This is a genomic window from Pseudarthrobacter sp. TE9888 (genome assembly GCF_056279345.1).
On the sequence record NZ_JBWBRD010000003.1, the window covers coordinates 56,920 to 97,978 of the forward strand.

Sequence of the window (41,059 nt, forward strand, 5' to 3'; positions counted from 1 at the left end):
ACCATGCCTGCGGCTTTAGCTTCCACCACGATGCCGGCCAGTGCCGCGTCCAGCTGGCCCGGGACGGCCGATAGGTCATCGGTGGTCAGCTGGAGGGTTTCGGCGCCGTACATGCCGTTGCCAACGTGCAGCTCGCCAAGGAGCCGTTCGGGGTACTCGTCGAAATAGGAGTTCAGGCGGGTGATCGTACCGTCGATTCGGCGGGCGGTGACGGTTTCCCAAAGGGTAGAGGCAGGTTCCTGGCCGGCCTCCCGGCGCCGGAAGATCAGCAGGTCTGTCATAGCGTCGGTACCTGCGGCCTTTCGGTGTGAGCCGGTGGGCAGCCTGACGGCTCCCACGAGGTCGGCCAGCTGGTTCATCTCCCGTCGTGCTGCCGGATTCGTGGCGTCCAGGGTGAAGCTGGAAGTCAGTACGGCCACCATGCCGCCCGGTCGGGTCAGTTCGAGGCTTTTGAGGATGAAGTGGTTGTGGATCGAGTGACCGCCGGCATTGTGCCGGGGATCGTGCAGCGTGACATTGGCGAAGGGCACGTTGCCGATGGCGAGGTCGAAGTGCCCGGTGGGCAGGCTAGTGTCGGCGAAGGACTCGGCGCGGACGGTGGCCTGGGGGTAGAGGGCCTGGGAGATAGCCGCTGTGGTTGGGTCCAGCTCGACGCCGGTCATTTCAGCCGTGTCCGGAGCGAAGCCGATGAAGGTTCCCACACCGGACCCCGGCTCCAGGACCGCCCCTCCAGTGAAACCGAGTTGCTGGACGGTGGACCACGTTGCCTGGACGTATGCGGCGTCGGTGTAGTGGGCATTGATCGTGGTCCGCCGCGCCGCATCGTACTGCGCCTCGGACAGGAGGCTTCGAAGGTGCTCGCGGTCGCCGGCGTATTCTTCCCGGGTCTCGTCGAAGATCTGGAAGACGCCCTGCGCTCCCCAACTCCCCCACCGCGCCAGAGACGCTTTCTCGCCATCTGTAGCCTGCCGTCCCTCGCTCTGCAGCATCTGCAGCACCTCGAGGGCTTCAAGGTTCGCTCTGATGCGGCTGCGGGCACCGGACGGAGCAAGGTCTTGCTGTGACGACGGACGGAACCTACCCGTCTCGTTGTCTGTTAGAGTTGCTCGCGCATCTTGTCGATTTCCGCCATCGAGTTCAGGTACTCCTGAATGCTCGGGTTCACGTACTCGTCCTCCTCGTCCTCCGTCTCCGGTGGCGAGAGCAGATCGTGACGGACGATCTCCTCCGCCTGGTTCCGTGCCGCGTTCAGCCGGCCTACCTTCTCCAGATACCCCTCGTCCTTCGGGTCGGGTCCGGCGATCTTGGGTAGCAGTTCGTCCACTTGCTCTTGGGCTTCCTCCCCCAGCTTCGTGAAGAACTCCTCCGGGTTTTGAATCTGGCTGTAGCGCATCGGGCTCGCTGCCTTCCAGGCTTCCTGAGCCTGCCTGCCGTACTTGTTCACTGCGGTCCTCCTCCGGTGCGGCCCAAAGAGCGTCAAAACTCATCTGGCCGTCAATCTGCTTTTTGTGCCGTGCCATAGCCCCCGCCTCTTACTGAAATCATTTCAGTAAGACACGCTAGCGGGTGTAGGTCGAGGGGCGCTTGGACGGGGGTATCTACTGGTCTTTACTGTTGCTGTCTTCACTGTCTTTGACAGTCAAGACAGCAATGACAGTATTGGAGCGCTAGGAGGTCAGCTTCCTTCCAGGCGTTAGGTTGCGGGTACCGCCGGGGAAGGGCTCCCCCGCGTTGTACAGGCGTTCCCGACGGAGGACTTCGTTCATGATGGCGCTGCTTATGAACTCAGACCAGGAGGCATCCATCTCCTGGCTGCTCGTCGCCAGGTAGGCAGCTTTGGCGCGTTCCCGGTCCGCAGCCCTCATATAGAACGTGACTTGTTTTGTTTGGGTAACTCGGGCCGGCGTCGCTTCTGCCGCGGGAGTCTCAACGGCTGATTCTCGATTGGCCCTCAGTAGGCTCTGGACACCCGACGACGGTCGGCGCGCTGGGGGGCCGCTGATGGGTTCACGGTTTTGGCTCATGAGGCGCTCCTTTGTTCGGCAGCTTCGAGGCGGACAACAAGTTCCTGGGCGACTCGGTGAAGATCTTCCGCCACGTTCCCCGCCGATCTTGGCTGGCTCGGGCCAGCTTTCGCAGTTCCCCGCAGGACTTCGAACCATCTCGGTCCCGAATTCACCTGTTCTTCCAGTTCATGCACCAGGAGTCCGCGTTCGCGGACTGCCTGGGCGGGTGATTCAGCATGGCGGACCATGTTGCTGAAAAGCACTTCGTCCGTGCCAAAAGCGTCGATGATGGCTTCTCTGACAATGCGCTGGACCGACTTGGCGGATGCTGACGTGGCGGCGATGATGACGCCCAGCAGATCGAGGCCGGGGTTGACGTCGATGACGGAGTCAAGTCGTTTGGCAACGCCCAGCAGGCCCTCTCGTCCTCCGGCGTCTGTCTTGGTGGGGACGATGATCCTTGAGGCGGCGCCCAGCGCTGCCAGTTGCAGTGGTTCGTTGCCAGGCGGGCAGTCAATGAAGATGATGTCGTATTCCTGGGCAATGGGAGACAGTGCAGCGGCCAGGGCCAGCTTCGCCTTGCGTGCGTCCTTGCCGGCTAGGGAGACAAGTCCAGCGGCCGCCTGGTCCAGGTGAGCTCCCCCAGGCACTACGTCGAGGTTCTTCCTGACATCTTTTAGGGGCCTTAATGGGGCGCCGAACATGAGGCTCTGCGCCATGCCTATGCCCTCGTCATCACGTCCTTCGACGTGACGGTAGCCGAGGTCGAGACCAAGGTTGCCTTGCGGGTCGAAGTCGACAAGCAGGACCCGCCAGCCGGAGACTGCAAGGAGGCCGCCCAAATTGGCGGTCAGGGTCGTCTTCAGCACCCCGCCCTTGCCGTTTACGAAAGCGCAGACCCTATCCAGGCCAGCTCGCTCGATCGTCTGATTTTTTGCCATAGCCCTACCCTAATGTCCTTACTGTCATTGCTGTCTTTACAAGCAATCGTGTCTTTGCAGTTTTTGCAGTCATTGATTGCTATACATGCGTTACTGTCAAAGACAGTAACGCATGTATTAGGGGATTACTGTCAAAGACATGAAAAAATCTAGGCAACCTTCCAGATCGCTGCGTCTGCAAAAGCAGCCAGTACTCGTCGCGTTCCCGACATGGTGTCTTTGCAGTTTTTTGCAGTCATTGCTTGCTATGCATGTTTTACTGTCTTTGACAGTAAAACATGCATTAGTGCAAATACTGTCATTGACGTCAAAAAATCTAGGCAACCTTCCAGATCGCTGCGTCATCAGGAGGCAGCCAGTACTCGTCGCGTTCCTGGTCGTACAGTGCACCTTCGTCGAGGGCAGGAGTGTGGAATCGGTCGAGATATGCGTGCCAGCGCGCGCGTTCAAACCGGTTACGGCCGATGTGGCTCTGGTAGTCCTCCAGAACGCCCAGTCGTGCTGCCAGGTTGGTGAGGTTGGCTGCCGTGCTCTTCCACTGGGCGCCGTCGCGGCGGATCATACCGAGGGCTTCCATTTCGGCCAGCGCGGTAGATACGGCGTTGCGGCTGATGCTCGTGGCGCGGACGATATCGGCGGTAGTGGGGGAGTAGGGGGCTCGTTCAATGGCCTCGTATACGAGAGCTGCCACATCTCCTAAGTGGCGGAAGACGGGGCGCACAGCGTGAATGCGCCCTTTACGCCAGCTTAGCTCCCTCGCTAGTTGTTGGTAGTGCTCGGGCAACTGAATGAGGTAGGCGTCTGCTGCTTTGTGGCGGGCGTCGGAGACTTTCGTCAGGATCCCGTCGGACGCTTGGGCAAGAACAGGAAGCAGCCTGGCGATGGTGACGTGGTGTTTTCCTAGGGCGACAGCGAGGGTCCGGCAACCAACATCGAGGAGATCTGTTTCTTTCGCCCGCATGTAGCCCAGCAGACCGCGGATCAGAAGCCGGAGGCTAAGTCCTTCGCGGCCTCTGGCCGCGAGTCGGTGGTCCAGTACGGCGTACAAGACGTTTTCCAGGTCGTTTACGAGCTGGTGGATTGAAGCGGAGCTGCGGTTGGTTGCCCCCCCTGTGGGTTTAGTGGGGCTTGTGTTGTTAATAAGGGCATTGTTTTTCCCGCTTTCACGGGACCTGCGTTTTTGGGTGTTGCTGGCGTTGGTATATGCCTGGGCTTTGGCCCATTCGTAGGAGAGGAGCCTGGCTTGGTTTGCTTGCGTGCCGTAGAGGGCTGCCAGGCCGGGGAACTGGCCGTTGAGTTCGTTTTCTACGTCTTGCAGTGACCAGCCACAGGCAGCGAAGTGGTTCAGTACGCCCAGACGGGCCTCGGAGGGGCTGGCGTACTTGGCAGTGTCGTAGAGCCCGGTGCGTGCAATCCGGCGCAGGGGGGTCTCACTGCCGCGGGCCGTGGTGAGCTGGGCGCCAGTAGTCCTGGCTGTCTTTGCTGCTTTTGCCTCCCGCTGCCGGATGGCCTTGTTGCGGGCCAGTTCGGGGGCAAGGGCGGCGCGAAGTGCTGCTACGGCCCGTGGCGAGTTCCGGACGCGGAGTGTGGCGTACGCCTTGGCCAAGGGAGTGACGAGGGTCTGGTGACCACCAGTCTTATGCCGTGAGCCAGGGACGCGGATGCATCCGTCGGTGATGTTCTGGTGGGGGCTCGGGTCAAGGCTTGCGGCGAGAAGACCGAGGGCTTCGACGAGCTCACGGGCTTCCACGGCGGTGATGCGTCGTTGCAGGGGAACGTAGAGATGCCTGCCGCCGCTGGGGGAGAAGTCCTCCACGTAACCGACGTTGGTTTCGCCCAGAAGCCTTCTGAGTCGTGCGGCGTCTGCGTCCACGACGCTCTTCAGTGCCTTGGAGGTATCTAGATCGATGCAGAGCGTGGCTACGGAGCCGTCCACGCCGTGAATCATGACTGCTGCAGGACGCTCGGGCAGCGACTTCGTGATGGCGGGAGGAGTTGCCGGCCGCGGGTACTGGAACCGGGGACCGATCCACCGGCCAGTCCGGTAAGTGGGCTGCCCCGCGATCAGGGGCGCCAGGGCCCACGCCTGAACCGGCGACGGCTCAGCAATGCCTTTGGGCCGCGTCGTTGTTGACGGGCATGGGTAGGGCTGTACCATAGACAGCAGTTACTCCTCTCCGGAGGGTACGAAAAACGACACCTACTTGTAGGTGTTGGGAAAAGTTCAGATCGCCGATCCGCCAAGATGAGGATCTGAACAAATACTTTTTGAAGGCCCGCGCAAGCGGGCCTTCTTCGTTAACTGGCCTTAGCTATGGGCAAAGCCTCCTGGTGGTGGCGAAGGCGGTCAAGATCTACGGTCTTCAGATGAGCGTGAACAAGCCTTGCGATTAGATCGCTCCGGCTTTCCTTGGTGGCGTCCACAACGGCCGCCAGTTTCTCTGCATCGGAGATAGGCAGCCGTGCTGTGATCACGTGGCGTTCGCCCTTGCTTCGCTGTGCCATTTTCCCTCCCCAGGACCGAAGTTTCTTTTCATACCCAACATGAATCAGATTCGTTTAAGTGGGACGGCCCTCGGCGTGTCGCGCTTATTGTCGGCTCGACGTAGTTTCGGCTCCACTTCACCATCCGGCAGGCTTTTCCGCGACCCTGGCCGTGGCGAGGTCCACAGGCCGACGGGTTCGGCGTGTCGCATCGTTTACCTATCTGACGTGGGGAAATGACAGAGGCGCGCCGCGTGACAAGCAGAGTTAAGAGCACCTTGGTATGGTTTGCCCTTGCCTGACTAGTCGAGTCAGGCGCTAAACCAATACTACACACCACTGAAATAATTTCAGTGGCATGTTCACTGGGGTGGGAACTGATGGGGAACCAATTGTTAGAACCTACTGATTTGTCCCTGCGGACAATCGAGTCCTTGCAGCTGCCGGCCTCGCCCACCCTCCCACATCTGATCAGTGCAGTAGAGCGCGCCTACGGCAAACCGTTGGAGTTCGACGAAGTCGCAGACGAGGTCTTGGCAGATGGTGTCACCGGTCGCTGGGTCGATATGCCGGACCGCGGTCTCATTCAGTACCGCCGCGGTCACGCATTCTGGTGCCGGCACGTTATTCTGCACGAATTTGGCCACATCCTGTTAGGGCACCAGGGCGAACCATCTGACGGGCTGGAGTCGGCCGGTTTCTTCTCCGGAATTGGCAAGCGCCGCGGAATCAGCTGGATGTGCCGGCCTGCCGCGATTCCACTGGAAGAGGCGGAGCAGGCGGCGGAAAACCTTGCCTATGCACTCGCTCAACGCCTGGTCACAGGCCAGGACACCTGCGTCTCTAACGCAGAACGGATTTTTGGATTGTGATTCAAGCTGCATTTTGGCTGCTGACGATTGTCTTCGTGGCACGGTTGTACCTCGTTGCGCGCCACAACGCGTCGACGGCGTTCCTGGGAGCAACAGGCGTCGGCGTCGTAGGTCTCTTCTGTACCGGCCAAATCGTCCCTGAGAGCACCCTTGACGCTCTCATCGGGGGGACCAACTGGCTTCACCTGGTGCGGAACCTCCTCGTCACGGCTGCGGTGTGGCTGGTCCGGGAGGGTGTTTTCAGCGCGCTGTCCACGGAACCGGAGATCAAGCAGCGCTTCACTCGCAGGCCGCTGTTTCTGGCAGCTCTCCTGCTGGCCATAGTCATCCCATTCACGCTTCAATCCTTCGTCCCGACGACGGACGCGTTCATACCGGAAACGGTGCACCAGCCGGCGGTCTATGTTTACGCAACTGTCTACATGGCGATCCTTGGCGGTCTGGGCTTGTCTGTCCTGCGTGTGAGCATTGGTCCACGTGACAGCCGAACCGTGCGCACCAGCGCCACGGTCGTCGGCATCGGAATGGGCCTCATGGTCCTGGGCTGTATTGACGAAATCATCTATATGAGCTTCCGCTTCGTCGGCTTCGGCAGTTCGCTGACTGATCTGACGTACCTGTTGTTCACGCCCTTCTTCTACAGCGGAATCCTGCTCACATCGCTGGGCCTCGGCATCCCGCCTATGGTGCGTCTGTGGCGCAGGCTGGCTCTCGTGGATCGGTTCTTGATTCTCGTACTCCACTGCAAGTTTCCTGCCTTGAAGGCTAAGGGGGAACGCTTTGCTTTTGCGGTGGACGTCCTGGGCCCGCGCCCGGCCGAGCGCCTATACACCTTGGTTATCGCCATCGGTGACCTTCGCGCCGCGGGCCAACAAGCAACGTATTCCCCGCCGGCTGAGAGGGCGCTTTTCCTGGCTCAGCGGCGGTTGACCAACACATTCGAGCCCCTCGGGCTGGAGCTTAGGAAAAGGGCGGAAATCTAGGTGGCTACAGACACCCAATTCGCAGTCGTTACACCTTCGGTGATTCAGCGAATCGCGCGCATTTCAACGGAAGTGGCCCAGCCGCCTCTCGTTCTCTCGCTGCTGCTCGTTCTCGCTTCAGTGCGTGACGGGGGAGGGTTGGCCGCGCTGCTTCCTGGGCTGGTAGCCGCCGTCACAATCTGCTTGGCCCCGTTGCTTGTGGTCGTCATTCTTGCCCGCCGGGGGACACTCACCGATCACCATGTGGGGGACAAGAAGCAGCGCCGTCCGGTGATGCTGTGGACGCTGGCATCGGCTCTTGTCGGCTGCGGAATACTGACGTTGATCCACACGCCGCTAACGGTTTGGGCATTGATTGCTGGGATTCTCGGCGGAATCCTGGCTCTCATTATCGTGAGCCCTTTTTGGAAAGTATCCGGGCACGCGATGACCCTTGGGGGAGCGACAATTTCCTCTGCAATACTGTTCGGAGTCTGGTCAATCCCGTTTGTGATTGCCGCGCCTTTAGTGTGCTGGTCAAGGGTCTACCTGAAGGATCACACGCTCTCGCAGGTACTGGCCGGGTTCGTAACAGGGCTTGTCGTATTCGGATCAGCCTGCCTGCTGATTCTGAACTGACATAGTATTTTTTCTGAACGTTCAGGGTCCCCAGTTTTGGAACAGCAGACCGGTACAACGAACGGCCAGATGCAGCTCCGAGAGCAGGAAAAATGACTGAGGGCACCGACCCCGTTGACAGCAGGACAGACCGGGAGGTCTTGGCGTCCAAGCTGCAACTCCTTCTCGACATCGTGCACGCCAAAGGTGCCGCCAGCTTCACCTATGAAGAGATCCGCGCCGGCCTGGCCGAACAGGGCTTCAATCTGACGAAGACCCGGTGGCATCGGCTCCTTGCGGGGTCCCCGGATAACCGGTGGGACCCGGAGCTGCTGAAAGCTCTCGCGTACTTCTTCGACGTGGACCCCGACTACCTGCTGCAGCGCAGCGGCCCTGTTCCCGAGAGGGTCGAGGCCGAACTTCGGCTGATCGAAGCTCTGCGCATCTCAGAGGTAGAACATTTTGCTGCTCGCGTCCTTGGCGAAGTGAACATCGATGCTGTCCGGGCAGTAACCGAGGCCTTGAGGAATCTTCCGAGCCGACCCCGGCCTGAGGGCACCCCGCCCGACTGAAAGAAATTCACTACTGAAATTATTTCAGTAGGATTGGTGTATGCGCCGCTACCTGCAGGCCGCCGGAAGCCGTTCTTCGGGCCGTCCTGACCATCACCACCCAGCCAAGGGTGGTCGTGGAGCTGGCGGCAATGGGCGTTTAGCCGCCCTCAGCAACTACGCCCAAAGCTTCACCCAGCAGCCTGTAGCGCCGCTCGACCTCTTCCCGCGCCAGCAGATACTGCACTCTCATCCCGTTGCGCTCCTCCGTGGCCGGCGGATCCTGGGTGGTAATCCCCTCGTCGGTGAGCAACTGCAGATTGTGTTTTGCCGTCGCCACCCCGATGCCGAGGCCCGTCGCGACCTCGCCCCGCGTGGCAGGACCGCTCTGCGCCAGGAACCCAATGATGGCCACCCTGGTCAGGTTCCCGAACGCATTAATGACCGGCTCCAAAGGAGCAGCGGTCTTCGGATGGGCATACCTGGGCATACCTGCAATCTTGCCGTACCTGCGTGTGTGCTCGCATAACAACACCATAGCGGATAGTTTAATTAACCGCTATGCTCAAGGTAGAAGTCAGTGCCATCAGGTGAAGGCAGGTTCAAATTGGGGGGAAGCAGGATGACGACGCTGTTCGATGCCAACAGGCCCGTCCGCCTCCGCAGCAAGGGTCCGTCGTGATGCAGCGGAAGTCGCTTGGCCTCGTGGCCATGATCGTGCCCCCCGGCATCTTGGTCGGATTGGTCTTTTCCATCCTCTTGCTCCTTGCCCCGGCGAAGCCGGCCGCTGCCGACTGCGGCCCGACCGTCTCAGTCACCATCAACGACGATACAAAGGTCGAGGGGTACTCCCAGGAGCAGTTGAAGAACGCCGCGGCGATTATGGGTGCCGGTAACGCGCTCGACCTTCCCGTGAAGGGCCAGATGATCAGCGTCATGGTCGCCCTGGGGGAGTCAGGACTCCGTGTCGTGGACCGCGGAGACACCGCGGGGCCGGATTCCCGTGGGTTGTTCCAACAGCGTGGGAACGGCGCCTGGGGCTCGTACTCAGACCGTATGGACCCCACGATCAGCGCCACAAACTTCATCAAGGCGCTGCAGAAGGTAGCCGGTTGGGAACTGCTGGAGCCCACTATTGCCGGCAACAAGGTCCAGCGGAACGCGGACCCCTACCACTACCAGAAGTACTGGCCCGAAGCCGTGAAACTCGTCCAGGCACTCTCGGACGGCAAATTCTCGCTGGAAGGCGGCGGCTGCGCAATTCCAGGGCAGTCGGGCGCCGGGGACGACTACCCGTGGAAGAACTCACCCACGTGGATGCAGGCCGGAGCGGGAGCAGCGGCGGCCTCGCCGCTTGGCATGTTCTATCGCGAATGCGTGGACTTTGCCCTGTGGCGGGTGAATCAGCAGATGGGATCCACCAGCGCACCGTTCAAGTTCCTCAACGGCACCTTCCGCCCGGACGGACAGGGCCTCGGTTCCGCTCTGACCTGGAAGGCCGGCTGGGACGCCAAGGGCTGGGCCACTGGCAGCACACCCAAGGTGGGCGCAGTCGTTTGGTACGCGCCCGGCGCCGGGGGAGCGGACCCGACCTATGGGCACGTCGCCGTGGTCAAGGAAGTCAAGGACAACGGGACCTACGTCGAAGAGGGCTACAACGGCAACCCGCCACCGGATGACCACAACTACTACACCCGCACCGTGAGCAACACGGTCCCGTCAGCCTTCCTGTATCTGCCCACCCAAGAGGAGAAGAAGTGAAAAAGTCACTGCCACTGACCGCGGTGGTCCTGCTGTGCACGGCCTGCGCACCGGCAGCGGACACCACACCGGTCCCGGCGATCAGCACGGCAGCCACGGCTTCTGCACCCGTCTCTCTGAGCGCGGGCAGCGGCCCGCAGGCCCCCAACGGCACCGTGCCGGCCACCACCGGCATCAGCTGGGACCAGGCTAGCAAGGACGCCGCCGTAGACACCGCCCAAAAGGCAATGACGGACTTCGCCCGCCCGAGCCCGGAGGACAAGCAGTGGGCCAACGACCTCGCCCGCTGGCTCACACCACAGGCCACCGCCGACTACTCCGCCGTGGACCCTGCCAACGTCCCCGCCACCCGGGTCACCGGCCCCGCGACCCTGACAGTTGATGACACCAACGGCTACGGCGTTCTTGCAGCCGTTCCCACCGACGCCGGGACTTACACCCTGCAGCTGCTTCGCACCGGCCCGGAGGCCGCATGGAAGGTCAACCGACTCACGCCGCCCGCCTCTTAGGCGTCCGCACTTCACCGAACCCGTCAACGTAAGGAATCAGGTTTATGAGCACCACTTCAACAGAGGTCCTGGCCTTCCCGAACATCAAGGCCATCATCAGCGACAACGGCACCGCCGAGGTCGTCGTCGCAGGAAACTCCCGCGTCGTCCCGGCAGGGGAGACCCTGCAGGACCTGCGCGACAACGCACTGGCCCTCGTCGTGGCCGAAGCCACGACGCTGCAGCGCCCCGTCCGGGTCCGCATCGAAGATCCCGAAGGCCACGGCGAGCTGATCGTCCACCCGGGCGGCAACGTCGAATCCGTCTCCTACGAGCCCCGGACCGCCCGCCGCAGAACTGCCGCACCCGCCAGCATGCCCGCTGCGGCCGCCGTCGAAACCAGCGACACCACTCCAGCGGCAACGCCTGCTGTGAAGCCTGAAGCCGCCCAGTCAACCGTGGAACGTCAGCCCTGGCCGCCCCTTCCAGCCAACACGGCGTTGGCCGAGGACGTGGCTCCGGACGACGATGAGGCACCGCAGCAGGCTGCTGCAGCCGATGCGCCGGTGACCCGACGCAGCTTGAAGGAGACCTCCTTCTTGGTCAGTGCCCCTGTGCTGGAGCCTGCCACGCAGGGCTGGCGCGGTGCGCTGACACGCCTGGGCTTCCGGATGGACCCCTCGGAGGAGGAACTGTCCGAGCGTGAAGACATCCGGACCGTCAGCCAGCACTGGCCCGGCCCACGGACCATCGCGGTGGTCAACCGCAAGGGCGGGGCCAACAAGACCCCCACCGTTGTGATGCTTTCGGCGATCCTTGCCCGCTACAGCGGCGCAGCAACGGTGGCCTGGGACAACAACGAATCCCAGGGCACCCTGGGATGGCGGACCGAGAAAGGCGCACACGACCGCAGCGTCCTGGACCTGATCGATTCCTCCACCGAGCTGCTGTCCCCGTCCACGAACGCGGCCGAGATCGCCAAGTTCGTCCACCACCAGACCGCCGACAAGTTCGACGTGCTGCGCTCGGACGAAAACGAAGAAGGCGACCACGAAGTCACCGCCGAGGAAGTGGACATCGCCCACCAGGTCCTCACCAGGTACTACCGGCTGGTCATCATGGACTCCGGCAACACCGCCCGAGCAGCGAACTGGCGGCGGATGATCGACCACACCAACCAGCTCGTCGTCCCGGTCACCGCCATCGAGGACCGCGCAGAAGCAGCACGCCTGACGCTGCAGACCCTCGAATCCCGCGGTGGCCACGACGCCCAGCTGGCGCGCAACGCCGTCGTGATCGTCTCCGAATCCACCGACGCCAAGCGCAGCATGACCGGGGACGCCCTGAAGCGTGCCAAAGCCGAAGCACAGCGGATCGCGGACGGCTTCAAGCCGTTCGTGCGCGCCGTCGTCCGCATCCCGTACGACCCCGCCCTGGTCAACGGCGCCATCCGCTACGAAGCGCTCCAGCCCGCAACCCAGCGGGCATGGCTCGCCGCGGCGGCAGCCGTCGCCAAAGGCTTCTGAGAAGGTCAGGGAACGTACGAGCTGAGAGGAGGAATCGTGCAACAGACCCTGAACCCCTGGGTTACCCGCCCCACAGCGGATGAACCGGCAGAGGAAACACTGGACGCGGCCGTTCCGCCGCCGTCGACCATCAGCGCGCCGCTGCGGGGCATGGTCGAACCAGACGCGGCAGACCGGCTCGCGTCCCGCAACATGGCCGGTACGGCCCGTCTCTGGGTTGTCGGTACCCATGGGGGAGCCGGTGAAAGCCGGATCGCTGACCTTATCGACTCTGCCCGGTCCACTGAGCATTGCTGGCCTGTTCTCCCCAGCGGCGGCCAGCCGCGGGTGCTGCTTGTCTGCCGGGCAGACCTGCGGGGCCTGACAACTGCCAGGAACGCGCTCACCCAGTGGGCGTCAGGCGCGGCCCCGCAGATCGACCTGCTTGGACTTGCCGTCCTGGCAGACGCCCCGGGAAAGACACCCAAAGCACTCCGGGACTTCGCCGTCCTCGTAGGCGGCGGGGCACCCCGGTTCTGGACTCTGCCCTGGGTGGACGTCTGGCGGCAAACCGACACCACCGAGCTGCCAGCCTCCCGCGAATACCAGCGATTCATTGCCGACGTGGCCGCCCTGGCCACGGCAACCAACCACTGAAAGGTCTCACCATGAACACGTTCACTGCACTTTCCACCAGCGTCATTCCCAACCCCACTCCGGTTGTCCCGGCGCAGGCCGGCGGTCTGCTGACCATCCTGAACTGGGCCTCCGGTATCGGCCTGGTCCTGGGCGTCCTGGGCGTCATCATCGTCGGCATCGGCATGGTTATCCAGCTCCAGCGCGGTGAAGGCGCGCAGGCGATTGGCAAGCTCGGCTGGGTGCTGATGGGCTGCATCATCATCACCGGGGCCGCGGGCATCGTCCGCGCCTTCGTCTAAGCCAGCACCATCAACGGAGGATACGAATGAGCCAGTCAACAGAGAGCACGACCGAAAGCAATCCGTTCACCAGACCCGGATTCATCATCGCGGCCGTGCTGGTGGTCGTGCTGCTGGCAGCAGGAATTCTCATCTTCCTGCTCCCTAAAAAACAGAGCGACGCCCAACCCGCGCCATCTGCTCTAGGGACCACCAGCACGACTGCTGCCCCCAGTTCCAACGCCGCTGCCGCTGACAGCAGCGTTTGCGGTCTGCCAGCATCGGCGGAAACGTCACTGGGAGCAGCACCGGAAACTAAATGGGAACTGGTTGGAACGATGGCTGCACCCACCGACCCAAAAATTGGTCCGGGGAAAACAGATGACCAGGGGATCAGGTCCTGCTTCGCGCACACCCCAAAAGGTGCGCTCTATGCAGCTGTGAATCTTTGGGCACTGGGCAGCGATCCATCCAAGGAACGTGCCATCGCCGAACAGCTTGCTGTAAAGGGGCCTGGCCGTGAGGCAGGTATGAAAGCTCCGCAAACTCAGGCTCCTTCTTCCTCAGTGAAGATCCAGATTGCCGGGTTCAACGTCTCCTATACGGCAAACCAAGCCATCGTCGATTTGGCCTTCAAGGCAGACAACGGTGCGCTTGCCTCCGTTCGCACGACGTTACTGTGGCAGGACGGCGACTGGAAGGGCGTCGTCGCCGATAATGGGGCGCCCCTGGAAGAACCGCGGCAGGTACGAGACCTGTCCGGCCTTATCCCGTGGAGTGGGGCATGAAACCCGCATGGAACCCTGTTGGGGACTGGGTTCAGGGTCTGGCCGATGACGCAGTCAGCAATTTGGCGAAGTCCATCATGGAAGGAATGAGCCAGATGGTGACCACGCTGTCGACTTTCTGGGTCTCCATGCCGACCGTGAACCTGATCAGCGAGGACCGGACCGGGGCAAGCCCTGTCGTCTCAACTGTGAACAGTCAGCTGTGGCCATGGACGCTGACGTTGGCGGTCCTGGCAGTGATCATCGGCGGCATCCGTATGATTTGGGAGCAGCGCGGCGCACCATTGAAGGATCTACTGCGCTCCCTCATCACCCTCACTGTGGTCTCCAGTCTTGGGGTGGGCGTCATCTCAATCCTGATCATTGCCGCAGACACATTTGCCTCGGCCATCATTGAACGCTCCACCGACGGCAAGGGCTTCGCCGAGTCCATGCAGGTTTTAGTCGTGACTGGTCAGAGCGGCGTAGGTGCCTTCATTTTGATCGTTTTGGGTCTCATCGGCTTGATCGCATCACTGGTGCAAATCGTGCTGATGGTAGTTCGGAGCGGCATGTTGGTCATCCTGGCGGGCATCCTGCCCACCACGGCAGCGTTCACGAACACAGAGATGGGCAGGCAGTGGTTTCAGAAGGCAATTGGTTGGACGATCGCCTTCATCCTTTACAAGCCGGCGGCAGCCATCGTGTACTCGGTCGCGTTCCTGCTGATGGGCAATACCAGCGGGCGTGATGCCCTGGTGGGTTCCATCAGCGGGTTCACTCTGATGATCGTGGCATTGTTCGCGCTCCCGGCTTTGATGCGGTTCGTCACGCCCATGGTTGGTGCGGTGGCCGCCGGCAGCGGGGCAGCGGCTGGGGCTGCCGTGGGTGCGCTTGCTACAGGAGCTGTCTCCATGGGCCGCGCAGGCAGCGGTCGCGGTAACGCGGCGCCCACGCCTGCAAGCACTAGCAGCACGACCAATACGAACTCGGGTATTTTTCCCAAGGGCAGCTCCGGCTCTTCGGGTCCCCGGGGTGGCGGAGGGCAGCCAACGCCTGGCTCTACCGGTCCGGGCGGCGCCGCCGGCACTGCAGGCACGGCGGGAGCGACCGCACCGGCCGGAGGTGTTGGGACTGCGACGGGAGTCGCGGCCGCCGGTCCGGCTGGCATGGCCGTAGCCGCAGGCGTACAGGTGGCGTCCAAGACATCAGAGGCAATCCAGACGACCGCGCAGGATTCAACGGGGGAGGGCCCCAGTGGCAGCAATTAACACCGAATACAAGGAACCGTCCTACGGGAACTGGCGCGTTCCACGCTCAGCCGGGCTGGGCAACCTCGGCGCTATCGGCACCGGTATCGTCATGGTCGGCCTCCTGCTGGGCATCGTCAGCTTCGCGATCTGGGGCCTGTTCGTCGGCCTTGGCGTCCTTGCCGTCGCCGGCGCCTGCGCGCTGTTGCTGACAGTGAAGGACAAGCATGGCCAGTCCGTAGTAGACCGTTTCGGTACCCGTATGGCTTTCAAGGTTTCCAAGTCCTCCGGCACGAACCTTTACCGTTCCGGCCCCCTTGGTGTGACCGAGTGGGGCATGTACCAGCTTCCCGGTCTGGCAGCGAAGTCAACCCTGTACGAGTTCACCGACTCCTACAAGCGCCCCTTCGCCATGCTCCACGTCCCGGCCACCAGCCACTTCACCGTGGTCTTCTCCACCGAACCTGACGGCGCCTCCCTCGTTGACCCCGAGCAGGTCGATGCCTGGGTAGCGAACTGGGGCGGCTGGCTCGCCGGGCTCGCCGACGAGGCAGGCCTGGACGCCGCGGCCGTCACCGTCGAGACCGCCCCGGACTCCGGGTACCGGCTGCGGAATGAGGTCTTGATGAACATCGACCCGAACGCTCCGCAGTTCGCCAGGGACATGCTCCACGAGGTCGTCGACACCTACCCGGAAGGATCGGCCACGGTCCGCGCCTGGGTATCCCTGACCTTCAATGCCTCCCTGCGCGCAGGCTCGAAAAAGCGCACCCCCGAAGACGTCGCCCGCGACCTGGCCTCCCGGATCCCCGGGCTGTCGGCACGGCTGCAATCCACCGGGGCCGGGATCGCCCGGCCCATGTCCGCACAGGAACTCTGCGAGGTTGTCCGGATCGCCTACGACCCGCCCGCCGCGCTCATCATCGACGAAGCCCACGCCGCCGGCACCCCCGTATCCCTGAGCTGGGGCGAAGTCGGCCCGACCGCGACTCAAGCAAGCTGGGACGACTACCGCCACGACTCCGCCTTCTCGGCCTCCTGGACCATGACCGGTGCTCCCCGCGGATCCGTAAACTCCTCCGTCCTGTCACGGTTGCTCGCCCCGCACGGGGACATAGACCGCAAGCGCGTCTCCCTGCTCTACCGCCCGATGGACTCGGCCCGCGCCGCAACGGTCGTTGAGCGGGACCAGAACAACGCCAACGTCCGCATCACCTCCGGCACCCGCCCAACAGCACGGGCACTGATCGATGCCCGCTCTGCTGCGCAGACCGCCCAGGAAGAAGCCCAGGGCGCCGGTCTGGTGAACTTCGGCATGGTCGTCACCGCCACGGTGACCGACAAGGAACGCCTGCCCGACGCCGTTGCCGCCATCGAGCAGACCTCCGGCACTGCCCGGGTGCTGTTGCGCCGCGCCTACGGCTCCCAGGACACCGCCTTCGCAGCCTCCCTGCCCCTCGGTCTGGTCCTGCCCAAACACAGCATGGTGCCCACCGAGATTAAGGACGCCCTCTAATGGCCCGTATGACGCTCTTGACAGCAAAGAAGGCAAAGACAGTAAAGACAGCAAAAGTTCCGGCAAAGGAAGCAGGGCCTGGCTCGCGGGGCTGGACCGGACGGGGCGGCGGCATGGCCCAGCTGCTCCCGTCCGTCCGAGAGTATCGGGGAACGACCGTCCAGGTCTGCGGGCTGTGGCCGTTCTCTTCGGGTGCGTCATCGCCCATGATTGGCGTCCCGCTGGGCCGGCATGAGGAAACCCAGGCAACGGTGTGCTGTGACCCGATCAGCTGGTTCCAGCGCGCACGGCTGATTTCCAACCCGTCCGCGTTCATCCTCGGAAAACCCGGCCTCGGAAAGTCCACGGTCGTGCGCCGGATGTTCATCGGCCTCTCCGCGCAGGGCGTCCACCCGCTGATCCTGGGCGACCTCAAAGGCGAGCACGTCAAAGCCGTCAAAGCCCTCGGCGGGCAGGTCATCAAGCTCGGCCGCGGCGTCGGCTACATGAACATCCTCGATCCAGGGCAGGCCGTCGAAGCAGCCCAGCTGCTCGAAGACAGCGGGCATCACGAAGACGCAGCGCGTGTCCGCGCCGACGCCCACGGCCGGCGCCTGACCATGGTCGTCTCCCTCATCACCATCAGCCGGAACAACCCGCCCACGGACCAGGAACAAACCATCGTGGACCGTGCCCTGCGGGTCCTCGATGAACGCTTCGACGGCGTCCCGGTCCTCAAAGACCTGCTGGACGTGATCGTTTCCGCGCCGGACGAGCTGCGCCAGGTCGCGCTGGACCGCGGCGACACGAGCATCTACCTGCAGGAAACCCGGGCGCTCGAAGCAACCCTACTGGGCCTGACCGGGGGCGGAAAGCTGGGCGAAATCTTCTCCCGGCAAACCACGAACCCGATGAAGCGGGACCGCGCCGTCGTCTTCGATGTCTCCAGCATCGACGAGACCGAAACCGATCTACAGGCAGCCGTGCTGCTGGCCTGCTGGTCCTACGGTTTCGGCACCGTGAACGTCGCCAACGCCCTCGCCGACGCAGGCCTGGAGCCGCGCAGGAACTACTTCGTTGTATTGGATGAGCTGTGGCGGGCCCTGCGCGCCGGCAAAGGCATGGTCGACCGGGTAGACGCGCTCACAAGGCTCAACCGGTCCGTCGGCGTCGGGCAAATCATGATCTCCCACACCATGTCCGACCTGCTGGCACTGCCCGCAGAAGAGGACCGGATGAAAGCCCGGGGCTTCGTCGAACGCTCCGGCATGGTCATCTGCGGCGGCCTCCCCGCATCCGAAATGCCGCTGCTGACCTCCGCAATCCCGCTGTCCCGCCAGGAACAGCAAAAGCTCATCTCCTGGCAGGACCCGCCCGCGTGGGACTCCCGCGGTGTCGACGTCGAACCGCCAGGACGTGGAAAGTTCCTCATCAAGGTCGGCGGCCGCCCCGGAATCCCCGTCCAGGTCGGACTGACCTCCGTGGAGCACGGCCCGGACGGCGTCAACGACACCGACGGGAAATGGCACGGAGCGCCGGAACCCATCCTTGACCCCGCCGCACCCGTCATGCCCACTGAAGGAGGCTCGCTGTGAGCGCACCGAACCGCAAAGGCATGGGCCTCGGGGAGGCCATCCTCGTATGGCTGGCCATCGGATTCATCGTCGTCTTCGGCGGTGGCACGTACGCCGCCGCACACATCGGCTCATGGATGGCCGGCATCGACGCACCTCCGGCCCACCCCGTTGACCTGATCGCCGGGCTCATCAAGGGCAAGGTGCTCTGGCCCGTCCAGTCCACAGTCGTCGTCTGCGTGCTGGTCGGCCTGGTGCTGGCCCTGGCCGTCGTCGTCCTGGTGGCGTGGCGGCAAGGTGCGTCCAAGCGCGCCCGAGTGGACAAGGCCGCCCGCTACCTCGGCCGCGGCAAATCCCTCGCTGCCTTCTCCCACAAAGGAGCCCAAGCCAAGGCCGAACGACTGGGCATCAAGGACAACCCCGGCATCGTCGTCGGCAAAGTTGTCTCCACCGGCCAGAAATTCGTCCAGTCCTGGGAAGACCTCAGCCTCGACATCTGGGGACCCCGGACAGGTAAATCGACCTCCCGTGTGATGCCCGCGATCCTGGACGCTCCCGGCGCCGTCGTCTCCACGTCCAATAAGCGTGACGTCGTTGACGGCACCCGTGGCGTCCGCGAGACCACGGCCCCGGTCTGGGTGTTCGACCCGCAGAAGATCGCCCAGGAAGAACCAGACTGGTGGTGGAACCCCCTGTCCTACGTCACGGACGAAGAGAAGGCGTACAAGCTCACCCAGCACTTCTCCGTCGGGTCGCGGGTGCCGGGCTCCAAGCCCGACGCTTACTTCGACCCCAAAGCAGAAGACATCCTGTCCTCGTACTTCCTCGCGGCCGCGCTCGGGGAACTGCCGATCACGCAGGTCTACCTGTGGGTGACGGAGCAGGTGAACCGCGAACCGATCAACATCCTCAAAGCCCACGACTATGAGCTGCAGTACAAGGGCCTGGAGTCCACGCTGGAGCTGGCCGACAAGCAGCGCGACGGTATCTTCGGCACTGCCGAGAAGATGATCCAGTGCCTCAAGAGCCGCAACACCCTCCGCTGGGTCGCCCCGACCGGAGGGGCAAGCGTCGCCAGTGATCTGCGTCGGCAATTCAACCCGCACGCCTTCGCCGCATCCCAGGAGACGATCTACATCCTCTCCAAGGAAGGGGCAGGCTCAGCAGCCCCACTCACCACGGCACTGACCGTGGCGATCGCTGAAGCCATGGAGGAACGGGCCGAGCGCAACGGCGGCCGCCTGACCAAACCTGCGCTCTTCGCCCTCGACGAGCTGGCCAACGTCGTCCGATGGGCCGGCCTGCCGGACCAGTTCAGCCACTACGGCTCCAAGGGCCTAATCGTTATGGGCATCCTGCAGTCCTGGTCCCAGGGCGTCGAACTCTGGGGCGAGGCCAACATGCGGAAAATCTGGTCCGCTGCCAACGTCAAGGTCTACGGCGGCGGTGTCGCAGAAGAAGGCTTCCTCCGCGCCCTTTCTGACCTGATCGGGGACTACAGCTACATCAACGTCTCCGTCTCATCCGGGAAGTCCGGATCCAGCCGCTCCCGACAGGAGTCGAAGGAGCGCATCTTGGATGTCTCCAACCTCGCTGAGCTGGACCGCGGCCGCGCCGTCGTCCTGGCCTCTGGGGCGCCGGCCACCCTTGTCCGGACGATGCCCTGGTACACCGGCCCCCACAAGGACGCGGTGGAGTCTTCAATCAAAAAGTACAGCCCCCAGCCCGAGGAAGAGGAGGTGCCGGTGGTGGCAGCTGCGCCGGCATCAAATCCATGGGTAAAGAGCTAAAAGGGGAGTATTTGCCATGACAGACGATTTTGGACTGTTTGATACGGACACTCCTGCCCCCGGGCCAAGCGGCAACGACAACAAGACGGAGAAGGCCCCCGAGCTGGTCTATGGCTCGGCCGAAGAGTTCCTACACGAGCAACTGCTGCCCACCTATGTCCGCAGCGTCACCGGAAAATCCGCGAAGTGGTGCATCGAGTGGTACTTCCACCCCGAGGCCGTCTCGCGAGTAGCGGCAATGTGGCGGGCCTGGGAGCACCTCCGCCTCGACCCCGCCACCGGCATGAGCGTCTGGTGGCGAGACCACGCAGACCACCACATGCGAGTCCTCCTGGACCCGCAAGGCCCGTTCTACAACTGCGACATGAAGGAACACCGCGACCCCGAACATCTCGAACCAAAGAAGGCCCCCGCCGGCTGGTTTCCGGACGTGCGGGCTATCCCCACCTAAAAGCATCGGTTCAATAAATAAGTCGGGGCTGGAATCCGTTAGAGATCCCAGCCCCGACTTTCTTTTGTTTCGTATCCTAGTGAGCGGCTTCGTACTTCTCTACGACTTCCGCTTGAATACGACCACGAGTATTTACCTGGATGCCGTTCTCAACTGCCCACATCCGTACCGCTTTAGCGTCCGGCCCACCCTGGGAGGACTTGGTACGGGCCGCCTGACGACCACGTCCGCCAGATACCCGGCGTCCAGCGCCGGTAAAACGACTCAGGACTCCACGCAGTTCGCTCGCGTGCCCCTCATTCAGATCAATCACGTATTCACTGCCGTCGAGGGCGAAAGATACCGTTTCGCTAGCTTCCGAGCCATCAATGTCATCTTCCAGAACCACGACCGTCTTTTTTGCCATAAAACGATTTTAACAGCCTGTTGAACGAACGGATGCGCCACTCAACCGGTGATTAATAACCAAGTAGCGGTGGATAACCCAAAAGGATAGTCCCCGGATGGGGGGCAGATGGACATCAACGGTTGTGCCTTTGCGGCGGTGCTGCCTTCTCGACATGGAGGGCAGCAAAGGCTATTGGCAAGCCTTGGGATCCTCGTTCTGGCGCGCCTACTGCTCGGGCCGTCCACGAGTTAGCTGCTGCCCAACCGGGGTTGGACTACAAAGGTGCGAACGGAGTTGGCTCCGAGGCTCTAGGTCCGAGGAAAGCAGTCATTGTCCTTGATCCCTCAACTGCCCGTAGAGGGTCTGTATATTGTGTTCCGCACCCACAGGCAAAACAACTTCACCGTCAAAAGCTTGATGGTGGCCGCGAACGGTGGCACGCCAGGTACCCGACAGCGTGGTGTCATCGTGCCAGGAGATTACAACGAAATCGTCGCCGTCACTGACCCATGGCGTTCCAGGCCGAAGCTGATCCAATTCGACGGTTATGTGCAGATTTTCACCGACGTTCTTCCACTTCAGTGGGTAGTGGGAGATTGTGGGCCTGATGCTGTTGAAATTGGGCCCGAAAAGTCCCAAATCGGGCCCAAAGGGGCTTCGTTTCTCTATCACGGGGGGAAAGAGCTTCCTAGGGGTAACATCGTCGGGGTCTTCGACGTCCACCCCGTAAGCGCCTTCGAGCACGAGGTCGAAGCGGACCGCTTCCAAGAAGGTGGACTGGCGATTTCCTAACTCGATCACAAGCCCCGGCAGTGCCGCCCCGGCGATTCTTCCGAGGTTCTCCTGCCATTCGGAGCGGATCTGCTGTTCCCATGCGAGGGCTTGCCGTCCGAATGCCTCCGGCGACAGCCTGGATGGGTCAAGCCCCTGCAGGGCATGGGAGTTCAGAGCTGCGAAAAGCGGGCTTCCGGGAGCGGCCCCTGAAGGAGGAGGTGATAGGTGTTTAGCTCTGGCTTTTTCAACCTCGCTGTCGATGAAGTGATTCAGCCGTTCTGGCGTCAGGTCCAAGCTGTGGGCTTCTCCCACCAGGGATACGGTGAGTTCCGGCGCGGGCAGGGCTTTTTTCCCTGCACGGGTCATGAGGTCGTCAATTTCAGGAGCTGTGGCTTTCCTTGTCTGCCCCTGCGCGCGGACGTAAATGTCTCCGCTTCCGAGGTTGACCTTGCTGCCCTGGAAGTCAGCGCGGCAAAGAAAGATAGGGTCACCGTCCTGGGGAGGGTCCACAAGGATGAAAAGAACCTCCTGACCAACGGAATCAGCTGGCGCCCGTTCGAGCTCCCATTGCGGGCCGCCCGGAAGCAGAAACTTGTTGATTTTCTGTTCTATATCGAGGATTTCAGTCCCTGCTGGGACGCCGGGCATACCGCCCTTCTCTGCCCCAATGACCATGACCGCATATCCGCCAAAGTGTCGTTCGGCGGTCGCTGGTAGTCGGTTAGCAGCGCCGAGTATGAACTTGGCTATCTTTGTGGTTTCTTCCTTTGATGAGAAATCCAGCTGCCGTTTGATCTCTAGGTAATGCTTCTCGGCAGTGTCGCCTCCCGCCACGATCTCCGCCAATAAAGCCTTGCGCTGGCGTTCTCCGTGTGGCGGCCTGCTGGTATCCAAGAGGCAATTCCTTTCCCGAGGCTGCGGTTGGGCCCGAAAGGTCTACAGCGGGCAATTCGATTCTCGCTCACGGAGGGATTCACGCCGCGCTTCGACAGGCACATCCTGCACCCAGCCCGCTCGTAAGGTCAGGGCCATTGTTCCGTCCGGGCTGTTCGCCCGCGTGCCACGCGACCGCTCTAAAGCCAACGGGGAGCTGATCTCTTGGCCGGAAGCCATGGAGATGTCATCCCTATGCTGGTCGGCCGAGCTGGTGACCAATGGTATGGCCGTTGGGAGGCGTTTGCCACCGGTGTCAGGTTGGGATTTAGGAGTTTCTCAAGCCATTGTCAGTTAATGAAGATCGGGTCCTGTTCTGACGGTCTTTTGGTTAGTACGTGACGTCAGGTTTGGGTGTAGGTATCGGTACATGTTTCGGTTGGTCTCCCTGAAGCCGTGTGCTTCCGCACCCGCCTTATTCGCCCCCTGCCATTTCTTGGAGGAGCGATGAAATTCGGTATGGGATGACTTCGGTTGTCGCTATCGAGGTGTTGCTACGTTGCACGCCTGGCGCTAACTGGATGCTCTGGGTGATCCTGTGCAAATCCACGGTATCGCGTGCAACTACTCTGAGCATAAGGTCGGCTTCCCCGGTCGTTGTGTGGGCTTCAACGACTTCTGGTATCGCAGTGATCTTGGCATAGACAGAGTCGATCGATTGCTGGGAAACCGATAGCGTGACGAAGGCGGTTAGCGGTCTTCCGAGGCTTGAGGGTGCGAGAGCAGCGCTGGCGGATCCGAGAGCTTCCTGTTGGAGCCGCTTAAGTCGAGCGTGAATCGTATTCCGTGAGAGTCCTAGCCGGTTACCGAGCTCGATGTACGAGGCGTCGGGAAAGCTATCTCGTGCCAGGAGTATGCGGGCGTCAATGGCATCAAGGCTATACATATGACAGACGATACATCGCCCCGGAGCATCTACGGCGTGCAAATGCATACCTGGAAATTTTTCGGTTGTGCATATGCTGGCGATTCTCTAAGTTTTCGCGGTATGAATACATCACAGATTGTTGACTTGCCACGCATCGATCTCCGAGGATTCACCTCTCCTGTGCAGTTCCTGCCTCGCCTGAGTGAGAAACTGGGAGTCGAAGTGTGGGCCAAGCGTGACGACTTGGGTTCAGTCGGCCTCGCAGGAAACAAGGTACGTAAGCTCGAGATGGAACTTGCGCATGCGAAAGCACTGGGCGCAACCCACATCGTTACCGAAGGATCCCGCCATTCCAATGCGACGCGAGCGGCGGCGGCGGCAGCAGCAGCGATTGGAATGACGTGCACGCTCGTGCTTTGCCACGATGAGCCGAAGGAGCCCGTGGGAAACATCCTCCTCGATGCACTGTTCGGAGCCAATCTTCGTCTGGTCGGTGACGTGTCCTGGGTCGAGCTTGCTCGAATGACTGAAGACGTCATCCGTGAACTGGAAGCAGCGGGTGAGCGGGTATACCGGCTTCCCATCGGTTCAGCTACCGGTCGGGGCGCCACAAGTTTCGCCCGGGCGTACATCGAGGCAGACCAACAAATGCAGGCGCAGGGTGCACGGTTCAACACCATCGTGCATGCCAGCTCCGCAGGGAGCACCCATGCCGGCCTCACTCTGGGGCGTGCGATCAGCCAGGCGACTACCCGCATCATTGGCGTGGTTGTTGCAGGCGAAGTGTATGACGATGTGCCGGCGAACTATCTCCGTCTCGCAAACGAAGCTGCAGCCCTCATCGCTCCCACCATCAGCATCAAGCCATCCGACCTGGAGCTGACCGAGGCCTATTTGGGAGAGGGTTACGGAAAGCCAGCTCCTGGCGTTACCGAAGCCATCGATCTCATGGCGCGACTCGAAGGAATCATTGTCGATCCCGTTTATACCGCAAAAGCGGTGGCAGCGATCATCGACATGGCCCGAAAAGCAACTATCGAAGGTCCGGTCCTCTTCTGGCACACCGGGGGTTACCACGCAATCTTCGACCCGAGCTACACCAAGAGCATCTGGTCAAGCCTTCCCCGTCTCAGAGAAATTCAACTCTGATCCCAAGTAGCCCGGGGTTACATCCCGGCGGCTGGCGTCTTTTAGAGTGCCGGTTCCTGTGGCAGCAAATTTTGATGACATAGGACCGCGCTTCCACCACCCCTTACTCGACCCTGGCCACCCGTGTCGCGAACGACCGCCATCTGATCACTTATCACCATCATTCAAAGGAGAATGGCAGCAAAATGAAAGACCAAGCGTCGAGCCTCCGCAGAGGTCTCACCGCCCGGCATATCCGGATGATCGCACTCGGTTCAGCTATCGGCACGGGACTGTTTTACGGTTCTGCGGGAGCGATCCAAGCCGCAGGCCCAGCTGTTCTGCTGGCGTATATGCTCGGCGGCGCCGTCGTGTTTATTGTCATGCGTGCCCTAGGGGAGATGGCCGTCCGTCATCCTGTTGCGGGATCGTTTGGGCAGTATGCATCGCGATACATGGGTCCTTTTGCCGGGTTCCTCACAGGCTGGACCTTCACGTTCGAAATGTTCGTTGTTGCCCTCGCCGACGTCACAGCGTTCGGCGTGTATATGGGATTCTGGTTCCCCGATGTCGAACGCTGGGTGTGGATTCTGGCAGTAATCCTCTTCATCACTGCCGCCAACCTCGTGAGCGTCAAAGTGTTCGGTGAGTTGGAGTTCTGGTTTGCGCTCATCAAAATCGTTGCCATTGTTGCGATGATCGTCGGAGGTATCGCGATTATCATCTTTGGTCTCGGCAATCAGTCCGGGAATGCAGCCGGCGTGCAAAACCTGGTCGACCACGGCGGATTCATGCCGAATGGGGTCTGGGGCATCCTGCTCTCCCTCACCATCGTCATATTCGCTTTCGGCGGCACGGAGGTTATTGGTATCACCGCTGGCGAGGCGCAGGACCCGAAGAAGGTGTTGCCCCGGGCGGTCAACTCCGTCCCCGTCCGAATCCTGCTCTTCTACGTGTTGGCCCTGGCCGTCATTATGTCGATCCAGCAGTGGAACACCATCGACGGCAAAACAAGCCCCTTCGTGTCCATCTTCCAGAACCTCGGTTTCGAGGGCGCCGCCCATGTCCTCAACGTCGTCGTCATTACGGCGGCGCTGTCGGCCATCAACGCAGACTTTTTCGCCGCAGGCCGAATGCTTCATGGTTTGGCCGAACAGGGACAGGCGCCCCGCACCTTCCTAAGAGCCACCAAGACGGGCGTTCCCTTCATGACAGTGCTCGCCATGACGGGTTCACTCTTTGTCGGTTTGCTCCTGAACATCTGGTTCCATGATCAGGTCTTCTTCCTCATCGCCGCCTTAGCAACTTTCGCCGTCGTTGTCGTGTGGCTCATGACCCTGATTTCTCACGCTCGGATGAAAAGAGAAATTAAGAACGACGGCTTGCTGCCCAGCGAATTCCCTGCGCCGTTGTGGCCGGTGGCCAACTACTTCGCAATGGGGATGATCGGTTTGGTCATCGTCCTCATTGGGATCGTCCCTGCTACCCGCCCGGCACTGATTGTTGGTGCGATCTGGGTCGTTATCCTCGTCCTGTGCTACGTCCTATTCGTGCGGGGCCAAGGGCGCGTCCGGATGGAGCTTGTCGATGAGACTTCACCGACTGCCGTTGTTTCGGATGGAGTGTTACTGAAGGGGCCCCATGGCGAGTCTTCCCTCAAGGCCTCCCGCTAGCGAGTTGGCTGGTAGCTCACTTTGCCAGCGGGAGGTTGCGTTTAGGCGGGATGGTCGTAGGCGCCAGTTCATCTTCGATCATGCGGGGGCGTGTGGAGATGACCGCCATGACCGTCATGGGCGGGACCAGAAGGGCAAGGAATAGCAGCGGCGGGATCCAGCTCCCTGAGATGTCGTGCAGAGCACCGACAAGGAAGGGCCCGGGTATGGCCAGGAGATACCCGGTTCCTTGGGCAAAGCCTGATAGGACCGATACCCCTGTTGCTGTCCGGCACCGGAAGGAAATGAGCGTCATGATTACTGGGAAATTCACGGTGCTAAGGGAGAGAAGTATGGCCCATGCCCAGGGAAGGGTTTCTGGGGCCAGCAATAGGCCAAGATAGCCGGCGAGCATGCCTGCGCCAGTGACTACCATGATCCCGATGGGGCGTTGGCGGCGGGCGGCCAACGCAGGAAAAATAAATGCCAAGGGGATGCCCACAGCCGTCGTCAGGCCGAGCAACAAGCCGCTGTTAACTGCAGAGATACCTGCCGCGGTGAAAATACTGGGCAGCCAACCAAAAATTGCGTAAGCATGCAGGGACTGTAGTCCCAGGAACACCGCCATGATCCAGCCCAGGCGCGTGCGGAACACCTCCCTTACTCCGTATCCAGCCCGACTGCTGGCCAACGGAACGTAAGCCGAGCTGCCTCGGGCAGGGCGATTCGAAAGAACACGGGTGACGAATGCCCAGGGAATGATCCCCACAGCCGCGGCGACTGCCCACAGACCGAGCCCGAAACGCCACCCTTCCTCGCTGCTGAAGTGACCGGCAACCGGCGCCGTCAGCACACCGGCAGCTGCGACCCCGAGCGTGAGGGATATTCCGTAGGCGGCGTTGAGCAACCCCAGCCGATGCGGGAAGTGATGTTTCACCAGTGTAGGGAGCAAGACATTGGCCGCGGCAATGCCGCTAAGGGCTCCCGCACTCGCGGCCACGAAGACGATGCCTGAGTCGGTCAGGGCGCGTACGCCCTGACCGACTGCCATGAAGAAAAGGCTGGCAACCACGGTTTTGTGCAGCCCGAATGCTTTGGCTGCCCATGGGGAGGCCAGACCAACGAGGGCAAAGCAAAGCAAAGGCAGGGTTGTCAGGGTGCTTGCCACAACGTCCGGAAGCTGCAGTCCAGCCCTGACAGCCCCCAGTTCGGGGCCGAGGGCAACGGCGCCTGGCCTCAGGTTGAACGCAGTTCCCAAGATCGCGGCCCCGAGAATTGCTGCTCCGACCCCCACTGGGACCTGATCCTTGGCGCGGCCACGTATGCGTACTGCGCCTGGTTCCTTAACCGCGGTTGCAGACTCTCCTGACTCTGCCATCTTTAGTTGTTCGTCGGGAAGCCCAGGTTGATTCCGCCATGGGAAGGATCCAGCCACCGCTGCGTGACGGCCTTGGCGCGTGTAAAGAACCGAACGCCTTCTTCGCCGTACGCGTGGGTGTCACCAAAGAGTGACGCCTTCCACCCACCGAAGGAGTGATAAGCCACCGGCACCGGGATGGGCACATTGATACCGACCATCCCGACCTCCACCTCCTGCTGGAAGCGGCGCGCAGCTCCACCATCGTTGGTGAAGATGGCAGTCCCATTGCCGTAGGGGTTTGAATTGATCAGCTCCAGACCTTCCTCGTACGTTTCTACACGCACGATGGAAAGAATGGGGCCAAAGACCTCGTCATCATAGACGGGCATCCCGGGGCGGACGCGGTCAAAGAGGGTGGGACCGAGCCAGAAGCCGTTTTCGGTGCTTTCACCATCCGGCGTTTGCTGAGCAACCGGATGCTCACGGCCGTCCACAGCCAGGTCAGCGCCCGCTGCGACTCCGGCCGGAATGTAAGAGATGACCTTGTCCCGGTGAGCGCCAGTGACCAGGGGGCCCATATCGGAAGTCGGAGAGCTTCCCGGTCCTACGGTGATGTCAGCCATGCGCTGCTGGATTTTCTTGCTGAGTTCATCGGCGACAGGTTCCACTGCCACGAGGGCCGAGATGGCCATGCATCGCTCACCCGCCGAACCGAAGCCGGCATTGATGGCGGCATCTGCGGCCAGGTCAAGATCGGCATCCGGCAGAACGAGCATGTGGTTTTTCGCTCCACCAAGGGCCTGAACCCGCTTGCCGTGACTTGTTCCGGTCTCGTAGACGTACTGGGCAATCGGGGTGGACCCCACGAAGGACACCGACTTGATCTCGGGGTGTTCCAGAAGCCTGTCCACGGCTACCTTGTCGCCGTGGACGACGTTGAATACGCCATCGGGCAACCCTGCCTTTTTCCACAGCTCAGCCATCAAGATGGCAGCCGAGGGATCCTTTTCGCTGGGCTTGAGCACTACGGTGTTGCCGGTCGCAATCGCGATGGGGAAGAACCACAGCGGAACCATCGCGGGAAAGTTAAAGGGTGAAATGATCGCTACAGGGCCAAGGGGCTGGCGAATCGAGTACACATCAATGCCCGTGGAGACCTGGTTGCTGTAGCCGCCCTTTAGGGCCTGGGGGATACCGCAGGCATATTCGACGACTTCGATGCCTCGGGCCACCTCCCCGAGGGCGTCCGAGTGAACTTTTCCGTGCTCCGAAACGATCAGGGCGGCCAACTCATCACGATGTGCTTCGAGGAGCTCCCGGAAGGCGAAAAGTATCCTCACCCGCCGGGAGATGGAAACATTCCGCCACCCCGCGAACGCGGTCACGGCCGACTGCACGGCGAGGTCAACGTCCGCAACGGACGCGAAGTCAACCTTTCCTGAGACCTGGCCGGTAGACGGGTCAGTAATGTCCCCTTGCCGCTCAGAGGTGCCTGACCAGGGCCGTCCGCCGATCCAGTGGGTGAGGTGCTTTGCCATTTCTGCGCTTCTTTCCTTGGAATTCGGGAGTTTTTCTAGCCTCCCTCCGTTGACATTGCTGATTGACGACAATCAGCAATACGGCTAGTGTAGGCGTAGACCAGCAGAAAGGGCTACCCCCTAATGAGCAAGATGTTGATTCAGCCAGTTGCCCAGCAATCGCTGGAAGGCCAGACGCTACACACTCTTCGGGAGTACATCCTTTCGGGGGCTTTGGCCCCGGGAACCCGCCTCACGGAAGTGGCGCTGGCCGCAAGCATCGGCGTCGCCAGAGCAACGTTGCGAACGGGGCTGACGCGGCTGGCGGATGAAGGACTTGTAGTCAAGACCCCCTACAGCGGGTGGCACGTGGCGGAACTGACAGCTGACGATGTACGGGAACTCTGGACCCTCCGTGGGGGGCTCGAGAGCGTGGCAGCGCGGATTGTCGCCGAGACGAGCGACCGGGCAGCTAAACAACTCATTACCGATGCCTATGACGAGTTGGTGGCAGCGTGCGAAAGCGGGGACGTGGACCGGATGAGCGAAAGTGACTTCAAGTTTCATGTCGCCGTCATTGAGTCCACTGGTCATTCCCGGTTGAAGCGTCATTACGCTCTCGTAGCTCAACAGGTGCGGCTTTACATCCGAACCAGCAACGCCAGCGTGGCCACAGGCCCGCAGGACATCCTTGACCAGCATGCGCCTATATACGAGTCGCTGATGTCAGGTAGCCCGGCCGAAGCGGCTCATCAGGCGTGGCTGCACAACGCCAGCGAGGGTCAGCGGCTTCTGGACTGGATGGCGACTCAGCACGCAGAACCGCCGACCGACGGCAGAAAGGTACCTTAATGCACCCCGCAAACGTAACGCTGGAGCAGCTTGGGCTCAGCACGGAGTCAGGCGGCCTGGCTGCGGACTACATCAGCATGGACGAGCACGAAGCTGTGCGCCACGTCCAAAAATTCTGGGGCCTGCACACCAAGGCCCGGCGGCTGGCGACAGAAAAGGACGACACTTTCGCTCTCGAAGACGAAGCGGGCGCGAAGTTTGTCCTCAAAGTCTCGAATCCGTCTGAGGATGAAAACGAGATTGATTTCGAAGTCAGCCTTCTCCAGCACGTCGCCGCAGATGGATCGGTCCCGGTGCCGGCACTGCTGCCGTCATGGGAGGGAGAAACCCTCGTAACCTTCGTGGACGACTCCGCCCAGTTGCGCCGAGCGCGCATCATGAACCTCGCGCCCGGAATTCCACTGGACTCTACTGGCTCCAGCCCGGAAGAGCGGGAGAAGGTCGGAGAAGTCCTGGCACGCCTGCGGGCCGCAACTGCGTCCTTCAGCCACCCCGCCGAACACCGGCTCCTGGTCTGGGATGTTCGGCACCTGGGCGCACTTCACCCGCTCCTGGACGAGGTACCCACTCTGTGGCAGAGGGACGTCCTGGAGGAAGGGCTTGGCCGGTTCGAAGGGATCGCCGGGCGGTTGGCGGGTCTGCGGAGCCAGGTCCTGCACAACGACTTCAGCAAATCAAACATTTTCGTTGAGCACGGCCACCCGGACTTTGTTCGCGCCATCATCGACTTCGGTGATGCCGTGCACACGGCCATCGCGGTCGATGTCTCCACTGCCCTTCTGAACCAGCTGCCCCGATATGCCCGGGACGACGCGGGGGGTGACATCTTTAGCGCCGGCAAGGATTTGCTTCGCGGCTATCTTCGCTACGCCGACCTCAATGATGAGGAATTAAGCCTCATCCCGCACCTGGTAATGGGGCGTGTGGTTTCCAGGGCCCTGATCACGATCCATCGTGCGGCTCTTTTCCCCTCAAACTCCGGTTACATCCTCCGGAACACCGAGCAGGGTTGGAACCAGCTCAAGTGGTTCCTCCAGAGATCTCCTGAAGAGGTCTCGCAATCACTCATGGGAAACGTCTAACCGACAATCAGTAAGGACCAGCATGACAACGTCACCAACCCGGCCGCGCGGCAAGATGAACAACTCGTTCAGTCCCGAAGGCCTCATGAGTCTGCCGCAGGATTCGCGTGAACTGGTTGAGCGCCGGGAACGACTGCTCGGCCCGGCGTACCGGCTTTTCTATAACGAGCCGGTGCATTTCAGCAGGGGCAAGGGTGCGCGGCTGTGGGACGCACACGGCACCGAATACCTCGACGCCTACAACAACGTAGTCTCGGTTGGTCACGCCAACCCGCGGGTCAACGCTGCTGTAGCGGAACAAATGGAAACGCTGTGCACTCACACCCGCTATTTGTCCGAAGGAGTCCTCAACTACGCGGAAAAGCTCCTTGGAACGATGGGCGGGCGTGGGCGCCACATGATGTTCACCTGCACCGGATCCGAGGCCAATGACCTGGCTCTGCGGATCGCGCAGCACCACACGGGTAACCGTGGGATCATTGTCACTTCCGAGGCTTATCACGGAAACTCCCATTTGACTGCAGGATTTTCTCCTTCTCTGGGCGAGTATTCGCCCCTGGGTGAATGGGTCCGCACTGTACCGACGCCCGATTCATACCGCATCTCCAAAGAGGACCTGGCCGACGCATTCGTCGAACATGTCCGCGAGCAGATCAAGGATCTCCAACGGCATGGTCAGGGGTTGGCTGCTTTCGTCGTAGATTCGCTCTTCACATCAGACGGAATCTATTCGCAGCCCACCAACTTCCTGGCAAGGGTTGCCGAGGTGGTGCACGAAGCCGGAGGACTGTTCGTCGCGGACGAAGTTCAGTGCGGTTTCGGCCGGACGGGAGAGGCAATGTGGGGCTACCAGCGCCATGGCTTCGAGCCGGACATCATCACCTTGGGCAAGCCCATGGGAAACGGCTACCCGGTGGCCGGCATCGCGGTGGACCACAACGTTGTCAGCACGTTCGGCTATGACATGCGCTATTTCAATACCTTCGGGGGCAACAACGTTGCGATGGCTGCTGCACAAGCGACCCTGGACGTTATCCAGGACGAAGGCCTCGTCGACAACAGCCTGCGTGTAGGCGAGATCATTCGGCAGGGCCTGGCAGATCTGCAGGAACGCTACGAGTGCATCGGTGATGTGCGCGGGTCCGGCCTGTATCTGGGAGCAGAAATTGTCAGCAATCGCGACACCAAGAACCCGGACGGGCCCACGGCCACCGCGATCGTTAATGGTCTGAGGGAGCGCAAGGTCCTGATTTCAGCAACGGGCGTGAACGCTAATGTGCTTAAAATCCGTCCCCCGCTGGTCTTTTCCAGTGACGATGCGGCCCGGCTGCTGTCGACGCTGGATGATGTGCTGGCCGATAGTTCCTCCGGACGCAGTACAAGGTGAGTTCGTCCGTCCTTTTCCTCAGGGATTCACCTTGGGGGACACGTGGCTCGGCGTTGCAGGGGACCCTGTGCTGGCCGTAGCCGATATAGCTGACCCGCTGGGTTATCAACCCATGGTTTGAGGGCTTCTCCGCCTGGAACGACCTTCCTAGGCGGAGAAGCCCTTTTGCTTGGGTCGGCGGATGCCCGCCGGGGTGGTATCTAGGAACGTCTGCAGCCGGGCGCCCTAGTCGCCTGGCTACCTGCGTAGTACTTCACCGATTCTGCGCCATCTGCCGGACGGAGAGGGTGGTGCTGACGAAAAAAGTCAGCACCGAGGCGAGGATGACCAGCAGGGCTGGTGTCCACGAGCCCGAGGCGTCGTGGACGAAGCCAACCAGCGGCGGGGCAACAGCGGCGAGGCAGTAGCCCAGGCCCTGAACGGTGGCGGACATCCGTCCCGCGGCGGCCTGGTTCCGGGCGAGCTTGATGACGGCGATGAAGATGAGGGTGATGCCGCCTCCCTGTGCGATCCCGCCGCATATGGACCACAGCCACCACAGCTGCGGCACCAGCAGCAGCCCGGCCGGAACGGCCATCCACAGAAGGCCCAGGGTGACTGCGACCGCCGTCGTGCTTTTGTATTTGGCGGCGAACGGCACGCCGAGCCCGCCGACGATGGCCAGGATCTGGAAGATCGATGACGCGGCTCCCGCCTCGGCGGCGGACATCGCCAGTTCGTCGTGCAGGTAGGTGGGAAGCCAGGCGGTGACGCCGTAGTAGGAGAAGGCCTGGCCGCCGAATCCCGCCGTCAGCCCGACGGTGGTCCAGCCGGAACCCGCCACCGGGGTCAGCTTGACCCCGGCGGCCTCCGCAGGACATGCGAGAAACGCGCTGCGCGGACCCACTGCCAGGGTCCAGGCCACGATGGCGGCAACGGCCAGGATGGCCACCGAAGCCAGGGCCGCCCGCCACCCTGCCCAGCCGGCCAGCGGCGCCATGGTGACCGAGGTCAGGAACGAGCCGATGTTCAGCGCGGCGGTGTAGATCCCCATGGCCGTGCCCTGCCGCCGCGGGGAGAAGTCGCGGCGGATGATCAGGGGCACCGCGATGTTTCCCACTGTGATGGCCGCGCCGATGAGCACCGTCCCGACGACTACCAGGGCAGGGCCACCGGCGGAGCGCACCAGGACCCCGGCAAGCACGCCGAGGATGGTGAGGGTCACCGCGAACTCCGCGCCGAATTTCCGGGCGGCCAGGGACGCCAGTGGTGAAGCCAGTGAGAAGCACAGCACGGGAATGCTGGTCAGCAGGCCAAGGAGCGCCGGGGAAAGAGACAGCTCGGCCTGCATGGGGCCCACCACGGGTGCCACGGCCACGAACGGGCCGCGCAGGTTCAGCGCCAGCAGGCCGATGCAGGCGAGCAGGATCCAGCTGCCGGGAATTCGGGAAAGTATCCGCCCACTCACGGGGCAACAGACAGGAACTGGAAAGGCTTCATCATTTCACTGCTTTCACGGGCCCTGCCAAAGGGCTCCCTGGCTGCTGGCGGCAGGCGCCCTCGTTCACCGGCGACCTGACAGCGGCCAGCGGACACTACGAAGGACCGAAGCTATTAGGACTGAACGGAGGCTTCTAAGCTCCGTCAAAAAGCCGATAAATCATGCCCGTCTCGGCGCCTTCAATCGATCTGACGTAAGCATTGGCTACCTGCTTAGCAGTTACGGGCTCGACTCCCGGAAACATGTGGCCGGCCTTGCCGGCAGATTCCGCAAGCAGCGTGGGACTCACGGCATTTATCCGCAGTGGAGGCAGCTCCAGAGCTGCGGCGCGCACGAATGCCTCCACCGCTCCGTTTGCCGCTGCAGCCGCAGAGGCAGTGACCACCGGGTATGTAGCAAGGACGCCTGTGATGAGCGTGAAAGAGCCTCTGCCATTTACGTACGACAGCCCCCTCCTGACCAGCTCAATCTGTCCCAAGGCCTTGTCGCCGAGGCTGGAGCGGTAGTCGCTGTAGGAAAGGGAACTGATGGTTCCGTACTTAACGTGTCCTCCCGCGCAGGCAACCGCATCCACGGGGCCGACGCCGTCGAACAGCCGCTCTATGGATTCTGCATCGGTAATGTCCACGGGGTGGCCGTGATCCTTTCGGCTTGCGCCCACCACCTCATGGCCGCGCCCCTCCAGCGTCGCCTTAACGGTGGACCCGATTGTTCCCTTGTCCCCAATGAGAAGAACCTTCATCGGACCCCACCCTCCGGCAGAACTGACGGCTGCAGTGAGCCGCTGCCTCCACGGGGCAGGCTCCGCGATCGCATGTCGGTGGTGACAAACGCCTTCGCGGAAGTTCCGCTCTGAGAACGAACGGTTGCCAGCTGCTGGCCGACATTACCGATTTGGGACATGCCCAGGCTCCTTTCTTCGGCGCTGCGGACGAGTTACAGCGCGTAGGGGACGGACTTTCTAACCCACGATAGAGGCGAAATCAAACCAGCAAATATTTTTAGGTGTGACCCTTGACATACCGTCGGCTTCAGTCCTAACTTAGATCCACAGACGCTTTTTGTCAAACAATCGACAATCAGCAATCAGGGATTCAACGGCTCATGGCTCTCATGCAGCGACCTGATTTTGGAGGAAGAATGGCAATGACCAAACCGACCAAATATTCCCTAGCTGCCATTGCTGTGGTAGTTATCGCACTGCTCGGCGGCTATTTCGGCGCCGGACTTCGAGGCCAGCAGGCCTCGGCCACGGGCACCTCGCAGGGTGCCTGGATCGACACGATTAAGAAAAACGGGGAGCTGCGCGTCGGTGTTGCAACGTCGCCACCGATGACAGTGGAAAAGGACGGCCAGCTCGGTGGCCCGAACCTGATTCCGCTGCAGCGCCTCGCCGATGAGCTCGGCGTAAAACTCACGACCGTGCCCTCCTCATGGGGCAACATCGTTTCCGGTCTCCAGGCGAACCGTTACGACGTGGCAGCTAATCTGAACTCGACCCTGCAGAGGGCAGTGGCCATCCAGTTCAGCCGCACCGTCTACGACTACCCCGCCGTATTCCTGGTACCGGCCAACTCGCCGTTCAAGACGGCCGAGGATGTGCTCGCGGCGAAGCAGCCTGTTGCAAGCCCGGCAGGCACCGCAGAAGGGGCAGCGGCGAAGAAAGCCGGCGCCGATGTCCTGGAAGTTCCCGACTGGACCAACGCCTTCCAGTCACTGCAGGCTGGCCGTGTCACCTCGATTTTCGCCGACCTTGCCACGGCAGAGGTTCAGGCCCAGCAGGACAAGGGGTACAAGATCATTGTTCCTGAGCACCCCATCTACCAGGGTGCCGCAGCATACGGGCTCCCGGCCAACATCGACGCCCGTTCCAAGGATCTGGTTGACCTCGCGATCTACAACGCCCAGATCAGCGGCGACCTGGATCGGGCATACGAGCAAGTCAACTACGTGACGGTCGACAAACTCGGCGAGCTCAAGAAGTAATGGAGTAGTCGTGAACAACTACAACTTCGACTGGGCGCTGGTTTGGGGGGCGTTGCCTGACCTAATGATGGGCCTGGCGACCACCATTCAGCTGGCGATCCTCACCATCGTCCTGGCGATGATCCTGGCCATCCCGCTCGCACTGGCTCGAATGGCCAAGATCGAAATCATAAGATGGGTCGCCCAGGGCTACATCGAGATTTTCCGGTGTACTCCGATGCTGGTTCAGCTGTTCTGGATTTTCTACGCTCTTCCGGCGCTGACGGGAATCACGATCCCCGGATTCTGGTCGGCTTTGATTGCACTTACTGCCAACCTGACGGCCTTCATGGCCGAAGCCTACCGCAGTGGTTTCCAATCAGTCCCCGTGGAGCAGGTCGAAGCCGGCCAAATGCTTCGACTGAACCGCATGCAGCAGCTCCGGTACATCATTGTTCCGCAGGCCCTGCGCCAGCAGACACCGGTGATCCTGTCCCTGAACATCTCGATGTTCAAAGACACCGCTCTAGTTTCCACCATCGCAGTGGCTGATCTGATGTTCCGTTCCAATGTGATAGCGACGCAGTCCTACAAAGCGCTTGAAGTGTTCACGACGGCGGCAGTCATTTACTTCGTGATCGCCTTCCCCGTTTCCTTGATCACCAGCCACATCGAACGCCGGTCCCTGCAACCACCGAAGCCAAAGCCCTTCAAGCGGGCCGCTTCGCCCGCTACCCCACTCGTCCCGGAAGGAGTCCGCTGATGACTGCCACGGCAGGACAACAAACCACGGCCAACGTTTGCGAGGCCGAGGCAGCTGGCCAGGACCACCTGGTCTCGGCCAGGGGACTGCGCAAAACCTTCCACGAGAACAAGGTGCTCGACAACGTCGACTTCGATGTGGACTCCGGGGAGGTCGTGACCATCATCGGGCGAAGCGGTTCCGGCAAATCCACGCTGCTTCGCGTCATTGCCGGCCTTACGGAGCCTGATGACGGCGATGTCTGCCTCAACGGGCGGCTCGTACGCCGAAATGGAGAGCGGACCGACGAATGGAATGCCGGAGCGTCCCTGGTTGGCATGGTGTTTCAGAGTTACACGCTCTGGCCGCACATGAATGTCTTTGACAACCTCACCCTCGCACCCCGCAAGGTTCTCCATATGTCGAAATCCGAAGCTTCAGACCGTGCCGCAGTGGCACTCAAAGAAGTCGGCATGGAGGAATTCATCAAGGCCAACGTGAGTCAGCTCTCAGGCGGCCAGCGCCAGCGCGTCGCCATTGCCCGGGCCCTCATGATGCGCCCACGACTGATCCTTTGTGACGAGATCACCTCGGCGCTCGACCCACCGGTTGCCGCGGAAGTTCTCGGCGTCCTGACCCGGCTGAAAAACGAAGAAGGCCTGGCCATCTGCCTCGTCACGCATGACATGGCCTTCGCGGCCAAAGCAGCCGACCGCGTCGTCTTCTTCTCCGAAGGCGTGATCAAGGTCAACGCCAACCCCCATGAAGCCTTCGAAGAATGCGGTAACGCCGAACTGAAGTCCTTCGTGGATGCCGTGCGCTTCGGATAAGCCAGCAAAACCCACAAGCCATCAATTCAAACCAACCAGTCCCAGACGGTTCAACAAAAGGAAAAACACACATGACCACCACGACCAAGCTGCGAGGCATGCTCGTTGCGCTCGTCACCCCCTTCACCCCCGACGCATCTGAAGTCGACTACGAAGCACTGACTACCCACATCAACAACCTCATCGAGGCCGGCGTCCACGGCCTCGTCCCTAACGGAAGCACCGGCGAGTTCACCGCCCTGACCTTCGACGAGCGCCTCGCCGTCGTTGAAGCCTGCGTGAAGGCAGCCGACGGCCGGGTGCCGGTAATCGCCGGAACCGGGGCACTGACCACCAAGGAAACCCTCGAGTACAGCAAGCACGCGGCCGAGGTGGGCGCCGCTGGTGTAATGATCGTCCCCCCGTTCTACGACTCGGTGAACGTTGACGAGCTTCGCGGCCTGCTGCAGGAAGTTCACGAAGTGAGCGGCCTGCCGATCATGTACTACAACATCCCTTCTGCAAGCGGACTTACCCTCACCGCCCAGGAACTGGCGGACCTTTCCGAGGTCCCCGGCGTCGAATACATCAAGGACACGTCCGGGAACGCCGATGCTCTGACCGAGCTCCTGGTCAAGCATTCCGACCGCATCACCACCTTCAACGGTTGGGACACGCTGACCTTCGTCGGCATCGCCAGTGGTGCCAAGGGTTCCGTCTGGGGCGCCATCAACATCTTCCCGGAACTCGCTGTGGAGCTGTGGAACGCCATCGCTGAGCGCAAGGACCTGGATGAAGGCAGGGCCATCTGGGCCAAGCTGTGGCCGATCGTCGATTACATCGACAACTTCAACTACGCGGCCGGAATCAAGGCCGGAATGAACCTGGTCGGCCGTCCGGCCGGTCCTGTCCGGGCGCCGTTCAAGCCCCTGGGTGACAACGACCTCAAGCCGCTTGCAGAGCTGCTCGAGCAGGCAGGCCTGCCGGTCGTCTAGTCCGGCAGCATCGAGCGACTGCAAGTCCCGTCGCGGTGGTCCTGGTTGGTGGAGAATATAAACCAAACAGGACCGCCGCATCGCTCAAACAACATACGGTTACTCGGCGGGAATGCCGATGACCAATGCAGGCAAGGGGACTGATTATATGAATGAGCCATCACAGGTAGCCGAAGGGACGAAGCTTTACGGCCTCATCCCGGTAACAACATCAACGAGAAGCGATGAAGCAACGCGAACCATCAGACATGCGTTGCTGACCGGCCAGCTCGTACCCGGGCAAAGGGTCAAAGAAATCGACCTGGCGGCAGTTCTGAACGTCAGCCGGCAAACCGCACGTGAGGCCATGGGCGAGCTCATCCACGAAGGCACCCTCGTTCGCGAGCCCTACAAGGGTGTCCGGGTAGCCGAGATTACGCCGCAGGACGTTATGGATGTATCTGAAATCCGGCTGTCTCTGGAAACCCTCGCCGCCCTACGAATTGCTTCTCAACCCGACCGCGCAGGCCTGCAAAGGCTAAAGGAAGCTCTCGAGGTGCACCTGGCAGCGCTGGATAGCGGTGACGTCGTCTCCGCCGACCTCACCCACCTGGATTTTCACCGAACTATGTATGAAGCGGCAGGAAATCCGCTGCTGATAAAAATTTGGCCTCTGGTGGCAGCCAGGATCCAGATGGCGATAACCCTGGATCAGTCCGTTCGGCAGGACCCCGAGCGTGACCGTGAACTCCACCAACGCCTATACGACACCATTGCTGCAGGTGACCCGGAAGCAATCAGCGCAGAGGTTAGGTACCACGTGCAGGATGCGGCCAAAGAGATTGCCCCAACGATGGACAGGCGGAAGGCATCCGGCCATCCGCCTGGCCATCCCATGTAACACGTCACCCCCAAGAGACGGAGGACTCAGTGAAAGGTTCCCGCAGGTACGAGGACTACAGGATCGGTTGTAAAGAGTGGTCCGGCCTAGTGGGACTGCAGGTCATGGTGTGCCGCCCCGGCAGAGAGACGCTATGGGGGGTTCTGGACGCAGCAACTGACGACTCAACGATCGCTTGGGTGTCGACCACAGAATACGGCCGCGTCTTGATCGACAAGTCCTTGGATGACGAAGTCCGCCTCGACGAAAGGGACCACTGGATGATTCTGGCATCGGGGCTCCTTCCAGAATGGACCAGGGTTCTTTAGGAGATAGTGCGGGCAAACCGCACGCGCGCTTTACTGCCGCCCCTTCCGATGCTCGTCCTGACGGTGAATCACGTAGACTCTTTGGAGCTTCGCCCGAAAGGATCGCTATGAAAATTGATCGACTAGTGATCCCTGGATCTAAAAGCATCACCAATCGAGCGTTACTTCTGGCTGCTGCGGCCGAAGGGACCTCAATCCTGGCAAAGCCGCTGAAGAGCGCCGACACACTGGCCTTTAGAGCGGCTGTTGAGACACTCGGCGCCAGGATCTCAACGGACGGTGACGACTGGGTCATTCACGGCCTTGGCCAAGCGCCGGAGACTGACGCAAATATCTGGTGCGAAGACGCCGGCACCGTTGCCCGCTTCCTGCCTCCCTTCGTGGCCGCCGGGCATGGCACATTCACCATCGACGGAACCGATCAGCTGCGCCGGCGCCCGCTTCAACCTGTCATCGACGGAATTCGGCACCTTGGAGCTCAAGTCACCGCAGACCACCTGCCACTCACGATAGAGGCCAACGGCCTCGCAGGCAGTGAATACGAAATCGAGGCCCATCAGAGTAGCCAGTTCGCTTCCGGGCTGATCATGGCATCGCCCTACGCGCACCAGGGATTGCGGATCCGGATCCCCAACCCCGTCAGCCAGCCCTACCTCACAATGACCCTCCACATGATGCGGGACTTCGGCATTGAAACCGTTACGAACGGAGACACTGTTGCCATCCCGCCCGGACGCTACGCAGCCCGCCGATACGAAATAGAACCCGACGCATCAACCGCATCCTATTTTGCCGCAGCTTCCGCGGTTTCAGGACGACGCTTCGAGTTCCTGGGCCTTGGGACTGAAAGCCTCCAGGGCGACACCTCGTTCTTCAACGTGCTCGGGCAACTGGGCGCCGCAGTTGAGTGGACAGCAAACTCGGTCACCATTGCAGGGCCGGAAAAGCTGCGCGGCAACCTCGAAATCGATATGGGCGAAATTTCCGACACCTTCATGACACTGGCTGCCATTGCCCCGCTGGCCGACGGACCCATCACCATAACCAACATCGGGCATGCGCGGCTTAAGGAGTCCGACCGTATCGCGGCTATGGACACCAACCTTCAGCTGCTGGGCGTACGAACTGAGGTCGGGAAGAACTGGATGCGGATCCATCCTTCAACCCCACACGCTGGAAGCATAAACTGCCACCGCGACCACAGAATTGCCATGGCGTTCTCGATCCTGGGGCTTCGCGTCGAGGGTATTTCCTTGGATGATCCACAATGTGTTGGGAAGACATTTCCAGGATTCTTCGACTACCTGGGAAACCTGTTCCCTGAAAAGAAGCCCCTGCTCCCGAAGGTCACACTTTAAATTCCCTGCTGGCCATAGGCCTAGTTCTCCAACGGCCCCGCCCGTATTGCTGCACATCCAGCAGAGAAATCAACAGTTCAGCGCTCCCGACTCTATGTGCCCTGAATGCCTCTTCAATGACATTGCTGTCCCCGCTTCTCAGGGCAAGG

General features: G+C 61.5%; 39 protein-coding genes (1 of these 39 cut by a window edge). 26 read left to right on the forward strand and 13 right to left on the reverse strand.

Going from position 1 to position 41,059, the window contains the following annotated elements:
* From ACZ9J7_RS20750 to ACZ9J7_RS20770, 5 genes are all read right to left on the reverse strand, one after another.
* Positions 1 to 989: the 5' portion of a helicase-related protein gene (locus tag ACZ9J7_RS20750; RefSeq protein WP_476211971.1), read on the reverse strand. 3,964 nt of this gene lie to the left of the window's left edge; only the first 989 of its 4,953 coding nucleotides appear in the window; its start codon is at positions 987 to 989; the stop codon falls past the left edge of the window.
* 107 nt (positions 990 to 1,096) lie between these two features.
* Positions 1,097 to 1,444, reverse strand: coding sequence for a TnpV protein (locus tag ACZ9J7_RS20755; protein WP_476211972.1), 348 nt, complete (start codon positions 1,442 to 1,444; stop codon positions 1,097 to 1,099).
* 223 nt (positions 1,445 to 1,667) lie between these two features.
* Complete coding sequence (locus tag ACZ9J7_RS20760; RefSeq protein WP_476212010.1) at positions 1,668 to 1,805, reverse strand: hypothetical protein; 138 nt, start codon at positions 1,803 to 1,805, stop codon at positions 1,668 to 1,670.
* 215 nt (positions 1,806 to 2,020) lie between these two features.
* Entirely contained in the window at positions 2,021 to 2,947 is a 927-nt protein-coding gene (locus ACZ9J7_RS20765) for a ParA family protein (protein ID WP_476211973.1), read from the reverse strand.
* A gap of 316 nt (positions 2,948 to 3,263) precedes the next feature.
* Positions 3,264 to 5,105, reverse strand: a complete 1,842-nt coding sequence (locus ACZ9J7_RS20770) for a helix-turn-helix transcriptional regulator (protein WP_476211974.1) — start codon at positions 5,103 to 5,105, stop codon at positions 3,264 to 3,266.
* A gap of 760 nt (positions 5,106 to 5,865) precedes the next feature.
* Here ACZ9J7_RS20770 and ACZ9J7_RS20775 point away from each other — a divergent pair.
* The 4 genes from ACZ9J7_RS20775 to ACZ9J7_RS20790 all read left to right on the forward strand — a co-directional run bounded on the left by ACZ9J7_RS20775 (position 5,866) and on the right by ACZ9J7_RS20790 (position 8,455).
* Positions 5,866 to 6,303 (forward strand): hypothetical protein, encoded by a 438-nt coding sequence (locus ACZ9J7_RS20775; RefSeq protein WP_476211975.1) that lies wholly within the window; start codon positions 5,866 to 5,868, stop codon positions 6,301 to 6,303.
* Positions 6,300 to 7,286 (forward strand): hypothetical protein, encoded by a 987-nt coding sequence (locus ACZ9J7_RS20780; protein ID WP_476211976.1) that lies wholly within the window; start codon positions 6,300 to 6,302, stop codon positions 7,284 to 7,286. Before ACZ9J7_RS20775 ends, ACZ9J7_RS20780 begins: the two co-directional genes overlap by 4 nt.
* Positions 7,287 to 7,904: a phosphatase PAP2 family protein gene (locus tag ACZ9J7_RS20785; protein ID WP_476211977.1), complete on the forward strand. Its 618-nt coding sequence runs from the start codon at positions 7,287 to 7,289 to the stop codon at positions 7,902 to 7,904.
* A gap of 92 nt (positions 7,905 to 7,996) precedes the next feature.
* On the forward strand, positions 7,997 to 8,455 hold the full coding sequence (locus ACZ9J7_RS20790; protein WP_476211978.1) for a hypothetical protein: 459 nt from the start codon (positions 7,997 to 7,999) through the stop codon (positions 8,453 to 8,455).
* 139 nt (positions 8,456 to 8,594) lie between these two features.
* On the opposite strand, the gene ACZ9J7_RS20795 is transcribed toward ACZ9J7_RS20790, so the two are convergent.
* Positions 8,595 to 8,924, reverse strand: a complete 330-nt coding sequence (locus tag ACZ9J7_RS20795; RefSeq protein WP_476211979.1) for an ArsR/SmtB family transcription factor — start codon at positions 8,922 to 8,924, stop codon at positions 8,595 to 8,597.
* Between the two features lie 191 nt (positions 8,925 to 9,115).
* Here ACZ9J7_RS20795 and ACZ9J7_RS20800 point away from each other — a divergent pair, with 191 nt between their 5' ends.
* Genes ACZ9J7_RS20800 through ACZ9J7_RS20850 form a run of 11 tightly spaced genes read left to right on the forward strand, consistent with a single transcriptional unit; the run spans position 9,116 to position 20,432 of the window.
* Positions 9,116 to 10,195, forward strand: a complete 1,080-nt coding sequence (locus ACZ9J7_RS20800; RefSeq protein WP_476211980.1) for a CHAP domain-containing protein — start codon at positions 9,116 to 9,118, stop codon at positions 10,193 to 10,195.
* On the forward strand, positions 10,192 to 10,704 hold the full coding sequence (locus ACZ9J7_RS20805) for a hypothetical protein (RefSeq protein ID WP_476211981.1): 513 nt from the start codon (positions 10,192 to 10,194) through the stop codon (positions 10,702 to 10,704). The genes ACZ9J7_RS20800 and ACZ9J7_RS20805 overlap by 4 nt, the downstream gene beginning before the upstream one ends.
* A 44-nt stretch (positions 10,705 to 10,748) precedes the next feature.
* On the forward strand, positions 10,749 to 12,209 hold the full coding sequence (locus tag ACZ9J7_RS20810) for a MinD/ParA family ATP-binding protein (RefSeq protein WP_476211982.1): 1,461 nt from the start codon (positions 10,749 to 10,751) through the stop codon (positions 12,207 to 12,209).
* A 36-nt stretch (positions 12,210 to 12,245) separates the two neighbouring features.
* Positions 12,246 to 12,845: a DUF6668 family protein gene (locus tag ACZ9J7_RS20815; protein WP_476211983.1), complete on the forward strand. Its 600-nt coding sequence runs from the start codon at positions 12,246 to 12,248 to the stop codon at positions 12,843 to 12,845.
* A gap of 11 nt (positions 12,846 to 12,856) precedes the next feature.
* Positions 12,857 to 13,126 carry a hypothetical protein gene (locus tag ACZ9J7_RS20820; RefSeq protein WP_214944378.1) on the forward strand — a complete coding sequence of 90 codons (270 nt, stop codon included), beginning with the start codon at positions 12,857 to 12,859 and terminating at the stop codon, positions 13,124 to 13,126.
* Positions 13,127 to 13,152: 26 nt separating this feature from the next.
* Positions 13,153 to 13,893 carry a DUF8175 domain-containg protein gene (locus ACZ9J7_RS20825; protein WP_476211984.1) on the forward strand — a complete coding sequence of 247 codons (741 nt, stop codon included), beginning with the start codon at positions 13,153 to 13,155 and terminating at the stop codon, positions 13,891 to 13,893.
* Positions 13,890 to 15,143, forward strand: coding sequence for a TrbL/VirB6 family protein (locus tag ACZ9J7_RS20830; protein WP_476211985.1), 1,254 nt, complete (start codon positions 13,890 to 13,892; stop codon positions 15,141 to 15,143). The genes ACZ9J7_RS20825 and ACZ9J7_RS20830 overlap by 4 nt, the downstream gene beginning before the upstream one ends.
* Positions 15,130 to 16,638 (forward strand): SCO6880 family protein, encoded by a 1,509-nt coding sequence (locus ACZ9J7_RS20835; RefSeq protein WP_476211986.1) that lies wholly within the window; start codon positions 15,130 to 15,132, stop codon positions 16,636 to 16,638. Before ACZ9J7_RS20830 ends, ACZ9J7_RS20835 begins: the two co-directional genes overlap by 14 nt.
* Positions 16,638 to 18,212, forward strand: coding sequence for a helicase HerA domain-containing protein (locus ACZ9J7_RS20840; protein ID WP_476211987.1), 1,575 nt, complete (start codon positions 16,638 to 16,640; stop codon positions 18,210 to 18,212). Before ACZ9J7_RS20835 ends, ACZ9J7_RS20840 begins: the two co-directional genes overlap by 1 nt.
* On the forward strand, positions 18,209 to 19,981 hold the full coding sequence (locus ACZ9J7_RS20845) for a type IV secretory system conjugative DNA transfer family protein (RefSeq protein WP_476211988.1): 1,773 nt from the start codon (positions 18,209 to 18,211) through the stop codon (positions 19,979 to 19,981). Before ACZ9J7_RS20840 ends, ACZ9J7_RS20845 begins: the two co-directional genes overlap by 4 nt.
* Before the next feature lie 16 nt (positions 19,982 to 19,997).
* The gene (locus ACZ9J7_RS20850) at positions 19,998 to 20,432 is read left to right on the forward strand and encodes a DUF4913 domain-containing protein (protein ID WP_476211989.1); all 435 of its coding nucleotides are present in this window, start codon (positions 19,998 to 20,000) and stop codon (positions 20,430 to 20,432) included.
* Positions 20,433 to 20,508: 76 nt separating this feature from the next.
* On the opposite strand, the gene ACZ9J7_RS20855 is transcribed toward ACZ9J7_RS20850, so the two are convergent.
* From ACZ9J7_RS20855 to ACZ9J7_RS20865, 3 genes are all read right to left on the reverse strand, one after another.
* Positions 20,509 to 20,838: a histone-like nucleoid-structuring protein Lsr2 gene (locus ACZ9J7_RS20855; RefSeq protein ID WP_476211990.1), complete on the reverse strand. Its 330-nt coding sequence runs from the start codon at positions 20,836 to 20,838 to the stop codon at positions 20,509 to 20,511.
* A gap of 309 nt (positions 20,839 to 21,147) precedes the next feature.
* The gene (locus tag ACZ9J7_RS20860) at positions 21,148 to 22,488 is read right to left on the reverse strand and encodes a hypothetical protein (protein ID WP_476211991.1); all 1,341 of its coding nucleotides are present in this window, start codon (positions 22,486 to 22,488) and stop codon (positions 21,148 to 21,150) included.
* Positions 22,489 to 22,942: 454 nt separating this feature from the next.
* Positions 22,943 to 23,461, reverse strand: coding sequence for an Lrp/AsnC family transcriptional regulator (locus tag ACZ9J7_RS20865; RefSeq protein WP_476211992.1), 519 nt, complete (start codon positions 23,459 to 23,461; stop codon positions 22,943 to 22,945).
* On the opposite strand from ACZ9J7_RS20865, the gene ACZ9J7_RS20870 reads away from it, so the two are divergent.
* Together ACZ9J7_RS20870 and ACZ9J7_RS20875 are read left to right on the forward strand one after the other, a co-directional pair.
* Entirely contained in the window at positions 23,414 to 24,544 is a 1,131-nt protein-coding gene (locus ACZ9J7_RS20870; RefSeq protein ID WP_476211993.1) for a 1-aminocyclopropane-1-carboxylate deaminase/D-cysteine desulfhydrase, read from the forward strand. The two genes, ACZ9J7_RS20865 and ACZ9J7_RS20870, sit on opposite strands and share 48 nt — an antisense overlap.
* Before the next feature lie 185 nt (positions 24,545 to 24,729).
* On the forward strand, positions 24,730 to 26,196 hold the full coding sequence (locus tag ACZ9J7_RS20875) for an amino acid permease (RefSeq protein WP_476211994.1): 1,467 nt from the start codon (positions 24,730 to 24,732) through the stop codon (positions 26,194 to 26,196).
* 16 nt (positions 26,197 to 26,212) lie between these two features.
* On the opposite strand, the gene ACZ9J7_RS20880 is transcribed toward ACZ9J7_RS20875, so the two are convergent.
* Together ACZ9J7_RS20880 and ACZ9J7_RS20885 are read right to left on the reverse strand one after the other, a co-directional pair.
* Positions 26,213 to 27,553: an MFS transporter gene (locus ACZ9J7_RS20880; protein WP_476211995.1), complete on the reverse strand. Its 1,341-nt coding sequence runs from the start codon at positions 27,551 to 27,553 to the stop codon at positions 26,213 to 26,215.
* A gap of 2 nt (positions 27,554 to 27,555) precedes the next feature.
* Positions 27,556 to 29,073 (reverse strand): CoA-acylating methylmalonate-semialdehyde dehydrogenase, encoded by a 1,518-nt coding sequence (locus tag ACZ9J7_RS20885; protein ID WP_476212011.1) that lies wholly within the window; start codon positions 29,071 to 29,073, stop codon positions 27,556 to 27,558.
* Positions 29,074 to 29,196: 123 nt separating this feature from the next.
* Here ACZ9J7_RS20885 and ACZ9J7_RS20890 point away from each other — a divergent pair, with 123 nt between their 5' ends.
* The 3 genes from ACZ9J7_RS20890 to ACZ9J7_RS20900 are packed head-to-tail and all read left to right on the forward strand — an operon-like array spanning position 29,197 to position 32,373.
* Positions 29,197 to 29,904, forward strand: a complete 708-nt coding sequence (locus tag ACZ9J7_RS20890; RefSeq protein WP_476211996.1) for a GntR family transcriptional regulator — start codon at positions 29,197 to 29,199, stop codon at positions 29,902 to 29,904.
* Complete coding sequence (locus ACZ9J7_RS20895; RefSeq protein ID WP_476211997.1) at positions 29,904 to 30,986, forward strand: phosphotransferase enzyme family protein; 1,083 nt, start codon at positions 29,904 to 29,906, stop codon at positions 30,984 to 30,986. Before ACZ9J7_RS20890 ends, ACZ9J7_RS20895 begins: the two co-directional genes overlap by 1 nt.
* 22 nt (positions 30,987 to 31,008) lie before the next feature.
* Positions 31,009 to 32,373, forward strand: coding sequence for an aspartate aminotransferase family protein (locus ACZ9J7_RS20900; protein ID WP_476211998.1), 1,365 nt, complete (start codon positions 31,009 to 31,011; stop codon positions 32,371 to 32,373).
* Between the two features lie 253 nt (positions 32,374 to 32,626).
* Here ACZ9J7_RS20900 and ACZ9J7_RS20905 read toward each other — a convergent pair whose 3' ends face one another.
* Positions 32,627 to 33,820 carry an MFS transporter gene (locus tag ACZ9J7_RS20905; RefSeq protein ID WP_476211999.1) on the reverse strand — a complete coding sequence of 398 codons (1,194 nt, stop codon included), beginning with the start codon at positions 33,818 to 33,820 and terminating at the stop codon, positions 32,627 to 32,629.
* 166 nt (positions 33,821 to 33,986) lie between these two features.
* Entirely contained in the window at positions 33,987 to 34,595 is a 609-nt protein-coding gene (locus ACZ9J7_RS20910; protein WP_476212000.1) for a short chain dehydrogenase, read from the reverse strand.
* A 404-nt stretch (positions 34,596 to 34,999) separates the two neighbouring features.
* Between ACZ9J7_RS20910 and ACZ9J7_RS20915 the strand changes: the two genes are divergently transcribed.
* The 6 genes from ACZ9J7_RS20915 to aroA all read left to right on the forward strand — a co-directional run bounded on the left by ACZ9J7_RS20915 (position 35,000) and on the right by aroA (position 40,910).
* Positions 35,000 to 35,839 carry a substrate-binding periplasmic protein gene (locus tag ACZ9J7_RS20915; RefSeq protein ID WP_476212001.1) on the forward strand — a complete coding sequence of 280 codons (840 nt, stop codon included), beginning with the start codon at positions 35,000 to 35,002 and terminating at the stop codon, positions 35,837 to 35,839.
* Positions 35,840 to 35,849: 10 nt separating this feature from the next.
* The gene (locus tag ACZ9J7_RS20920) at positions 35,850 to 36,581 is read left to right on the forward strand and encodes an amino acid ABC transporter permease (protein WP_476212002.1); all 732 of its coding nucleotides are present in this window, start codon (positions 35,850 to 35,852) and stop codon (positions 36,579 to 36,581) included.
* On the forward strand, positions 36,581 to 37,390 hold the full coding sequence (locus tag ACZ9J7_RS20925) for an amino acid ABC transporter ATP-binding protein (RefSeq protein ID WP_476212003.1): 810 nt from the start codon (positions 36,581 to 36,583) through the stop codon (positions 37,388 to 37,390). Before ACZ9J7_RS20920 ends, ACZ9J7_RS20925 begins: the two co-directional genes overlap by 1 nt.
* 71 nt (positions 37,391 to 37,461) lie before the next feature.
* Entirely contained in the window at positions 37,462 to 38,364 is a 903-nt protein-coding gene (locus tag ACZ9J7_RS20930; RefSeq protein ID WP_476212004.1) for a dihydrodipicolinate synthase family protein, read from the forward strand.
* Positions 38,365 to 38,482: 118 nt separating this feature from the next.
* Positions 38,483 to 39,244: a GntR family transcriptional regulator gene (locus ACZ9J7_RS20935; protein ID WP_476212005.1), complete on the forward strand. Its 762-nt coding sequence runs from the start codon at positions 38,483 to 38,485 to the stop codon at positions 39,242 to 39,244.
* 415 nt (positions 39,245 to 39,659) lie between these two features.
* Positions 39,660 to 40,910 carry a 3-phosphoshikimate 1-carboxyvinyltransferase gene (aroA, locus tag ACZ9J7_RS20940; RefSeq protein ID WP_476212006.1) on the forward strand — a complete coding sequence of 417 codons (1,251 nt, stop codon included), beginning with the start codon at positions 39,660 to 39,662 and terminating at the stop codon, positions 40,908 to 40,910.
* Positions 40,911 to 41,059: the final 149 nt, after the last annotated feature.

Bases quoted from the DNA above. Each gene is read 5' to 3' on its own strand.
- ACZ9J7_RS20760 (WP_476212010.1), bottom strand. From the start codon at position 1,805: ATGGATGCCTCCTGGTCTGAGTTCATAAGCAGCGCCATCATGAACGAA.
- ACZ9J7_RS20765 (WP_476211973.1), bottom strand. From the start codon at position 2,947: ATGGCAAAAAATCAGACGATCGAGCGAGCTGGCCTGGATAGGGTCTGC.
- ACZ9J7_RS20770 (WP_476211974.1), bottom strand. From the start codon at position 5,105: ATGGTACAGCCCTACCCATGCCCGTCAACAACGACGCGGCCCAAAGGC.
- ACZ9J7_RS20790 (WP_476211978.1), top strand. From the start codon at position 7,997: ATGACTGAGGGCACCGACCCCGTTGACAGCAGGACAGACCGGGAGGTC.
- ACZ9J7_RS20795 (WP_476211979.1), bottom strand. From the start codon at position 8,924: ATGCCCAGGTATGCCCATCCGAAGACCGCTGCTCCTTTGGAGCCGGTC.
- ACZ9J7_RS20800 (WP_476211980.1), top strand. From the start codon at position 9,116: ATGCAGCGGAAGTCGCTTGGCCTCGTGGCCATGATCGTGCCCCCCGGC.
- ACZ9J7_RS20810 (WP_476211982.1), top strand. From the start codon at position 10,749: ATGAGCACCACTTCAACAGAGGTCCTGGCCTTCCCGAACATCAAGGCC.
- ACZ9J7_RS20820 (WP_214944378.1), top strand. From the start codon at position 12,857: ATGAACACGTTCACTGCACTTTCCACCAGCGTCATTCCCAACCCCACT.
- ACZ9J7_RS20825 (WP_476211984.1), top strand. From the start codon at position 13,153: ATGAGCCAGTCAACAGAGAGCACGACCGAAAGCAATCCGTTCACCAGA.
- ACZ9J7_RS20830 (WP_476211985.1), top strand. From the start codon at position 13,890: ATGAAACCCGCATGGAACCCTGTTGGGGACTGGGTTCAGGGTCTGGCC.
- ACZ9J7_RS20840 (WP_476211987.1), top strand. From the start codon at position 16,638: ATGGCCCGTATGACGCTCTTGACAGCAAAGAAGGCAAAGACAGTAAAG.
- ACZ9J7_RS20850 (WP_476211989.1), top strand. From the start codon at position 19,998: ATGACAGACGATTTTGGACTGTTTGATACGGACACTCCTGCCCCCGGG.
- ACZ9J7_RS20855 (WP_476211990.1), bottom strand. From the start codon at position 20,838: ATGGCAAAAAAGACGGTCGTGGTTCTGGAAGATGACATTGATGGCTCG.
- ACZ9J7_RS20870 (WP_476211993.1), top strand. From the start codon at position 23,414: ATGACAGACGATACATCGCCCCGGAGCATCTACGGCGTGCAAATGCAT.
- ACZ9J7_RS20865 (WP_476211992.1), bottom strand. From the start codon at position 23,461: ATGCATTTGCACGCCGTAGATGCTCCGGGGCGATGTATCGTCTGTCAT.
- ACZ9J7_RS20875 (WP_476211994.1), top strand. From the start codon at position 24,730: ATGAAAGACCAAGCGTCGAGCCTCCGCAGAGGTCTCACCGCCCGGCAT.
- ACZ9J7_RS20880 (WP_476211995.1), bottom strand. From the start codon at position 27,553: ATGGCAGAGTCAGGAGAGTCTGCAACCGCGGTTAAGGAACCAGGCGCA.
- ACZ9J7_RS20885 (WP_476212011.1), bottom strand. From the start codon at position 29,073: ATGGCAAAGCACCTCACCCACTGGATCGGCGGACGGCCCTGGTCAGGC.
- ACZ9J7_RS20890 (WP_476211996.1), top strand. From the start codon at position 29,197: ATGAGCAAGATGTTGATTCAGCCAGTTGCCCAGCAATCGCTGGAAGGC.
- ACZ9J7_RS20895 (WP_476211997.1), top strand. From the start codon at position 29,904: ATGCACCCCGCAAACGTAACGCTGGAGCAGCTTGGGCTCAGCACGGAG.
- ACZ9J7_RS20900 (WP_476211998.1), top strand. From the start codon at position 31,009: ATGACAACGTCACCAACCCGGCCGCGCGGCAAGATGAACAACTCGTTC.
- ACZ9J7_RS20910 (WP_476212000.1), bottom strand. From the start codon at position 34,595: ATGAAGGTTCTTCTCATTGGGGACAAGGGAACAATCGGGTCCACCGTT.
- ACZ9J7_RS20915 (WP_476212001.1), top strand. From the start codon at position 35,000: ATGACCAAACCGACCAAATATTCCCTAGCTGCCATTGCTGTGGTAGTT.
- ACZ9J7_RS20925 (WP_476212003.1), top strand. From the start codon at position 36,581: ATGACTGCCACGGCAGGACAACAAACCACGGCCAACGTTTGCGAGGCC.
- ACZ9J7_RS20930 (WP_476212004.1), top strand. From the start codon at position 37,462: ATGACCACCACGACCAAGCTGCGAGGCATGCTCGTTGCGCTCGTCACC.
- ACZ9J7_RS20935 (WP_476212005.1), top strand. From the start codon at position 38,483: ATGACCAATGCAGGCAAGGGGACTGATTATATGAATGAGCCATCACAG.
- aroA (WP_476212006.1), top strand. From the start codon at position 39,660: ATGAAAATTGATCGACTAGTGATCCCTGGATCTAAAAGCATCACCAAT.